Here is a 53,934-nt window from a genome sequence, read left to right on the forward strand (position 1 = left end):
CGGTGACCGACCGGGCGAACGCGGTCAGGCCGGCGGCGTCGACCGCCCGGCCGGCGCCGCGCAGCGACTCCCGGACCGCCGCGGCGTGCTGGTCGATGCGGGCCAGCAGGGCGGGCTCGGCGAACGCGGCGGCCAGGCCGTCGACACCCACCCGCGCCATCATCTCGTCGAGGTGAACACCGGCCGGAGCAGCGGCGACCGGGGCGTAAGCGAGGTTCTCGTTCGTCATGCCGAGAAACCTAAAGTGCCATGACCTGCTTGAACACCCCGGAAACCGAACGGCACCCCAAGCGCCACCGGGCAGCGCCCGCATCACCCGTACCGGGGGTCCGCGAGTGCGGTGGCCCCGCTGCGGTTACATGGGAGGCTGGAGGTGACAGGATGACGGACGAGCTCGACGGCAAGACCAACCGCCGCGTGGCGCAACTGCTGAACCGGCTCGCGAACGACCCCGCCGCCGAGGCCGTGCACGCCGCCGAGGAGCTGCGCGAACTGCTGCGTGAGGTCGGCTACCACGGCAAAGCCGGGCCGCCGGTGCACAAGGTGCGCAGCGCCGCGGAGGCCGCGACCGAGCGGATGCCGGCGCTGCGGCCGACGCCGGCGGAGTGGGCGCGCCGCCGCCGCGCCGAGCGGGCCGCCCGCCGCAAGCACGCCGCCGCCGCGATGCACCTGCGGCTCGGCCCGGCATGGCATCTGGTCGACTGGCCGCTGCCCGGTTTCGCCTGGGCCGGCACCGAGTACGACGTGCGGGAACGGTTCCTGGCCTTCGGCCCCGGCGGCGTCTACGCGGTGCTGATCGTCGACCACGGCTGGCACCGGGTGGCACTGTCCGGCGACATCGTGCAGGTGGACAACAAGCGCCCGCCGTACCTGCCGGAGGCCCGCCGGACCGCCCGCCAGGCGAGCCAGGTGCTCTCCGCCGCGGCCGGCCAGACGGTCCGCGTCGACCCGGTGGTGGCCTTCGACGGCAGCGGCGTGATCAGCGTGCACGGCCTGCCGAAGGACTGCCTGGTCAGCGGCTGCAAGGACCTGGACAAACTGCTGCTGGCCGGCGGCTCCCGGATCAGCCCGGCCACGGCCGAGAAACTGGCGGCTGCCGCCTCCCGGCTGCGGGCCACCGGCTGACCGAGGTCAGAGATCGAGATCAGGTCTGCCGGAGCGGGACGGCGCGGCGGACCACCGCGACGTGCAAGCTGTGGCTTCCCGAAGCGTGTGCCCGGCTCGTTCGCGGAAGTGACGAAAGGGTTGCGATAGACGGCTGTCCCTATTCCGACAGTCGTCGCGGGCAGCGCGGCTGGCATCGTGAGGTGCGGCGCGCCGCGCCCGTTCGCACGAGACCGCCGGGGAGGTCGAAGTGGTTCGGCTGGAGCTGCTGGGCCGGTTCCGGGTGACATTCGGCGAGACCGTCGTCCCCGACGAGACGTGGGCCCGCCGCCGGACCGCCTCGCTGGTCAAGCTCCTCTGCCTCGCCCCGCGCCACCGGATCCGGCGGGATCTGCTCGCCGCCACGCTGTGGCCCGGCGTCACCCCGAAAGCGGCGGCGGCCAACCTGCGCAAGACCGTCCAGCTGGTCCGCCGGACGTATGCGGGGCGTTACGACGTGGTCCCGGTGGAATCGGTCGGCGACATGATCGGCCTGCCGGCCGATCGCGTCTGGATTGACGTCGTCGCCTACCGGTCGGCCGTCGCGCGGGCACGCCGGGCGCGCAACCCTGATGCGTACGCCGAAGCGCTCGCGCTCTACCGGGGCGCCCTGCTCCCGGACGACGCCGACGAATGGCTGGAGCCGCACCGGGCCGACCTCCAGCGTGACCACATCGCCGTGCTGGAGGAGTTCGCCGGCCTGCTGGAAGCCGCGGGCCGCCTTGACGAGGCGGCCCGCGTGGCCAGGTCGCACCTGATCGCGGAACCGCGGTCGGCCGCGGCGCAGGTGCGCCTGCTGCGGGTGCTCACCCTGGCCGGGCGCCGCGATGACGCGGTGCAGGCCTATCGTGCGATGCCGGCGCCCGCGGACGAGGTTCGGGATCTGCATGCCGACCTGCGCGCCCGGCAGCATCCGCGCTTGTCGGCGGCCCTCTGGGAAGACGTCGGCGATCAGCGGCTGGCGGCCGGGGACACGGTGCACGCCATTGCGGCGTACCAGTCCGGTCTGGACCTGCCCGCCCCCGCGCCCGAGGTGGCCCGGCGGCATCGTGCGACCGCCGCCGCCCACCTGGCCGGCCATGACGGGGAGCGGGCCGAGCGCCACCTGCACCTGGCCGAGGAACTGACCACCGACCCGGCCGAGCAGGCCCGCATCCTGGTCCTGCGCGCGGCACAGGCGACCGCCCGGGGCGAGGTCGACACCGCGCTGGCGCTCGCCGAGGTCGCCCGGGCGCACACCGCCATGTACGGCACCGCCGCCGACCAGGCTGCGGCGGAGGAGACGCTGGTGCATCTGGCGTATCTGCGCGGCGGCTGGCGCGGTGCCCTGGAGAGCGACCTGGGGCGGGCCGGGATCGACAGTGCGGTGTTCGTCGGCGCGTTCGACCGTCATCAGTGCGTCGGTCTGCGGGAGCTGCATGCCGGGGATGTCGAGGAGTTCGCGCGTGGGGTTCTTGCCCGGGCAGTGGAGGGCGGGGTGGTGCGGGGGCAGGCCTTCGCGTGGTGTCTGCTCGGGGAGTCGCTGTTGTTGCGGGGGCGGTTCGAGGAGGCGGAGCAGGCGCTGGTGCAGAGCACTGTCCAGCACGACGTGCTCAGTTGTGGGGAGGGTGCGTCGAGCACTGTGGGTGGGGGCGCTCCCTGGGAGGAGGGGGCAGGGGGCGTGGGCTCGGGTTCGTCCGTCCAGGGTGACGTTTCCGGCTCTGCCTACTCTGGTTCGCCCGCGCAGGGCTGCGCGGCCGGCTCCGCTTTCTCGCCTTCGCCTGGGCACCCACCGCAGGGCAGCGCAACCGGCCTTGCTCCCTCGGCTTCGCCCGCCCAGGGCGGCGCATCCGGCTCTGCTCGCCGTGCTGCTCTCGGCACGACTTCGGGTGCGGTGCCCTGGCAGCGGCTGGCCGAACTAGCTGTCTGCCGGCGCCGCTTCGACGAGGTCGGCCCGGCTCTTCGGCGGGCGTCGGCAATCGCCGCCGCGTCCCCGGCGCCTCGGCACCTGTGGACCCGGATCCACGCCACCGCGGCGTTCGCTCGCCTCGAACTCGGCGAGCCGGAGATCGCCGTCCGTTCGGTTCGCGCCGCCGCGGCCGCCGCCGCCCGGCACGGCGACTGCCCGTCCTGCGGCGCGCTGCTGCACCCCATGGCTGCCGAGGCGTACGCCGCGCTCGGCGACGCCGACCAGGCCCACGCCCATGCCACCTCGGCCGCCATGATCGCCGCCGACCTCAAGGGTGCCGCCTGGCAAGCCATGGCCGAGTCCGCCGCCGGCAGCGCCGCCCTCGCAGGCGGCTCCTCCGAAGCCGCCGGCCGCCACTTCCAGGCCGCCGCCGATCTGTACGCCCAGGCCGGCCACGTGTACTGGTCGGGCCGCGCGAGCCGCCACGCCGCCCTGGTTGTCCGCGGGCACGTGGTCTGAGCCCGGCCGATAGTTTCGGAAAAGTTGCCCTCAGACATCGATGCGATTAACTTCTTCTGGGAGCGCTCCCAACAGTAGCCTCCCGTCCCGCGCTCGGCTTGCCCCGTCCCGGGCTGGGCCCACCCCGTCCCGTGCTCGGTTCACCCCGTCCCCAGGAGAAGCCCATGTCCCCTACCCGTTCCCCGATCAAAGCCTTGGCGGCCACAGCGGCCTGCGCCACTGTGGCCGCCGCCGGCATCTGGTTCGCGGCCGGCTCCGCCTCCGCCGGCACCATCTCCGGAACCCTCTACCGTGACCCCGACACCCCGGTAGCCCGCTGGCTGCAGTCCAACCCGAACGACTCGCGCGCCGCGGTGATCCGCGACCGGATCGCCAGCCAGCCGGCCTCGCGCTGGCTCTCGTCGTTCAACCTCTCCACCGTCGGCAGCGAGGTCTCCACCTATGTCGGCGCCGCCAACGCCGCAGGCCAGATCCCGGCGCTGACCGTTTACGGCATCACCAACCGCGACTGCGGCGGCGCCAGCTCCGGCGGCGCGCCCGACCTGAACCAGTACCAGCAGTGGATCAGCCGGATCGCCCAGTCGCTCGGCAGCCGTACCGTCATCCTGCTCATGGAACCCGACTCGATCGCCCTGCTGACCTGCTTGAACAGCAGCGAGATCGCGGCCCGCAACCAGGCGCTGCGAACCGCCACGCAGACGCTGAAGGCCGCCAACCCCAACGCCAAGGTCTATCTGGACGCCGGCCACTCCACGTGGAACAGCGCCTCCGAACAGGCCTCCCGTCTGGTGGCGGCCGGCATCGCCGACGCCGACGGCTTCTACAGCAACGTCTCCAACTACAACTCCACCTCGGCCGAAAGCAGCTTCGGCCGCTCGATCATCAACGCGCTCAACAGCCAGGGCGTCACCGGCAAGCGGCAGATCATCGACACCAGCCGCAACGGCGGCGCCAGCGGCGACTGGTGCGGTGACGACAACACGGACCGGCGCATCGGCCAGTACCCGACGGTCAACACCGGCGACGCCAACATCGACGGTCTGCTGTGGGTGAAGCCCCCCGGCGAGGCCGACGGCTGCCGGTACACGGCCGGCTCCTTCCAGCCGGACCTGGCCTACAGCCTCGCCAGCTCGGCCACCAACCCGCCGTCCTCCGCGCCGCCCTCGTCGCCCTCGTCGTCCCCTTCCTCCTCCCCGTCTTCCTCACCGTCCTCGTCCCCGTCCCCGTCAGGCCCGGTGGTGGGCGGCTACTGCGCCGCGACCTACCGCACCACCAGCTCGTGGCAGGGCGGTTTCCAGGGTGAGGTGACCGTGAAGGCCGGCGGCAGCAACACCGCCGGGTGGGCCGTCTCGTGGACGCTCGGCTCCGGCCAGTCCATCAACCAGGTCTGGGGCGGCACGCTCACCACGTCAGGATCAACCGTGACCGTACGCAACGCGGCCTGGAACGGCACCCTCCCGGCGGACGGCACCACGACGTTCGGCTTCATCGGTTCCGGCAGCGCCGGAACGCCGACGCTGACCTGCGCCCGCCCGTGATATCGAGCCCGGGCACCGCAGCCGTGGGCAGGTAGTTTCGATCCGCGCCGAACCAGATCGTCCGGGCTGGCTCATAGCGGGTCGGCGGTCGCAGCAGCCGGGCCCGAGGTCCGGCGCAGCAGCCATACGCAGTGGCCGGGCGCGGGTTCAGCCCGCGCCCGGTCGCTACCAGCCGATCGCCTCGCACACAGCCGTGGCCACCTCTGACACTGACCCGGTCGAGGCGTCGATCACCGTGTCCTCGACTTTCTCCCGGCGCAGGATCTGATCGAGCGCCGCTGCCCGGTCGAGGAACCACGGCTCGGAAGGGTTACGCCGCCGTAGACGATCACGAACCACAGACAGATCGACGTGCAGGCGGCAGACCACGAGCGGGACGCCCAGTACCTCCTGGTGGGCGTCCCGTTCCGCTCTGCTCTCGATCACTCCGGCCAGGACCAGGCGCCGCGCGCCGGCCGCGACGAAGTTCGCGCCGACCGCCCGTAGGTTCCGCAACGTGATCGCGTTGTTGAAGGGGTCACCGGCCGGCGCCGGCCAGCAACGGCGCAGCCAGTCCAGATCGATCACCGCATGCGGCGTCCCCTGCCCGCTCAGCAGATCCCCGACCGCTTCCGCAACCGACGTCTTCCCCGCCCCAACCGTGCCGGTGATCAGCAATGCTCGCGCCACAGTGAATGTCATACCCCGCGCGTACGGTGACCGCCATGACGGAGGCAGCAGCGCGCGCCCACGTGGAGCGCTTCAACGCGGCGGTGACCAGCGGGGATTGGTCGGCGTTCATCGCCGCCCTGCATCCCCGCGCAGTCATGACCTTCATCGGCCCGCCGGTCGGGCCGTTCCGTGGCCGCGAGGCCATCGCCGATGCCTACGCCGCCGACCCACCGAACGACGCCATCCAGATAATCGACATCCGCTCCGACGGCGACACCGACCTGGTCACCTTCGAGTGGTCCCGCGGCGGCACCGGCACGTTGACGCTTCACCACCGAGCTGCGCAGGTCGACCGGCTCACCGTCCGCTTCGACTGACCGGCCTGCTCGGTTCCGGTCCGCCCGGCGCGTCAGCGCGAGCCAGGTGCACACGGGTGAGCTCTCGCGGCTTGCGAGCGCGGGCCATGGGACGTGCGGGCCTGCGAAGCGGCCGCGGACCGCAAGACGTGCGAGCCCGCGAAACGGCCCGCGGACCGCAGGACATGCGAGCCCGCGAAACGGCCCGCAGACCATGGGACGTGCGCGCCTTCAAGACGGCGCGCGGTTATGGGACGTGCGAGCCTTTCACGCGGCACGCGGCACGCGGCACGCGGCACGCGGCACGCGGCACACGGCACGCGGCACACGGCACGCGGCACACGGCACGCGGCACGCGGCACGCGGCACGCGGCTAGCAGGCGCTAGCCGAGGCGTGAGCTTCACGTCTACAAGAACAGACCGCGCCACCGGGAGCGGGCCGCTCGCATGTGTCGCTGGAGCGCGAGCTGGGCGTCGCGTAGGTGCGGGTCAGGCGCCGGGTGGGTGTGGGCTGCCGCTGTCCTGCCAGAGGTAGACAGCCAGGGAGAGGGCGGCCAGCGCGATCGCCACGCGCAGTGGGCGTTCCGGGGTTCGGCGGACGACGGCTGGGCCGAGCCAGCTGCCGAGCAGGCAGCCGGCGGCCAAGAGGGCCGCTGCGGTCCAGTTCACCGGGGCGATCAAGGCGTAGAGGATCGCTGCGGCGAGATTGGCGGCGCCCAGGACGACGCTTTTCACGGCGTTGGTCACGGCCAGCGGTTCGACGGCGGCCAGGGACATGGCGGCCAGCAGGAGCACGCCGGCGGCGGCTCCGAAGTAGCCGCCGTAGATGGCGATCAGGAAGACGGCCAGGCTCAAGGGTGGGCGGAATCCGGGTTTGGCGTACCAGGCTCGTAGCGGTTCGCGCAGCAGTAGCGCCAGCGCGGACAGGGCGATCAGCCAGGGGACGACACGTTCGAATGCGGAGGAGGGGGTGCTCATCAGCAGGACCGCCCCGGCGATGCCGCCCGCGGCGGCCAGCGCGCCCTGGCGCAGGATGCGGTGGCCCTGGCCGCGGAGCTCGCGGCGGGAGCCGGCGGCGGCTCCCGCCGCGCTGGAGAGTAGCGCCACGGTGTTGGTCACGTTCGCGGCCACGGGCGGGATGCCGACGGCGAGCAGGACCGGGTAGCTGACGAGGGAGGCGAGCCCGGCCATGGAACCGGTCAGGCCGGAGCCGACGCCACCGAGGACGAGCAGGACGGCGTGATCAGCATCCACGCGGTGTCACGGTATCGGACGGAACCGGCCGTCGACGCGGCGCGGGATGCTGTCGAATTCGTCACGCAGCTCTTCGGGCAGCAGGTCGGCGGGGGCGTTCTGCCAGGTCACCGGGCGCAGGAAGCGGCGGATCGCGGAGGTGCCGACCGAGGTGTGCTGGGTGTTGGTCGCCGGCCACGGACCGCCGTGATGCTGGGCCCAGGAGACGGCTACGCCGGTCGGGTAGCCGTCGTAGATGATCCGGCCGGCATGTGGACGCAGCCGTCGGGTGAGCTCGGAAGGAAGCGCGGTCTCGCCCGGGCCGCGCTGCACGGTCGCGGTAAGCGACGACGGCAGAGTGGCGAGGGCGGCGAACAGATCCGCTTCGCCGTCATAACGTGCGATGACGGCAACCGGGCCGAAGCATTCCTCAGTGGCTTCGCGAGGCAGGTCGGCAGCGGTTGCGGTGAGCAGCGTCGGCGTGCCGAAATAGCCGGTTCCACCACCAGCGAGCGCTCCCGGCGCCGGCTCACCTGCCGAGACAGCCTGGACATTGCTACCGGCGCTCACCGCCTCACCCGGTGCCGACCCGCCGCTCGCGCTGCGGGCGGCAGCCTGACCAACCGACGCTGGCAGATCGGCCGAGGCGGGCGGGCCGGTCGGGGCGGACTGACCGGCGGAGGCAGTGGGGGTCAGACCGGGGGTGCCGCTCAGGGTGGCGGTGCCGCGCTGGTAGGAGGCGGCGATACCTGCGTTGAGCAGGACCATCGGCTCGGCCGCGCTGATGGCCCGCTGGGCGGCCTCGACCAGGGCGTCGCCGTCGGGGCCGGTGGGGACGAAGGCGAGGCCGGGCTTGGTGCAGAACTGGCCGGCGCCGAGGGTGAACGACGCGGCGAAGTCAGCGCCGATCTGGGCTGCGCGCTGGGCGGCCGCGGCGGGTGTGACGACCACCGGGTTGAGGCTGCTCAGTTCGCCGAAGAACGGGATCGGGTCGGGGCGCTGCTCGATGATCGTGAGGAGGGCGCGGGCGCCGGCGGTGGAGCCGGTGAAGCCGACGGCGCGGATCGCGGGGTGGGCGACGAGGTCGGCGCCGGCCTGCTGGCCGTGGACGATGCCGAGCGTGCCGTCGGGGGCGCCGGCCTTGCGGGCGGCTTCCACGAGCACGTCGAAGACCAGCTGCGAGGTGGCCGGGTGTGAGCCGTGGGCCTTGACCACGACGGGGCAGCCGGCGGCGAGCGCGGAGGCGGTGTCGCCGCCGGGGACGGAGAAGGCGAGCGGGAAGTTGCTCGCGCCGAAGACGGCGACCGGGCCGATCGGCACGAGCATCCGCCGCAGGTCCGGCCGTGGGCCCATCGGGGTGTCGCCGGCGTGGTCGACGGTGGCTTCCAGATAGCCGCCGTCGGTCAGCACCGAGGCGAAGAGCCGCAGCTGATAGGTGGTCCGGGTGAGCTCACCGTTGAGCCGGGTGGCGCCGAGGCCGGTCTCTCGGTCGGCGATCGCCACGACCTGCTCGCGGGCGTCCTCCAGGGCGTCAGCCAGGGAAATGAGCAGGGCGGCCCGGCCGTCGCGGCCGAGGTCTTCGAGAGGTGCGGCGGCGGTGAGGGCGGCCTGGCAGAGCTGGTCCACCTCAGCGGTGGTGGTCTCCTGCGCCACGATCTCGACGGTCTCGCCGCTGCGCGGGTCGATGCTGGGAACTCCGGTCACTGTGAGCCTCCGATGTCGGCGCGGTCGACGGTCCATTCGCGAACCCGGTCGCTGAGGGTCACCCCGAGACCGGGCCGGGACGAGAGGTGGATGCGCCCGTCACGGATCTCCAGCCTCTCGTTGAAGAGCGGATGCAGCCAGTCGAAGTGCTCCACCCACGGCTCGTGCGGGTACGCCGCCGCCAGGTGCACGTGGATCTCCATGGCGAAGTGCGGCGCGAGGATCAGGTTGCGGTGCTCGGCGAGCGTGGCCAGGCGCAGGAACTGGGTGATCCCGCCGATACGCGGCGCGTCCGGCTGGATGATGTCGACCGCGTCGTTGTCGATCAGCCGGCAGTGCTCGGCGACGCTGGTGAGCATCTCCCCCGACGCGATCGCCGTGTCCAGGCTGCGGGCCAACGCCGCGTGACCCTCCGCGTCGTACGCGTCGAGCGGCTCCTCGATCCAGACCAGGCCGAACTCCTCCAGTGCCCGCCCGACCCGCTGCGCGGTGGGGCGGTCCCACTGCTGGTTGGCGTCGACCATGAGCGGCACCTCGTCGCCGATGTGCTCGCGGACGGCCCGCACCCGGGCCAGGTCGACCGCGGCTGACGGATGGCCCACCTTGATCTTGATACCGCCGATGCCCGCTTCCAGGGAGGCGGTGGCGTTCGCGGTGATCTGCTCGATCGGCTCGTGCAGGAAACCGCCGGAGGTGTCGTAGCAGCGGACCGCGTCGCGGTGGGCGCCGAGCAGTTTCGCCAGGGGCAGCCCGGCCCGTTTCGCCTTCAGGTCCCAGAGCGCGACGTCGATCGCGGCGATGGCTTGCGTGCCGGCGCCGCTGCGCCCGACGGACGCGCCGGCCCAGACGAGCTTGGTCCAGAGCCGGGCGATGTCGCTGGGGTCCTCGCCGATGAGTTCCGGGGCGACCTCACGGGCGTGCGCGAACTGGGCCGGGCCGCCGGCGCGCTTGCTGTAGCTGAACCCGACGCCCTCGTGGCCCTGCTCGGTCCGGATCTCGGCGAACAGGAAGGCGACCTCGGTCATCGGGCGCTGCCGCCCGGTGAGGACCTTGGCGTCGCTGATCGCGTTCTTCAGCGGCAGGGTGACGGAGGAGAGGGTGACTTCGGTAATGCGATCGGACACTGTGATCACCGCACCAAACAGGGGCGCTTGGGGTCGAAGCGCCAGCCGGGAACCAGGAATTGCATGGCGGCGGTGTCGTCGCGCGCGCCGAGGCCGTGTTCGAGGTAGAGCTCGTGCGCGGCGGCGAGCGCCGCACGGTCGAGCTCGATGCCGAGACCGGGTGCGGTCGGCACCGTGATCCGGCCGTCGCGGATGCGCAGCGGGTCGCGGGTCAGGCGCTGGCCGTCCTGCCAGATCCAGTGCGTGTCGAGGGCCGTGATCTCGCCCGGCGCGGCCGCGCCGACGTGGGTGAACATGGCCAGCGAGATGTCGAAGTGATTGTTGGAGTGCGAGCCCCAGGTCAGCCCGAAGTCGTGGCACAGCTGGGCGACCCGGACCGAGCCACGCATGGTCCAGAAGTGCGGATCGGCGAGCGGGATGTCGACGGCGTGCGAGCGCACCGCGTGGGCCATCTGCCGCCAGTCGGTGGCGATCATGTTGGTGGCGGTGCGCAGACCGGTCGCGCGCCGGAACTCGGCCATCGTCTCGCGCCCGGACATGTCGCCTTCCGCGCCGACCGGGTCCTCCGCGTAGGCCAGCACGCCGCCCAGGTCGCGGCAGACGCGCACGGCGTCGGCGAGCAGCCAGCCGCCGTTGGGGTCGAGGGTGATCCGGGCCTGCGGGAAGCGGGCGGCGAGAGCGCGGACCGCCTCGATCTCCTCCTCGGCGGAGAAGACGCCGCCCTTGAGCTTGAAGTCGGTGAACCCGTATCGAGCCTGGGCGGCCTCGGCCAGCGCGACGATCGCGGCGGGGGTGAGGGCCGGCTCGCGGCGCAGTCGCTCCCAGTCGTCGGCCGGGTCCTTCTCGGCGACGTAGGGCAGGTCGGTGCGCGAGCGGTCGCCGATGTAGAACAGGTAGCCCAGCATGGGGACGCTGTCGCGCTGCTGACCCTCACCGAGCAACTCGGCGACCGGCACCCCGAGGTGCTGGCCGAGCAGGTCGAGGAGCGCGGACTCCAGGGCGGTCACCGCGTGGATCGTGACGCGCAGGTCGTACGTCTGCTGTCCTCTGCCTGCGGCATCGAGGTGGGCGTGCGCGGCGGCGATGCTGCGCAGCAGCGAGGCGTAACGGGAGATCGGCTTGCCGATCAGTGCCTCGCCGGCGGTCTCGAGGGTGCGGCGGATGGCGTCGCCTCCGGGCACCTCCCCCACCCCGACGTTGCCGGTGCTGTCGGTCAGGACCACGACCGTCCGGGTGAAGAACGGGCCGTGCGCGCCGCTGAGGTTGAGCAGCATGCTGTCGTGACCGGCGACCGGCACGACCTCGACCCGCTCGACGGTGGGCGTCATGACCGGACCTTGTCGATCAGCGCGGTGAGGGTGGCGCGCTCGTCGGCGCTGAGCTCGGTCAGCGGGGGCCGCACCCGGCCGCCGTTGCGGCCGACCGCGTCGAGGCCGGCCTTGATGATGGAGACGGCGTAACCGCGGGAGCGGTCGCGAATGTCGAGATAGGGAATGACGAAGTCGTTGAGCATGCCGTAGACCGCGGTGCGGTCCTGGGCGCGGACGGCGGCGTAGAAGCGCAGCGCGAACTCGGGCAGGAAGTTGTAGAGCGCCGACGAGTAGGTACTGACCCCGAGCTGCAGCAGCGGCAGGGCGAACGTCTCGGCGGTGGGCAGGCCGCCCACGTAGATCAGCCGGTCGCCGACCTTCGCGTAGGTGCGGGTCATCCGCTCGATGTCGCCGACGCCGTCCTTGAGGCCGATCAAGGTGGGGTTGCGGTCGGCGAGCTCGGCCACGGTCACGTCCTCGAGGACGGCGTTGGCCCGGCTGTAGACGATGACGCCGAGGCCGGTGGCCCGGCAGACCGCGTCGACGTGCGCGATCAGGCCGGCCTGGCTGGCCTCGGTGAGATAGGGCGGGAGCAGCAGGATCCCGGCGGCGCCGGCCTGCTCGGCGGCGCGGGCCTGCTCGACCGCCTGGGCGGTGCCGCCGGTGGCCGGGGCGACGACCGGCACCCGGTCGCCGACCTCGGCGACCGCCGTGCGCACCACGGTGTCGATCTCGGGGGTGGTCAGGCTGAAGCCCTCGCCGGTGCCGCCGGCGGCGAACAGCCCGGCGACGCCGAAACTCGCCTGCCAGGCCAGGTGCTCGCGGTAGCGGGCCTCATCGAAGTTCAGCTCGTCGTCGAAGTGGGTCACGGGGAACGACAGCAGCCCGGAGGCGAGCCGGGCGGCGAGGTCGGCAGGGGGCATCTGGGTCACCCGGCCACCGTAGAAACGGTTGGTGATGCCTGTCCAAGAGTGTTTCAGCATTGCTTGATACCTTCACGGCATCATGTGTTCGAGAGCCGCGAGGACCCGCGGCAGCGCTGGATTGCGCGACTGGCGCGGCCAGAGCAGGTGCAGTTCGACCGGTTCCTCGATCGGCGTGAGCAGTTCCAGGTAGGCGACATGGGGAACACCGATCCGGGTGGCCGACGCGGGCACGAAGGCCACGCCACGCCCGGCGGAGACCAGCGAGAGCATGGTCATCACCTGGCTGACGGCGTGCACCACGTTGCCCTGGTCCACCGCCACCATGCTGACGATCAGGTCGTAGAAGTACCGGGCCTTCTGCTGGGAGTGGAAGATCAGTGGCTCCCGGGCCAGATCGGCGGCGACCAGCGGCCGGCCCAGACCGGCCAGCCAGTGATCGTCACGCACGGCCACGAGCAGGGCCTCCCGGTGCAGCAGGCGGGACTCGAACAGCTCCGGGTCGAAGGGCGGGCGGGCCAGGCCCAGGTCGAGATCGTTGGCGGCGAGCGCCGCTACCTGCTCCCGGGTGACCATCTCGAACAGCTCGATGTGCACCTCCGGCAGGCGCAGCTCCAACTCGTTGAGCAGCCGGCCGAGGATGCCGAACGTGGAGGCCGAGGTGAACGCGAGCCGGACCAGCCCGTAGTAGCCGGACGAGACGCGCTGGGCCAGGTCCGGGGCGGACTCGGCGATCGTCAGGATGCGGCGCGCGTCAGCGAGGAAGGCCTCGCCGGCCGGGGTCAGGCTGACCCGCCGATTGTCCCGGTCCAGCAGGTGCGTTCCGACGGCCGCCTCCAGCTTCTGGATCTGGCGGCTCAGCGGCGGCTGCGTCATCCGCAAGCGGGTTGCGGCACGGCCGAAGTGCAACTCCTCGGCCACGGCGACGAAGCCACGCAATTGCTCCAGGGTGAACGCCATACCGAAAAGGTATCAGTCGATGCAGTAATGGGCTTGGACATGCATGAAAGCAGGGTCATAGGCTCGCCGCACCAAGTGACCCCCCTCACAGCGGGAGACCGCATGAACAAAAAGCTCCCCGCCCTCGGCCTGGCGACCGTCCTCGCCCTGGCCGGCTGTGGCGGCAACCTTGATTCCGACGACTCCGGCTCGGCGGCCGCGGCCTATCCCGAACGCGCTGTCACCCTGCTCATCGGGCAGGATGCCGGCGGCAGCACCGACCTCATCGGCCGGGCGCTGGCCGACCCGGCGAGCGCCGACCTCAAGCAGCCGATCACTGTGCAGAATCGGCCGGGAGCCAACGGCGCGGTCGCCGCCAAGGAACTCGCCGCCGCGAAACCCGACGGTTACACGATCATGGTCTTCGTGGGTTCCCTCGCGTACATCACGCCGCTCGCCGTCGCGCCCGACCAGGCCGTCGACATCAACAACTACGAGGTCGTCACCGGCATCTCGCAGGACGACTACGTGCTGATCGCCAACCCGAAGACCGGCTTCAAGACCGTCCAGGACATCGTCGCCGCGAAACGACCGATCAAGTACGCCACGACCGGCGTCGGCACCGGCAGCCAGCTCACCTCCAGCCTGCTCTTCGCCCAGGCCGGCGTGAACGCCACAGCGGTGCCGTTCAACGGCGGGGCGCCGGCGCTGACCGCGGTCCTCGGCGGCCAGGTCGACGTGGCGGCGGTGCAGCTCGGCGAGGCCAAGGAGCAGATCGAGGCGGGCAAGGCGGTCCCGATCGTCACGTTCGCCGAGAAGCGCCCCACCTACATGCCGGACACGCCCACCGCCACCGAGGCCGGCTACCAGGTGCCGGTCCAGCAGTCCCGGGCCGTCGTGGCGCCGAAGGGCACCCCGAAGGAGGTCGTCGACCGGCTGCGCACCGCGTTCCAGAAGTCGTTCGGCGAGCAGGCCTACAAGGACTTCAACACCCAGCGGCTGCTCACCCCCAACGAGGTGGACGGCGCGACCCTGCTCCAGCAGTGGAACGGCTCGCTGCAGACGTACAAGGACATGGTCGCCAAACACAACATCGACATGGGTGGCAAGTGAGCACCGAACCGGTCGACGAGCGGCCGCCGCCCGCGGGGCCGCTCACCAACCTGATCGCCGCCGCCGTCGTGGTCGTCCTCGGCGGCGCGGCGATCGCCGGGTCCTTCGCGCTCGGCGCGGGCAGCCCGTCCGAGCCCGGCTCCGGCACCTGGCCCCTGATCATCGGTGGTGCGCTGGTCGTCCTCGGGCTCGCCCTCGCGGTCCGGGCCCGCGACACCGGCGAGGCGGAGCGATTCACCCGCAGTGGACTGCTCGTCGTGGCCGCCGTGGCCAGCATGATCGCCTATGTCGCGGTCATCGCGACCATCGGCTTCGAGATCCCCACGCTGCTGCTGGCCTTCGTCTGGCTGCGCTTCCTCGGCCACGAGTCCTGGCGACTGTCGATCATCACCAGCATCGCCATCGTCGTCGTCTTCTACGCCCTGTTCGTCGGCGCGCTCGACGTCACCATCCCCCACCTGTTCTGATCCATCGGGAGGACCGTTGTCCTCGGTGCTCGACGGTTTCGCCGTCGTCCTCGAGCCGACGAATCTGCTCTACTGCCTCGTCGGCGTAGTCATCGGCATGCTCATCGGCGTCCTGCCCGGACTCGGGCCCGCCGCCACCATCGCCATCCTGCTGCCCGTGACGTTCGGCCTCGAGCCGGTCACCGCGATCATCATGCTGGCCGGCATCTTCTACGGCGCACAGTACGGCGGGACCATCACCTCGGTGCTGCTGCGCCTGCCCGGTGAGGCGTCGTCGGTGGTCACCGTCTTCGACGGGCACGCACTCGCCCGGCAGGGCAAAGCCGGCACCGCCCTCGGCATCGCCGCCATCGGCTCCTTCGTCGGCGGCACCCTGGCGATCATCGCGCTCACCTTCGTCGCCCCGCTCGTCGCCGACTTCGCCCTCGACTTCGGCCCACCGGAGTACACGGCGCTCGCCCTGCTCGGCATCCTGCTGGTCGCCACGATCAGCAGCGGCGGCCGGCTGCGCGCCCTCACCGCCGCCGCGATCGGGCTGCTGCTGGCCACCGTCGGCCGCGACGAGTTCACCAGCGCCGAGCGCTTCACCTTCGGCAACCTGAACCTCGCCGACGGCCTCGACTTCGTCCCGATCGCGATGGGCCTGTTCGGTCTCGGCGAGATCCTCTACAACCTGGAGGAGCGCCACCGGAAGGTGCAGGCCCCGGCCACCGTCACCAACGTCTGGCCCAGCCGCGCCGACCTCAAGCAGTCGAGCGGCGCCATCGGCCGCGGCTCGGTGCTCGGCTTCGTGCTCGGCATCCTGCCCGGCGGCGGCGCGGTGCTGTCGTCGCTGGCCGCTTACGCGCTGGAGAAGCGGCGCTCCAAGCACCCGGAACGGTTCGGCAAGGGCGCCATCGAGGGCGTCGCCGCGCCGGAGACCGCCAACAACGCGGCCGCCACCTCGTCGTTCATCCCGCTGCTGTCGCTCGGCATCCCCGCCAACGCGACCATGGCCGTGATCTTCGGCGCCCTGCTCATCCAGGGTGTCACCCCGGGCCCGCAACTGGTCACCGAGAACCCCGAGCTGTTCTGGGGCGTCGTCAACTCGATGTACATCGGCAACATCCTGTTGCTGATCATGAGCATTCCGCTGGTCGGGCTCTTCGTCCGCATCCTGCGGGTGCGGGCCACCGTGCTCGCGCCGATCACCGTGCTGATCACGCTGGTCGGCGCCTACACGGTCAACAACAGCGTCTTCGACATCGGGCTGGTCATCGCCTTCGGCATCATCGGCTACCTGATGAAGAAGCTCGGCTTCGACCCCGGCCCGATGGTCCTCGCCTTCGTCCTCGGCACCCTGCTGGAGTCCTCGCTGCGCCGGTCGCTGCTGCTCTTCGACGGCGACCCCACCGGCTTCTTCACCCGGCCCATCTCCGGCGTCCTCCTGGCTGCGCTGATCGCGGTCGCCCTGTTCCCGCTCGCCCAGACCCTGCTCCGCCGCCGCCGCACCACCCCGACCGAGGAAAAGGAACCCGCAGCATGACCGTGCTCGTCGGATATCTGCCCACCCCCGAAGGCGAGGCCGCCTTCACCGCGGCCCTGGAGGAGGCGAAACGCCGCGGTGAGGACCTCCTCGCGGTGAACTCACCGCGCGGCGGCGCGCCGGTCAGCGTCGAGGCCGCCGACCCGGGACGACTCACCGAGCTCACCCATCACGCCGCACGGGCCGGCGTCGAGCTGCGCCTGCGCACCACCCCGCACACCGGCGAACTCGCCGACGAGCTGCTGCACATCGCCGCCCAGGAGGACGCCTCGGTCATCGTCATCGGGCTGCGCAAGCGCAGCCCGGTCGGCAAGCTCTTCCTCGGCAGCACGGCCCAGCGCATCCTGCTCACCGCCGACCGGCCGGTCCTCGCGGTCAAACCCCACTCCGGTACGAGCTGACGACGGCCCCGCCCCGCCGCCGGGTTAGGGTGCGCGACATGCCAGTGGTTCAGGATCTTGCCTCGCTTCCGTACGCCCGGTATCTGCAGCCGTTCACCGGCGAGCCGGAGCCCGGCGACGACCACACCGAGGTGCACCTGGACGACATCGAGCTCGACAACGCCCAGGCCGGCGGCGCCCGCTTCGCCGAGAGTGCGATGACCGCGGTGACGTTCACCGGCGGCAACTTCGAGCGGGTCTGGCTCGACGATGTGTGGATCTCCCGGTCTCGCTGGATCGGCGGCAGCTGGGCCGAGTCGGGCCTGCTCAACGTCACGATTCTGGACGGCGTCCTGGCGGGCGTGCAGGCCTACGGCGCGGCCTGGCGGCGGGTCGTCGTGCAGGGCTGCAAGATCGACAGCTTGAATCTGCGCGGGGCGAAGCTGCAGGACGTCGAGTTCCGCGACTGCGACCTGTCCGAGGTCGACTTCGGGGGCGCCACGCTGATCGGCGTCAGCTTCCCCGGCTCGGCGTTGCGACGGGCCCGGTTCGGCCGGAGCACCGTCAAGAAGCTGGACCTGCGCGGAGCCCGTGAGCTGGACGTCGCCGAGGGCTGGGACTCGCTGCGCGGCGCGGTGATCAGCAGCGGCCAGCTCGCGGAGGCCGCGCCGGCCCTGGCCCAGACCCTCGGCATCGTCGTCCGCGACCGGTGATCCATCACGTGAGGCTCCACCAGTCACGCTGGGAGAGTTCCAACCAAACGTCGGGTGTGCCGATGAACGCGCGCGCGTCAGCCGGCCGCAGCCCCACGAAGGAGCAGCAGTACGCCACGGCCTCGCCCCGGAACAGGAACGTGCGCAGGATCTCGTCGGCAGAGGCGTTCGCGTCGGGCCAGAAGCCGCCGGGATGCAGGTCCCAGCCGCCCACGGCCCCGTCGCGCATGATGCTGCCCTGATTGCCGCTCTTCGGGTTGGCGTACATGGCGTAGCAGACCGTGCCGGCCGACAGCCGCCGGGAGACGTCGGGTGTGCTGGCGATGAAGCCGTATCGCTGGATGACCACACATCCGCCGGGCACATCCGTGACGCCCACGATCAGGTTGTCGTCGTCGAGGTCCGGGTCCTCCGGCTCCTCGTAGTCGATCACCGTGCCGTCGAGCCGGCGGATCGCCTCGGCGGCGTCGATGCCGCTGACGCAGCACAGGCTGTAGCCGTCGTCGTAGTCGCCGTCCACCGCCTCGATCAGCCGCTTCGCCTCCCGCACGGCCTCGGACTCGGCCGCAGACAGGGCCGCAACCGGCCGGCCCGCGAGACCGGGCGGGACGGGAAACAGATCCGGAGCAGGACCGGCCAGGCTCAACCGGCCCGGCGACCAGCCCGCCATCATCGGCAGCCACGGGTCGGCGCCGGCCGCCGCCAGCGCGCGGGCGACCTCGTTGTTGCCGGACTGCACAGCGATCCACAGCGCGGAGCGCCCGTCGTGCAGGGCGTCCACCTCGCGGGCCCGCGCCGCCAGTTCCGCGACCGCCTCGGCGGTGCCCCACTCCGCCGCCTGGTGCAGGACCCTCAGGTCACCGTCGAGCACCGCGTCCGGGTCGGCTCCGGCCGCCAGCCGGGCCCGCACCTCCTCCGGGTCCTTCCAGTGGTTCCATCCATACCTCGGCCAGCCCCGTACGTCAGTCACGGCCGTCGATGATAGGCCTGTTCCGTCGGCGCGGTGAACCGGCGGGCCAGATGGTCCTGGAAGTCGGCGTGCCGGAACTGATAGACCGGGCCGACGGCACGTAGCAGGCCGAGCCGGTGCGCGTCGTCGAGAAAGACCACCAGGTCACGCGGCAACCGGCCGCGTGCGGCTTGCATTCGGCTGGTGAGCCAGCCCACCCACCAGGCACGCGAGTGGAATTCCTCGATCCGGGCGAAGAAGGCGTCGGCGGCGACCACCGCAAGCATGAAGAGCCAGATGAAGAACATGACACGCACCGGCGTATTCGTGAGCGCCGCTCCCAGATCGACGGACTGCTGCGCCCGCACGTCCGCCACCCCGCCCGCGAGCCGCGCGGTCGCGTCGAACGTGAACTCGCCGCCTCGGACACCGAGATGCAGGCGGAAGTAGTCGCCGGCCGGCTGCCCAGGCCAGACCCACACCACCACCCCGGCGACCGCGAACCAGACCAGCCAGTTCAACAGCGTTCGGTACGCCCGCCGGCGCGCCATCGTGACGAGCCAGGCGAGCACCACGGCGAACACGTAGCGCAACTGGCCGTGCCAGGTCAGGTCCACCTGGGCCAGGTGTGCCGTCACCCCTGCCACGACACCGTCGCGGTGCAGCGCGGCCACTTCCGGCCGGTCACGCAGAATCCGGCACACGACGCCGGCGGCCACCGCCAGCAACACGGTGACAGCGGCGAGGCGGCAGGCGCGCAGCACCTGTTTGCGCTGCTCGGAATCCCACAGCGTGAGTGAGTCGTCGCGGCCGCTCGCCGCAGGCCGGGCGAGCAGGAGGGGAATTCCGGCGGTCAGGGTGAAGCAGACGGGCACCGCTATCGCCCGGACAAGCACGTAGAGCACGCAACTGAACGGGACGGTGATCGCCAGAATGAACCAGAGGGCGGTGATCGAATCGGTGAGGCCGGTGCTGTCGAGTGCGACGGTGAGACCGCCGGCACCGATCGCACCCATCACGAAGCCGATGAAGACACCGCTTCGGATCCCGGAACCTGGGGCGATGCCGTACCAGCGCTTGCCTTTTCGCTCGGAGCCGGGTGGCAATCGCCAGTAGAACCAGTATTCGGCCCCGGCCAGGACGGCGACGACGGCCGCCACGGCCAGGCCCGCCCGCGGCCCGGCGCCGTTGCGCAACAGGAGCTCGGTGACGACGGCGGTGAGGCCGCCGGTCATGACCGCGTAGCCGAGCATGAACAGCACGCCCGGTGCGACGCGCTCGAACAGCTGCCGGGTCCGGTACCACTGCTGGTCCAGAACCGACTGCCAGTCGGCGGCGCCGCGCTCGGATTCCTTTTCGTACAGGGCGAAGGTCCGGGCTGCCAGCACCCCGGCAGCGACCAGCAGGAGCACGAGGAGCAGTCCCGGCAGGGACGAGATGGCCAGCGTGATCAGCGAACCGATCAGGATCCCCGGCAGGACGATCAGCACGAGGAACTGGATCCGCAAGGACCACCCGTTGTATCTGTCGATCATCTTCGCCACGACCGGCGCGGCGCGGTCGAGAAAGCCGGCGACCGGTTCGGTGAACCGGGGCGCCAGGGTCAGCCCGGCCGTGTCGGTGGCCCAGTAGAACTCGCGGCTGCCACGCCGGTTCAGGTTGTACGCGAGGAAGGTGAGCCAGTCCTCGGCCTGCCCGGGATCGTAGCGTCGACGCGGCCGGAACGGTTGCGGCGGATCGTTCGCCGGTGGCCGGGCCTCGATGCTGGCGGCCACGAGCTGGTCGAAGAGGTGGGCGGTGAGTTCCGCCGGGTCGGCGAACCGGGCGTCGTCCAGCGGCGACGGGTCCGTCCCGGGCGCGATGTAGGCGGCGCGGATCAGCCACAGGCCCAGCGGCTTGGAGACGACCGTGGCCAGGGCCGCGGCAGCGCCGGTGGGCGGCACCGGCCCCTCGAGCCGCCCCAGGATCGCCTGCCACTTCTGCGCCGGACCGGCCTCGAGGCACCCGCGCAGGTACTCCGCCGAGGCGGTCGCGGTGAGCGGTTCGGGCCGCATGACCACGACCGATGTCAGAGCGCGGCCGCCCCGCCCGACGGTCTCCCCGAACTCATCGGTACGGCAGGTGAGAACGAACCGCGAAGCGGTGCCCAGATCTCGATGCACGGCTGGGATGAAGGCGTCGCGTACCTCGGCCGTCGTCTCGTCCAGCCCGTCCAGGATCGGCAGGACGTGCCCGCGCACTACCAGGGCTTCGACCACGTCGGCGTCGTGCCCGGCGCTGCCGAGCCCGGGGTACGCGTTCGTGATCCAGTCGACGATCCAGTCACGCAGGTCCCCGTCGTAGGCGTCGCCGGGCCAGCCGGCCAGCGGTAGCAGCACCGGCACCGGTTCGTCCGGCCGATGCCGGCGTTCCCTGAGCAGCTGCTGGAGGATCCGCGCGGCCATGGTCGTCTTGCCAGTGCCGCCGCCGCCCAGGATCACCAGCCGCCGGCGGCCGAGTTCGCGAACCGTGCCGATCAATTTGTCCACGTCGGCGGCGGAAGCGATGGTCAGCTCAGTGGCGGCCCGGTCGCGCGGCACGTCGACGAGTTCCTCGTGCGCGCTCACCCGCCAGTGCACCGGAATCGAGTCGTCTAGCGCCCGCAGCCGGGATTCGTCGAGCCATTGCATGTCAAGGTGCAGGGCCAGCAGGTCACGGGCGTCGGCGAGGCCGGTGGGGGTGACCACGGACCGGACCCGGCCGTCACGCCACCAGGTGTACAGCAGCGCCAGTGCCGGTGGCAGGGCGATCCCCACGGACACGAGCTGAGCGATGTTGGCCGCGTCCTGCAAGCCGCCCATCCGCAATCCGAGGGCGAGCACGAGCACGCTGCCGGCGGCTGCGAGGCAACCGGCGACGAACCAGAAGGTACGGGTACGGGACCGGCGAGCCCGGGCTCTGCGAGACACGTGCCGTGGATATCAACGCGGATGGAGGCCAGTCAATCCCGCTCAGGCGTGGGGCCCGACGGTCACCGGGCCGAGGGTCAGCTCGGGGCGGCCTTCCAGGATGTCCCCGAGACGCTGCACCTGCTCGTCGAGTTCGGTGAGCTGCACCCGGGACAGCGTGCCAAGCGGCTCGACGGTCACCGCGATCCGCCGGCCGGAGCGGCGCTGGTGCCAGACGCCGGCCACCACACCGTCGACCAGCAGCACCGGATAGTTGCCCGCCTGCCCGCCGGCGAGTGCACGCCCAGCGGCCGCGCCGGGGAACAGCAGGTCGCGCGGGCGGCCGCCGACCGCGTAGCCGTCGAAGTACGGCAGCAGCCGCACACCCGTGGGCCGCTCCCCCGACGTGCCCGGATCGTCGGCGTTCTCCCAGGCGGGGATGCCTTCCACCTCGACCGGTCGCAGGGCGTCGCGCAGCGAGGCGAACACCGGCTCGGCCCAGCCACGGGGCGCGGACAGCCACTGGCCGAAGTTCTGTGCCGTCGCCGGACCGTACGCATGCAGGTAGTGATGGACCAGCCAGGGCAGGGCGACCTCGCCGGCGGCCGGGCGGAAGCCCGGCAGCCAGCGTTGCGGGCTGGTGTAGGTGACCTTGCGGCCGCGGCCGGAGCCGAAACACATCGCGCCGCGGACCATCACCACGTCCATCGCGGCGAACCAGCGTGGCCAGGTGGTCTGGAAGCCTTCCATGACCGGGTCCGCCGCCCAGCCACCGACCCGGTCGGCGAGCGCGGGGGTGAGCTCGTCGGCGGTCATCTCGGCGTCCTCGAGGATGGCGGCGATCGCGGGCACCATCTGGTCGATCTGGTCTGCGGTGAGCCCGAACCGGGTGACCGGGAGCGCGGACAGCGCCCCGGACCACATCGGCAGGTCAGCTGTGGGCAGGAGGTGGACCGTGCCGCGCACCCCTCGGGTTTTGATCAGGGTCTTCTGCTGGGCGACGGCGGCGCGGATGTCGGACCGGGTGGCCGCCGGCGTGCGCGTCGCGACGGAGATCTCCGCAGCCGACATCACCTGCGCGTGCGCGCCGCACATCGCGCGGGCGGCCTCGACCGGCCCGGCCCGCGGGTCCGGCGCGGCCAGCAGATGCCGGGCCAGGCGCCGGGCGCAGACCGCGCGCCACGACAACCGGACGGGCACGTCCACGCGGCCGAGCCTATCGGCCGGGTGCGACATCTTCCGGCGCGCGTAGGCTCGATCGGGTGAGCATCACCGCGCCTCCCGTGACCTTCGACAGCCGGTTCGCCCAGGAGCTGCCCGAACTCTCCGTCCCCTGGCAGGCCGAGGACTTCCCCGACCCCCGCCTGCTCACCCTGGACGAGACCCTCGCCACCGACCTGGGCCTCGACCCCACGTGGCTGCGGAGCGCGGACGGCGTACGCATGCTGGTCGGCAACCGCGTGCCGGCCGGCGCCCGGCCGGTGGCGCAGGCCTACGCCGGGCATCAGTTCGGGGGTTACTCGCCGCGCCTCGGTGACGGGCGGGCGTTGCTGCTCGGCGAGCTGACCGACAGCGCGGGCCGGCTGCGCGACGTGCATCTCAAGGGCTCCGGGCGCACGCCGTTCGCCCGCGGCGGGGACGGGCTGGCAGCGGTCGGGCCGATGCTGCGCGAGTTCGTGATCAGCCGGGCCATGCACGCGCTCGGCATCCCGACGACCCGGTCACTGGCCGTGGTGGCGACCGGCGGCACCGTCTATCGCGAGTCGCCGCTGCCGGGGGCGGTGCTGGTCCGCGTCGCGGCGAGTCACCTGCGGGTGGGCAGTTTCCAATTTGCGCGGGCGACCCGTGACCTCGGGTTGCTGCGGCGCCTCGCCGATCACGCCATCGCCCGGCATCACCCGGAGGCGGCCTCCTCGGAGCGGCCCTACCTGGCATTCTTCGAGGCGGTCGCGGCGGCCCAGGCGACGCTGATCGCCCGCTGGATGCTGGTCGGCTTCATCCACGGCGTGATGAACACCGACAACATGACGATCTCCGGGGAGACCATCGACTACGGTCCGTGTGCGTTCCTCGACGCCTTCGACCCGGCCACCGTCTACAGTTCGATCGATCATGCGGGGCGGTATTCGTACCGAAATCAGCCGATCATCGCGGAGTGGAATCTGGCGCGGCTGGCGGAATCGTTGCTGCCGCTGATCGCCGAGGACGAGGAGCAGGCGGTCGCCCTCGCGACCGAGGCTCTCGGGCGGTTCCGCCCGCGCTACCAGCAGGCCTGGGTCTCTGGGATGACCACGAAGCTGGGTCTGTCCGGTGAGGCGGACGCCGGGCCGCTGATCGACGATCTGGTTGCCGCGATGCAGGCCGATCAGGTCGATCACACTGCCTTCTTCCGTACGCTGGCAGCCGCCCACCGGGCCGAGGCCCCCGCGCCGATGCCGGACGAGTGGATGGCGCGGTGGCGTTCTCTCGGTCCTGATCCGGACGCGATGGACCGGGTCAACCCCGTCTACATCCCGCGCAACCACCTGGTCGAGGAGGCCCTGGCCGCGGCCACCGCCGGCGACCTGGAGCCGGTGAACCGCCTGGTCGAGGTGGTCAGCGCCCCGTTCACCGTGCGGGACGGCTGGGAGCGCTATGCCGAGCCGGCGCCACGCGAGTTCTGCGACGGCTTCCAGACCTTCTGCGGAACGTGAGGGCGGCACGCAAATGCGTGCAACGCGCAGACTCCGGCATCCGCTGTGCCAGAACATCATCTTTCTCGTGAGGAGTTAATCACCGCCCGATCCCACCGCCACGGGGTCGCGCGCTTCGGTCTAGATCCATAAGCTCCCGGAACCCTCGTCCCTCGAGTGTTCATGGGAGGAACCCTTTGATGCAGCGACCGCCGTCCGGCGATTACTGACCGCCCTCGCCGTCACCGCGGCCGCGCTCACCCTGCCCGCTCCGGCTCGCGCCGCCGACCCCGCCGTCGATTTCGTGCTTTCCGGCGCGACCGTCGGGTCGGCGGCGAGACCCGGGTCTTGCCGGCGCTGAAGGCCGAGAGCGAGGTGCGTCTCACCGGCGCCACGATGACCTTCGAACTGTCCGGGGCCGACGGCGTGAGCCTCGCCGTGGTCGAGGGCATCGGGAACTGCACGAGCGACTCGCCGGCGAAGCTCACCTGCAAGGCCGACGCGGTGATCACGGTCGGTCCGAACGGGTTGATCGGCCGCTTCCGCGCCGCCGTGAAGGCCGCCGCCGACGCCGAGGTCGGCACGGTCGGCGAGATCAAGGCGACGCTGAGGGCCGAGGGCCGCTCCCCCGTCGTCCACACCGCGAAGGTGGAGGTCGCCGAGACCGTCAACCTGGCGGCCGGCAAGCCGGGTTCGGTCAGTGTCGCCCCGGGCGCCGACTTCACGGCGCCACTGGAGGTCCGCAACACCGGGCCGACCACGATCAAGGGTGCCGCGGTCAACATCTTCGGTGACGACGCGATGCTGGCGACCGTCCGGCACGCCAACTGCCGCTACCGCTCGGACGGCCGGCCGTTCGGCTGCGTGTTCGACCAGGAGCTGAAGCCGGGCGTCACCTACCGGGTGGGGCTGGGCCTGCGGCTCGCCGCCGATGCCTACGCGCCGAGCGAGATTCTCACCGACTACCGCTGGCTGACCAGGGACGACTACGACGACGAGGCCCAGCGCTGGGACGACCTCGGGCACCCGCTGCCCGGCGAGTTCGGCACCGGCCCGCGGTTGCGCCTGGAGGAGGTCGCCACCACCGCCGCCAAGGCGAAGCAGACCGATCCCGACGACTCCGACGACCAGCAGTCGATCACCGTCACGGTGACCGGCAAGCAGGGCTTCGACCTGGCCGCGATCGGCGCGAAGGCCACCGGCAAGGCGGGCGCCGAGGTCGACGTCACGGTCTCCGTCCAGAACAAGGGCCCGGCTACCCGCTACGACAGCCACCTCCGGGTGCCCGGGATCGTCGGCGTCGTGACGCTCCCGCCCGGCACCGAGGTGGTCAAGAAGGAGCGGTCCTGTGTCCCGGCCGGCGACACGTACCGGTGCCAGGCCGCGGGCCTGCTGCGTGCGGGCGAGATGACCCGCTGGACCTTCACGCTGAAGATCACGAAGGTGGTGCCGGACGCGACCGGCAGCATCGAGGCCAACCCCACGGTGCCGGACGGCTACGACGACGCCAACAACAGCGCGCCGATCGTCCTCAACGCGGCGAGCGGCGAGGACACGGACGACGAGGCAGGCGGTGAAGCCGGCGGCGACGAGGCCGGCGGAGCCGGTGACAACGGCGAGGACGGCGGCACTCTGCCGATCACCGGCCCGGGTGGGGCCGTGCTGGGCGTCGCGGGTGCGGCTCTGGTAGCGGCCGGCCTGCTCGGCTTCGCGGCGGCCCGCCGCCGGCGGACCCGCTTCGAAGCCTGACGTCGCGGGGCCGGCTTCCAGGGACAGCAGCCCTGGAAGCCGGCCCCGCGATCAGGCCCGCATGACCGTGGCGATCGGAATCCCGGCAGCCCGCAGCGCCGGAATGAACCCGCCGAGCACCCCGGCGATGATCCCCGCGATGATCCCGGCGACCCCCGCCTCCCACGGGAACTGCACGTCCCGCAGCAGCGGCTCGCTGGACCCGAGCAGCATCGACAGCACCTTCAACCCGGCGACGCCCGCGCCGATCGCGGCCCCGGCGGTCAGCAGACCGGTCAGCAGCGTCTCGGCGAGCACGATCCCCGCCAGCAGCATCCGCGGCGTGCCCACCGCCCGGCGCAGCGCGAACTCCTCCACGCGCTCGCCCACGGTCGCCAGCCCGACGTTGAGGATCCCGGCCACGCCGATCAGCAGCACCAGCCCGGCCATCGACAGGAAGACCAGTCGCATCAGCTTGAGCTGGTCCTCCATCTGCTTGCGGGACTCGATCAGGTTGGCGTACGACTCGATGCCCGCCGCCCGCAGCTTGGTGGTGAGGATCTGCTCGACCGGCCCGCCCTGGCCGGTGAGGACCTGGATCGGCATGCCCATGTTCGGATCGGACAGCTTGCCGGCCGGCACCCAGTTGGTCAGCTCGTCCTGCCGCACATAGGCCCGGGGCTGCACGTCCCCGTCGTCGATGACGCCGACGATCTGCGGGGTCATGTTCGCCGTGGCGCCCCGGACCCGCATCTCCGCCGGGACCTGGTGACTCTCGAAGCCCTTCGCCGCCTCCTTGTTGATCACCAACCGGGGCGACAGGGACGGCACCGTGCTGAAGTCCAGCCAGTTCCCGCTGACGTGCCGCAGCGGCCGGAACTTCAGCAGATCCCCGGTGACCGCGGTGAGCGCCACCTCGATCGCCTCGCCGGTCGGCGGCCCCGGCACACAGTTGCCGGCGTCGTCGCAGACCTCGGTGCTGCCCCAGCCGGTCTGGTCGAACGGCGAGCCGCCCGGGTTGATCGGGCTGACGCCCGGCTCCCCGATGATCGCCTGCAGGCTGATCACGGCGAGCGCGTCGGTCCGCCCGTCCAGCGTCTCGGTGACGATCTGCGGCGATTTCTCGTGCGGCATCACGTCGATCATCAGGGTGCCGTCGTACCCCGAGCGCAGCTCAAGGTCGGACATCAGCGCGCGTTCCGCGATGCTGGCGCCCGCCTGGACCACCACCACCGCGAGCACGCCCAGGAAGAGGCTGACCATGGAGAGCAGCGTGCGCAGCTTGCGCGCCCGGATGCCCTGGATGCCGATGATCAGCGCGGACCGGTAGCTTCCGGACAGCCGCCTCATGCCGGCACCCGCTCGGTCAGCACCCCGTCGACCAGGTTCATGGTGCGGCCCATCCGGGCGGCGTGGTCACGGTCGTGGGTGACCAGGACCAGGCTGCAGCCCCGGGTGGTCGCCGACAGCAGCGCGTCGATCACCGCGGTGCCGGTCTCGGTGTCGAGGGCGCCGGTCGGCTCGTCCGCGAGCAGCACCCGCGGGTCCCGGACCAGCGCCCGGGCGATCGCCACCCGCTGCTGCTCACCGCCGGACATCCGGGCCGGCCGGTTCTTCGCCAGGTGGGCGATGCCGACCTGGTCGAGCGCCTCCAGCACACGGGTGCGGCGCTGCCGGCGGGGCAGCCAGCCCTGGCCGTTGACCAGCGCCATCGCCACGTTCTGCGCCGCGGTCAGGTGCTTGAGCAGGAAGAACCGCTGGAACACGAACCCGAAGTGGGAGCTGCGCAGCTTGGCCGCCTTGCGCTCGGGCAGCCGGCTGATGTCTTGCCCGGCCAGCACGTAGCTGCCCTGGTCGGGCCGGTCGAACAGGCCCAGGATGCTGAGCAGCGTGCTCTTGCCGGAGCCGGAGCGGCCGACGATCGCCACGCTCTGGCCGGGGTCCACGGTGAGGTCGACGCCGTCCAGGATCGTCCGGGGCTCCTCCTGCCCCTTGAGGATCTTGGTGACGCCGGTGAGCTGGATCAGTGGCCCGGTCATCCGCCCATCCCCGGCTGTCCGCCCTCGGCCGGGTCGGCCGCCGGCAAGTTCGGGCCGGGCACGGCGATGCTCTCGTCCCCGGTCAGGCCCTTCTTGATCTGGACGACCTTGCCGTCGGTGAGCCCGAGGGTGACGTCCACGGTCTTGCGGGTGCCGTCCGGGCCGACGATGTCGACCTTGCCCTTGCCCTGGCTGCCGGCGACCGCCTCGACCGGCAGCACCAGCACGTCGTCCGCCTTCTCGGTGACGACGTCCAGGGTGACCGCGGCGCCGTTGATCAGCTTGACGCTCTTCGGGGCGGTGCAGACCAGCTGCATGCCGGTCGCCTCGGACCCCTCGCTGCCGGCCTCCTGCTCCGGCTCCGGCTGCGGCTTCGGCGCGGCCGGCGCGCCGGACGGGCCGGTGGTCGGGCTGGGCGGCGGGGGCGGTTCCGGGATGGTCCCGGCCGGCAGCGCGGCGATGGTGCCGCGCGCCTTGCACTTGAACGGCCCCGGCCCGTTCTTGATCTGCGCCTGCACCGACGTGACCGCGCCGGAGATCCGGTACGCCTGCGCGCTGTCGATGTCGGCCACGATCGCGTACCCGGCGTGGCGGGCGGACACGATCGGCATGCCCTCGGTGACCACGGACCGGTCGTTCATCAGCCGGCCCGCCATGGTCGAGTTCTTCGGGATGGTCACCTCGTTCGGGTGCCCGTCCGACCACACGGTGGCCACCCACAGCGGCTCGGACGCCGGCGTCGTGGACGGCTGCCGCTGCACGTAGCGCACCTCGCCGTCGACCGGCGACACGACCCCGAACACCGGATTGATCTGGACCTTGCCGTTGAGGCTGATCTTGTTGCTCAGGTCCTGTTTCTCCGGTTTCACGGTGGTCAGTACCGTGCCGCGCTCGCCGAGCTCCGGGGTGGTGGTCTTCTCCTCACCGTCCCCGCATCCGGCCAGCAGGGCCACCGCTGAGATCACCGCCCCGGTCCGGGCCAGCCTGCGTCGATTCACGGTTACCTCTCCCCCGAACACGTCACGAAACCACCCGAACACTGAGAGATGATCTCGAATGCCCGGTGTGGCGGAGGAGACGGTACAGGTTCGACGCAACCTGGCCTAGTCGGCCGTCACTCTCTTCTCCGGCCGCCGCCGGCGGTCCCGGATCCAGATGACGGCCGGCTTGCCGTCACCGGAGTCGCGGCGTTCGATGTCGAACAGCCCGATGGCCGTGACCAGGCCGCCGAGCTTGGGATATCCGTAGCTGCGCGGGTCGAAGTCGGACCGCTGCTTGGTGATGATGTGCCCGACCGCGGCGAGCGGCGCCCACCCGTCGTCACCGGAGGCCGCCTCCACGGCCGCCCGGATCAGGTTCATCAGGCTGGTGTCCCCGCGCAGCTGGGTGGGGCTGAGCACCGGGCTCTCCACCGGCGCCACCTCCACCGGCTCGGCCAGGTTCTCGGTGTAGATGAACTTGTCGCACGCCGCCACGAACGGCTTGGGCGTCTTGCGCTCCCCGAACCCGTAGACGGTCAGCCCCGACTCGCGGATCCGCGACGCCAGCCGGGTGAAGTCGCTGTCGCTGGAGACGATGCAGAACCCGTCGAACCGCCCGCTGTACAGCAGATCCATCGCGTCGATGATCATCGCGGAGTCGGTGGCGTTCTTGCCCACCGTGTAGGAGAACTGCTGGATCGGCTGGATCGACTGCGCCAGCAGCTGCTCCTTCCAGCTGCGCAGGCTGGTCCCGGTCCAGTCCCCGTAGGCCCGCTTGACGTGCGCCGTCCCGTACTTCGCGACCTCGGCGAGCAACCCGTCCACGATCGCCGCCTGGGCGTTGTCCGCATCGATCAGGACGGCGAGCTTCGCCGATGTCTCGTTGGCCATCGGCCCATTATCAAGGCCACCCCGCAGGTCGCTCGCGCTGGGAGCCCACTCACTCCACCTTCCCGGTACGGGCCACCCCGCCCGCCTACCGAGCGGAAGCCACGAGGCCTTCCACTGGGAGCTGCGCCGGGTGGGCCGCGACGTCGCCTGGGCTCTGGACCTGACCGTCCAGCCCGCCACCGGCGCCGGCGACGCCATCGGCGCGATGCTGCACCAGCTGACCGAGCGGGTGCGCCGGCAGGGGCTGATCCAGGTCACGACCGAGCGGTTCGCCTGACTCTCCGCACCTCGGCGAGCAGCTGTTTCGCGCCGGGTTCCAGCAGGCCCACATCGACGGCGTAGGACGGGAACCCGGCGCGCCGCCGCGCCCTCTGCACGCGCAGCGCTTCGCCGGTGACCTCGACGGCGGCCGGGTCGGTGGGTGTGATCACGAGCCGGGTGAACGGGCCGGCGTAGCGCAGCTCGACCGTCTGCACGGCCGCCCAGGGCAGGAACATCGCCGCGTGGCCGGTCGGCGCGAACTCGAGTCCGGCCTCGGCGACCCGCACCCAGCCGAGCGGGCGCAGGAAGAACGTGACGCCCGACCCGACCGCCAGGGCGGAGATGGTCACCTCGACGAGCGCCTCGGCCGGCCGGAAGGTGCCGATCAGCGCCGCGGCGACCACCCGGCTGAGGAACAGCAGCGCCCACAGCGACGGGACGATGGCCAGCCACAGCCGCCACCGGCGCACCCTGAAGATCACAGGCGACAGCCTACGGGTCGAGCAGCGACTTGATCCCGTACCGGTCGCGCAGGCCCGGCAGCGGGTCGGCCTGCGGCCGCCGCTGCCACCGCCAGATCCGGCCGGGGCGGGCCGGCGAGTTCGGCCCCGGCACGTCGTACGGTTCGCCGCGCGGGTAGACGACCAGTTCCCGCGCCCACGACGAGGTGTCCTGCCAGCCCATCCGGTCGATCTGCGCCCACGCGTACGAGCGGCGCAGCCCGCCCCGGCCCCGGATGAGCAGCCCCTCGTCGTCAGCGAGGACCGCGTTGCCCCGGCGGGCGACCGCGACGAGCAGCCCGATCGCCAGGAGCGCGGCGCCGTACCAGGGCACGGAGCCGATCGTGACCGAGACGGCGACCAGCACCGCCGCGGCTCCGATCGGGATCAGCACCGCCGGCCACACTTTCGACTCGCCGAGCACGTGCACCTCACCGGCCGGCTGAACGGACTCCCCCATGGACGCTGTCCATCCCCCGCGAGCCGCCCCGCCAACCGTCCGTGCCGCCTGACCGTGCGGGAGGCCGCAACAGCGACTACCCGACGGCTGCTTCAAGTCCGCCGCCGGACAAACGTGCGGCCATCCGGCGACGACGGCGAACAACGGCTCGATGCGAATCATCGACAACCACAGCCACCGGCAGGTCGGCCAGGGTCTCCAGCACCCACCGGGTACGGGTCCGGCCGCCTCCGACGCGTGATGAAGGCGGCCAGTCCGCGACGTGCAATCCGGCCTGACCGTAGGCGTCCCCGTCAGCGGATGTCATGGCCTGACCGCCTTCATTCCAGCGACCCTCAACCTCGACCTCAGGTCGAGTCTCAACCTCTACTTGAGGTTGAGAAGTAGAGCACGGTGCCGCCGTGCCAGGAGTCGTCGTCCGGGTCCTCGGTGCGCCGGATGGTCACCCGCGAGCAGGAGATCAACCCCACCCGGCCGGGGCTCTCCAGGACCAGGCGCAGCTGCGGGATCGGCAGCTCGGCCAGTTCCTCGAAGCCGGGCTCCCCGTCCCCCGCGTAGCGGAGGACGAGGTCCGGATAGCTCCGGCGCAGGCGCATCAACTCGACGGCCTCGCACAGGATGCTGATCCCGTCCTCCGCGCGGCTTCGCAGCAGCAACTGGGAGTGGCCGATGCCGTAGCGCCACACCTTGAAGTAGCGGCCGCTCCGCCACGGGAGGACGAGGTCGTCATTTCGCTGCGAATGGGTTGTCAACCGTTCGCCCGTTCCGATACCACTTGACCCGCGTCCAGGACGCCGGGTTCTGACTCAGCAGGTACATCTCCCACCGGGTGAAACCCCGGCCCGACGGATCCGTGTAGTCGACGTTCTTGCCGGAGGCCGCGTACGCGATCGGGTCGTCGATGCCGTCCAGGTTGACGTGGATGTTCGTCTTGCCGTCGGCGACGAAGCCCTTGAGATGGTCGTACCACGGCTTCGAGTCTCCCCACTCCTTGTACGTCGTGGCGTCGCGCTCCATCGCGAAGATGTCCAGGGCGCTGTCGTCGCCGTCGACATCCTGCTTGCCGAGAGCGATGTCCCCGCAGTTGTGGACGAGCACCGCACTGGTTCCGGCGAGCACATAGTACGTGTGCGCACCACTGACCGTGAGGTTGTAAACCGTGGCCTTCGCGGCCCGCTCGGCCGACGCGGCCACCGTGACCACGGCGCCGGAGTCGTCCCGCAGCTTCTCGCCATCACGCAGCTCTGCGGCCGCGACCCAGCCGCGATCCAGGCTGTAGAACTTGTGCCCAGCCGTGGCCGTGACATCCGGCGGACCGCCGCCTCCGGCGCCCGCTCCCGCGAACTCCAGGTCGACCAGGTGCTTGTCACCGCTGCCGGCCACCGACGCGACCACCTGCTGCGGCTCGGTCCGCCCGGAGGCCGGGTCGGTCGCCTTGACCGTGTCACCCGGCTCCAGCTTCTCGATCGCCTTGGTGCTGCCGTCGGCCAACAGCACCGGGGTGCCCGCCGCGAACGAGTTGGACTGCAGCCGCGCCTTGTTGCCCTTGGCGTACTTGCAGCTCTCCCCGGTCGTGGTGGTCTTCTTCGGCGACCGTTTGGCGTTGTCGGCCGCCTTCTGCGAGGTGGCTTTCGCCTTCCCGCCGGCGTCCTTGGCACCCTCGGCCGCCTTCGCCGCCTCGTCCGCGTACTTCTTGCTGTCGGCGGCCTCGTCGGTGGTCTGGGTCGCCTTCTTGATGTAGCGCGGGATGTTGGCGAGCGCGTTCTTCGCCGATTTCAGCCGGCTGTAGGCGTCGATCAGCCGCCGGCCGACCCCGATCGCCTTGATCGCGACCTTGGCGGCCTTGAACATCTTGCCCCACGGCACGGCCTGCAGCGCGGTGGAGATGCAGGCGACGATGTCGCCCTCGGTGATGCAGGCTTTCGCGTCGTTGAAGCCGACCAGGTCGAGGATCAGATTGACGATCTCGTCGCCGATCTGCTTCACGAAGCCCTCGGCCTCGTCGACGATCTTCTTGGCGTTGAGCCAGTCCGGGTTGTCGGTCTCCTGCTCGCCCTCACCACCGGCCGACGTGTTCGCGTCGGTGGTCGAGGAGCAGGCGTCCGGGTTGTTGGCGCACGCCACCGAGCGGTAGTAGTTGGCGTACGCGTCGGACATCCCGTTGCCGTCCGGGTCCTCGCCGGACGGGTCGGTCAGCACGGTCGGCCGGGCGTTGGTGTACGAGTACGTCGACACCGCCTGGTCGGTGGCCGGCTGCACGACCGGGTCCTTCGAGGCGAACCGCCCGGTGCCCGGGTCGTAGCTGCGGGCGCCCATCGCGTACCGATCGCCCTGGCTGACGTCCTGGTAGGTGCCGGCGTAGCGCATCGGGTTCTCCGGCGCGCCGTCGGCGGCCGAGCTGTCCCGGGTGACGCCGAAGGCGTCGTAGTCGTAGCTGGCCTCCGGCGCGCCGGCCGGCGACACCATCCCGGCCACGCCGCCGAGCCAGTCCCGCAGGTAGGAGTGCGCGGTCAGGCCGTCAGCACCGGGCACCAGCAGGGCCAGGGGCTGACCGGACGGGTCGTAGAGGTAGTCGCGGGAGACGGCGCCCCGCTCCTGGGCGAGCAGCGGGCGCGGCCCGTTGACGTCCCAGCTCCACGTCTGCTTGTCGGTCCCGGACACCGCGGCGATCCGGTTGCCGGTGGCGTCGTACGTGTAGTCGGTCTTGCGCCCGTTGACCGTCGCCGACGTCATGGTGTGGTCGAGGGCGTAGGTGAACCGGTCCGAGCCGGCCTCGGTCTGGTTGCCCTCCAGGTCGTAGGCGAACGCGCGGCTGCTCGTCCGGGTTCCGGTGACGCTCTCCCGGGTGAGCTGGTCCGCGCCGTCGTACGTGTAGGTGGTCGTGGTGTTCTCGCCCGGCGCCACCCGCTTCATCGTGGTCCGGTTGCCGACCAGGTCGTACGTGTAGTCGGTGCGCTCGGCGGTCGCCCCGGCGCAGGTCTGCGCGCCGAAGCACTCCGCGGTGAGCCGGTTCGCCTTGTCGTACGTGTACGCCGTCGCCTCGGTGATCGTCGGCTGCCCCGGCTCGCCGGTGGTCTCCACGATCCGGGTCGGGTTGCCGACCTTGTCCAGCGTGAGGTCGAAGGCGGACAGCGTGGTGTCGCCCTTGGTCGCCGCGATCCGGGTCATCCGGCCGGCCCGGTCGTACTCCCGGCTCTCGGTGATGCCGGTGGACTCCGGGTAGGTGATGCCGGTCAGCCGGTCCGCGACGTCGTAGGAGAAGCCGTACTCCGCGCTGGCCCCACCGCGCGAGGCGGTGAGCGTACGGACCCGGTCGCCGTCGTCGTAGGTGGCGCCGATCTTCGTGCCGTCCGGGTAGGCCCGCTCGGTGATCCGGTCCGTGCTGTCGTACTTGTAGCCGAACGTCTCCGCACCCCGGGTGAACGCGGTGAGGCGGTCCGTCGTGTCATACGTGTAGGACTGCGTCCCCGCCGGGTCCGCCGCGCTGACCAGCCGGTTCTTCGCGTCGTAGCCGAAGGTGTGCGTCACCCCGCCGGCGCCGAGCTGCTTGCTGATCAGCCGGCCGATGTTGTCGTAGCCGTAGAAGATGGTCCGGGCCGGGCGGTTCGGGTCGGGGCGGCCCTCCTCCACGATCCGGGCGGTGACCTCCTCGACCAGGTTGGAGTCGGCGTCGTAGACGTACTCGCGGCGGCGGCCGATCGGGTCGGTGGTGACCGTGGTCCGGCCGGCCCGGTCGTACTCGGTGGAGGCGGTCCGGCCCAGCGGGTCGGTCCGCTTGATCACCCGGCCGTTGGCGTCGTAGCCGTAGACCAGCGACTGCCCGCCGGGCGCGTCCGCGCCGGTCACGCTCGCCAGCCGGTCGGCCGCGTCGTACGTGAACCGGGTGGTGTTGCCCAGGGGGTCCACCTGTGACGTGGTGCGGTTCAGCGCGTCGTGGGTGACCTTGGTGACGTCGCCGAGCGGGTCGGTCACCGTCGACGGGTTGCCGGCCTGGTCGTAGGCGTAGCGGGTGGTGTAGTCACCCGGGTCGGCGCCGGCCACGTTGCCCCGCGGCTCGGTGACCGCCACGACGCGGCCGTCGTCGTCGTACGCGGTGGTGACGACCCCGCCGGTGGGCGTGGTCTGGCGGACCGGGTTGCCGGCCTCGTCGTACTCGATGCCGGCCGCACCGGCGCCCGGGCCCTCGCTGCCGGTCCGCCGGTTCGCCGAGTCGTAGCTGCTGGTCAGCGTCTCGCCACGCTCGTTGGTCATCTCGACGACGTTGCCGTTGTTGTCGTAGCTGACCGTGGTGCCCTGCTTGAACTGGTCACTCTGCCCGGTCGGGCGGTCCAGGGCGTCGAACGCGGTGTCCACCTCGACCCGCTGCCCGCCCGAGCCGTAGGGCCGGTCGGTGCGGATCAGGTTGCCGTTGTAGTCGTAGTGGAAGGTCGCGGTGAACAGGGCGGCCTTCGACGGGTCGGCGTTGCCGCGCGGCGACGTCTCGGTCGCCACCCGGCCGTTACGGTCGTAGGTCCAGCTGGTGGTGTTGTTCTCGCCGTCGGTGATCGACGCGCGCCGTCCGGCCGCGGTGTACTTCGTCGTGGTGACGTTGCCGACCGGGTCCTTCACCTCGACCAGGCGGCTGGCCCGGTCGTAGGTGTAGCGGCTGGAGTTGCTCAGCGGGTCGGTGCGCACGACCGTGTTGCCCAGCTCGTCGTACGTGGTGCGGGTCGGCTGGGCCTTGCCCGGCTGCCACACCTCGGTGACGCGGCCCTGCTGGTCGTGGACGTAGCGGGTGCGGTAGGCGTCCCGGTTGCCGCCTTCGACGGTGCCGCGCGGGTCGACCAGTGAGGCGAGCCGGCCGGTGACGTCGTAGGTCATCTCGGTGCGGCGGCCGGTCGGCGCGATCTCGGCGGTGCGGTTGCCGTTCGTGTCGTACTCGTAGCGGGTGACCTTGCCGCGCGGGTCGGTCCGGGTGAGGAGCTGGCCCTTGGTGTCGTAGGTGTAGCGGTAGCCGGTCTCCTGCTTCGGGTCCCGCTGCGAGACCATCTCGTTGAACTCGTTGTACTCGTACTTCCAGGTGTTGCCGCGCCCGTCCTTGAACGCCGTCAGGTTGGTGCGGGCGTCGAACGTGCTGTTCTCGGTGAAGGCGAACGGCTCCGGCGCGGTCCGCGCGACCGGGTTGCCGTTCTCGTCGAAGCGGGTCTCCTCCTGGTTGCCCCGCGGGTCGACGACCAGCGACTTGTTCAGCCGTCCGGTGTAGCGGTGGTTGACCGTGTCGTTGCCGCCATTGCGGCTGTAGAGCAGGACGTTGTTCTTGTAGCCGTCGGTCACCACCACGCCGTCCGGGTCGGTGGTGCGGGCGATCTGCTCACCGGCGTCCCACGTGAAGGTGGTCTTGCCGCCCTCCGGGTCGAGCTGCTCGGCGACCCGGCCGTTCGCGTCGTAGACGTTGCGGATCAGCTTGCCGCCGCGCGCGTCGGTGATCTCCGCGAGCCGCCCGGCAGTGTCGTAGCCGTAGCTGGTCACGTAGTTGCGCGGGTCCTGCGTCTTCAGCAGGCGCCCGTCCTGGTAGTCGAACTGGGCGGACCGGCCGTCCGGCAGCGTGATCTTGGTGATCAGCCGCAGGTCGGCGCGGGACTCGAAGCGGACCACCCGGCCGCTCGCGTCGGTCACCGTGCTGAGCAGGCCACCGCTGGTGTAGCCGAGGGTGACGCCGTGGCCGCGGGCGTTCTTGATCGACAGCAGCCGGCCGGCGGCGTCGAACCGCAGCACCCGGCGGTCCGGCGGGACCAGCTGCCAGCCGCCGTCGACCTTGGTGAGCTGGGCGCGGATGCCGGCGGGGCGCTCGTAGGAGCCGTCACCGTTGGCGGTGTAGACAGCCTCGGAGCCGTCCTCCGCGCGTACCCGGACCGCGCCGTTGTCGGCGGCGGCGACCCGGATGTCGTAGGACGAGCTCCAGCCCGCGCCGAACATGCCGGTCGCGGTGTTGCCCGACGAGTAGTAGCGGGCGTGGTTGAACGGGATGCCGTAGGACGGCATCGTGAAGTCGCGCTCCACCCGCAGGTAGGCGCCGGTCGCCGTGTTGACCGTGGCGCCGCGCAGCGCCTGAGCGACCACTGTCGGGCCGAGCACCGTGGCGCAGCCGCAGCCGACCGCCTGTCCGGCCGGCAGCGCCGGCACGTCCTCGGTCGTGCGCGGCTTGGCGGCCGCGCTCGGCGCGCTGGTCAGCTCGGTGCCGTCGGCCGCGATCTCGGTGACCGTGACGGTGTAGGTCCGCGCCGGGTCGAGCACCCAGCCGTCGGCCGCGCCGAAGCTGCGGCACAGCAGCGCCGGGCTGTAGCAGCGGCTCAGGTCCTTCTGCGCCAGCTCCTTCGAGCGCTGCTCGGCGCCGGTCGCGGTGTCGGTGACGGTCGCGAACCAGCGGCCCCACGAGGTCGGGTCACCCTCGTTGACCTCGGCGTCCCAGTAGACGACCAGCGAGGTGTCGCCGAGCAGGAAGCCGGGCCGGGCGATCGGCCGGCCGGGCAACGCGGCCTCCTGCGCGGAGACCACCTTGGCCGCGGCGATCGCTTCGCTCTTGCGCCGCGCCTTCTCCGCGGCGTCCGGCACGCTCGGCTTCCCCTCGGCCTGCAGCGCCGGGGGTACGGGCGGAGCGGCCTGCCCGTCGGGTAGGCCATGGTTCGGGGTTGCCGTGGATGGCAACGGGCTGTTGACCGGCCCCGCGCCGGGCTTGGCCACCGGAGCGGCGGCGGCCGGCGACAGCGGCTGGACGACGAGATAGGCGGTCATTAACAGGGCGACGAAAAGCTGACAGAGCAGCCTTGATCGACTCGACAGGCGCACCGATAACACTCCCCCGTGTCTGGGCGTTGCAGTCCGGCGCCGACCCTTCCGCATCGACGATCGTCGACGCATCCCCTGAAAGCACTATTGACTTTTGTCTATGGGAGCGCTCCCGGTGCAGTTCAGGAGGCCGCGGGGGTGCGCTGACGAACCAGCGGCGGCAGTGATGTGTCGTGGATCACCTAAAGTCCGGCGGGGCTTCCGTCATGGTGCAGCGGCCGATTCTCACTACCGGGGCCACCCGGCCCGGGAACGACGAAGTGCCCGCCGCTAGCGCGGCGGGCACTTCGGTTCAGCCCTCTACTTCTTGACGAGGTTGCGCAGCGCGGAGACCGCCGCCCGGTCGCTCACCCCGGCGTGGATCTTCTTGTCCGGGCCGACGAACACCACGTACGGGCACTGCTTGTCGTCACCGTTCAGGCTCTTCTCCAGCAGCGTCTTGCCGGTGGCGACCTCGACGACGCGCAGCTTCCAGGTGGCCCGCATCAGCGAGACGTTCAGCGGTTCCGGGTCGTCGTACTTGCAGGTGCGGATCTTCGCACCCTCCTTGACCCGGTCCAGGCAGGCCACCATCTGCACCTTGCCCGGCTTGTCCGCCGCCCAGATGTTCTTCACCGTGTTGGACAGGCCCTCGTCGAAGTAGTACGTGCCGTCCTGGCTGCGCACACCGTCACCGTCGTCGACGAGCAGCACCACCGGGTGCGGCGCCTTGCCGGCCCGCTTCGGAGCCTCCGGGTAGTAGATGTTCTCGTCACAGACCCGGTTCAGGTCGTAGATCTTCTCCGCCGGGTAGGCGCTGGCCTCCGGCCCCTGCTGCGCGTCCTCGGTCGGCTCCGGCTCGGTGCCGCCCAGCCCCGGGTCGGTACCCGGCTGCGGCTCGCTCGTTCCGGTCGGCGCCACCGACGGCAGGCCGACGCTGGGCGAAGCCGTGCTGTCCTCGTTCTTCAGCAGGTAGTAGCTGCCGAGGCCACCCCCACCGGCGATGACCACCAGGATCGCCACGACCACGGCCGCCAGCAGCCCGTTACGGCTACGCCGCGGCTGCGGCGCCATCGGCACGCCGAACTGCGGCTGCCCCGGCATCCCGAACGGCTGCCCCGGTTGGCCTGGCTGGCCCGGCATCCCAAACGGCTGACCCGGCTGACCCGGCTGACCCGGTTGCCCCGGCTGCCCGAAGGGCTGCCCGGAGACCGGCGGCCCAGGCTGCCCGAACGGCTGCCCGGACACGGGCTGCCCCGGCTGCCCAGACACCGGGCCGTAGGGCGCGGGGAAGGGCGGCGGCGCGTCGTTACCCGGCCCAGCCGCGGCAAACGGCGGCGGGAAAGGCGGCGGCGCAGCGGACCCAGGCGGCGGAAAGGCCGGTGCGCCGGCGGGGCCGGGTGGGGGGAAAGGCGGCACACCGGCGGAACCAGGCGGCGGGAAAGCCGGCGCACCTGCGGAAGTGGGCGGCGGGAAGGGCGGCACACCGGCGGAGCCAGGCGGCGGGAAGGCCGGTGCACCTGCGGGGCCGGCCGGCGGGAAGGCCGGCGAACCTGCGGAAGTGGGCGGCGGGAAAGCCGGCGCACCTGCGGGGCCGGGCGGCGGGAAGGCCGGGGGATAGGCCGACTTGCCGGCCTCCTCGGCGGGCTGCCACACGGGCGGCGCCGGCGGGAACGGCGTCGTCGGATCGGTGCCGGCCGCCGGCTGGCCCGGGAACGGCTGCTCCACCCAGAACGGCGTCGTCGGCTCAGCTCCGGAAGCGGCAGAAGGGAACGGAGCGGTCGGTTCCGCTCCCGGAACCGGCGGCTGCGCCGCAAACGGCCCCGCACCAGGAACCGGCGGTTGAGCCGGGAAGGACCCGGCTCCCGGGACCGGCGGCTGCGCCGCGAGCGGCCCCGACGGCCGCTCCCAGAACGGCCGCGTGGACTCCCCGCCAGACGCCGGCGGCTGAAGCGGAGCGGTCGGCTCTACCCCACGCTCCGCCGACTGCCCCTGGAACGGCGCGGTCGGTTCCGCCTCGGACCCGGATGCCGGCTGGAACGGCGTGGTCGGTCCCGCCCCAGACCCGGATGCGGCCTGGAACGGAGCGGTCGGCTCCGAACCGGAGCCAGATGCCGGCTGGAACGGAGCAGTCGGCCCCGAACCGGAGCCCGTTGCCGCCGAGGGGAACGGAGTGGTCGGTTCCGCGCTGTGCTCCGCCGGCTGCGCCGGGAACGGAGTGGTCGATTCCGCCTCGTTCGCGGGCTTGGTGCCCGGGGTCAGCGGCGCCGTGGGGTCGCCGGTCGCGTCCGGGCCGGGCACCGGTGCCGCGCCGGAAGCCGGGTCCGATGCCGGCGTGTTACCCGGCTCCTCACCCGTGCCAGTCATGTCTGTTCCTCCCCGTGTTTCGGCGAGGCCCGACTCTATCGAAAGCGGTCACCACCGCCGTGACCAGGTACCTCTGCCTTTATCAACCCCGGCAAAGCCGGAGGAAGCCCCCATTCGCAATCCGGTGATCGACCCCAAACCGCCATCCCGCCCTTCCCACCGGACCAACCGCCCACCGATGCGAATCCCACACTCGATCTTGTGAAGCCCCACGGCCAGGCTCGGGGCAGGAGGGCGGCACAGTCATTCCGCCCGCAGCGCGGTGGCGGCGCGGGTTCGCGACGCCCAGCCGGCCGGCAGCAGCGCGCCCAGGACCGCGAGCAGCACACCGGCGCCGGCGAGACCCACCAGCAGCGCCGGCCGATAGACCGCGAGCACCTCGCTCGGCAGCGTCAGGCCCGCGGCGCCGGCCATCACCGGGATGGCCCAGCCGTGCAACAGCCACCCCAGGGGGACGGCCAGCACGCCCCCGACCGCGCCGATGACCAGCATCGAGCTGACCACCATGAGGCGCACCTGCCCGGGGGTCATCCCGATCGACTTGAGCACGCCGATCTCATGGGTGCGTTCCCGGGTGTTGAGCACCACCGTGTTCAGCACACCGAGGCCGGCGACCGCGGTGAGCAGCAGGGTCAGCGTGGCGATCAAACCGAGCATCACGGCGATCACCTCATTCTCCTGCGTCTCCGCACTGACCGCCGCCGCGGCGGGAAGGTCGCCCAGCGCGGTGGCGAGCTTGTCGACGTACTGATAGGGGTCTGTGCCGCTGCTCAGCCCGACCTCGAAGTTGCGCGGCGTCAGCCGGGCGATGTCGTAGAGGGCGCCGAGTTCCGCCACGTCCGTGATCAGCACCGGGTCGCCGCCGTTGCTGAACGCCTCGCCGACGATCGTGAGGGTGCGCCGGCCACGCTCGGTGCTGATCGTGACGGTGTCCCCCACCCGCGCGCCGGTGTATTTGAGCAGGCGGGCACCGGCGACGGCTTCGCCCGGGGCGGAGTACCAACGTCCGGAGATCATCGGATAGCCGGTCCACGAAGAGTCACCGTCGTATCCGCGCACCTCGATCGGCTCGGTCAGTCCGCCGACGCCGGCGTCCACCTCGGTGATCGCCGTGAGGTGTGCGGTGCCGGGCTGCGCCTCGATGATGGCCTGCACGCGCCCAGGGTCGGCCGGTGCGCCACCACCTTGCGGCGTCGTCGCCGGTTGCGCTCCCCCGCCGACGGGCCCGCCCGGCGCCATCATGCCGCCCAGGCTGACCAGCACGGGAACCGCTTCGGTCCGGTTGCCGGCCTCGGCGATCCGGTTCAGCGACGCCGACAGCCCGGCAGCGAACACCACGGTGGTGCTGCCGAGCAGCACCGCGATGACGGTGATCGCGGCCCGGGCCGGCCGCACGAACGGGGTGCCCACCCCGAAACTGACCGGCCGGGGCAGGCCGGTGGCCGCGAGCGCACGGCGGATCCGGAACCCACGGCCGCTGCGCGGCGCCCGCCCGACCGCGATGGCCTGCGCGGCGGAGAACCGACCGGCCCGCATGGCCGGCCCGGCCGCGGCCAGGACCAGCAGGATCACCCCGCCGGCCAGCACGGCGAGGTCGACCCAGAGCGGCACCGACGGCACGCTGTTGGTGCTGTAGGCCCGCTCGGTCTGGCCGAGCAACGGGATCGAGACGAGCCGGCCGGCCAGCACCCCGAGCAGGCAGGCCGGCACGCCGGCCAGCAGGACCTGACCCGCGTACGCGCCGACGACCTGCCCCGGGGTGAGCCCGAGCGCCTTCTGTACGCCGATGGTGCGGAACCCGGCGACCACCGCTCCCGCGACCACGTTGACCACGATCAGCACCGACATGACCAGGCCGAGCGCGGCGAACGCCACCACGAACGGCACCATCACCTTGATCCGGCCCTCCACCTCCAGCTTCACCGCCAGGTACGACGTCCGCCCGGTGAGCGCGTCGGCGGGCAGCCCGGCCGTGGCGGTGTCCAGCGCCGAGTCGAGCGCCGTGTCGGTGCTCGCATCGGCGAACCGGTACAGCATCTGCCGCCCGGTGGCGCCGCCCTCGGCTTGCAGCACGTCGGTCTGCCCCGGCCACACCCACGCGACCGCGGTGCCGGTGACCGAGGACGCGATCCCGACCACCCGCAGCGCCGGGCCGTCGACCACGGTGATCTCGTCGCCGACCTTCCAGCCGTCGTCGAGCAGCCCGGCGAGCTGCGGTGTCAGCACGATCTGGCCGGTGCCGGTGAGCCAGGTCCCGGCCGAGACCTCCAGCCGGTCCACCGTGCTCCCGGTGTCCGCCCGGCCGGCGATCGTGCCCGGCGGCCGCCGTTCCCGCCCCTTGCTGAGCTGAGCCTCCACGGTCGCGTACGGCCCGGCCGCCGCGGTGACGCCGGGCCGGGACGCGGTGCCGGCCAGGTCGGCGTCGCTCACCTTCGCGGCGTCGAAGGCGGCCGTCGCGTGCGCCCCGTTCTGGCTGGTGAAGGCGCGGTCGAACGGCGCGCTGGAGGCCACCAGCAGGCCGAGCGCCAAGATCGCCGTGGCGCTGGAGAGCAGCACGACCGCGAAGACGACCAGGGTCTGCAGCCGCCGCCGGCGGGCCGCCGCCCACGCCGCGGTCAGCACGGCCCTCATGACGGCACTCTCTCGGCGAGGTGCCCGTCGCGTACCTCGACGGTCCTGGTGGCGCAGCGATGCGCGAGGTCCGCGTCGTGGGTGACCAGAAGGATGGTCTGACCGCCCCGGCTGAGCTCGCGCAGAATCTGCATGATCTGCTCGCCGGCCGCGGCGTCGACCGCGCCGGTTGGCTCGTCGGCCAGCAGCAGCGGCGGTTCGTTGATCAGCGCCCGGGCCACGGCGACGCGCTGCCGTTCGCCGCCGGAGAGCCGCGCCGGATAGGCGTTGGCGCGGGCCGCCAGGCCGAGGCTGTCGAGCAGTTCGTCAGCGCGGGCCTGCGCGGCCCGCCGGGGCGTGCCGGTCAGCTGGGCCGGGAAGAGCACGTTGTCCCGGGCGGTCAGGTCATCGAGCAGGTGGAAGAACTGGAAGACGATGCCGATGGTGGCCCGCCGGAACCGGGCGAGCGCCTTCTCGGAGAGCCGGTTCAGCACGGTCCCGGCCACCTCCACCTCGCCGGTGGTCGGCCGGTCCAGCCCGGCGATCAGGTTGAGCAGAGTGGACTTGCCGCTGCCCGACGGGCCCATCACCGCCACCGCCTCGCCGGGCGCGACGGTGAGGTGCACCCCGTCCAGAGCCGGCGGGCCGGCCGACTCGTACTGTTTGCCGACGGCCCGCAGCCGCACCAGATCACTCATGGTTCCTCCCTCGCGTTGGGTCGCCGTGGACGCTAGAGCGGCAGGCCGGTCGCGGTCGTCGGCCGTAGGACGGGACCCCCGGCGCCGGGTCATCCGTGAGATGTAGCCGTCGCGATTGATGTTCCGGGCCGGGCCGGACGGCAGAATGGGGCCGTGTTCCGGTCGTTGCGCATCCGCTGGATGGCGAAGTGGCGCGCCGGTGAGCTGACGGTGTGGACGGACGTCGCCCTGGTCGTGCTCCTGGCGCTCGCCGCCGTGGCGCTGACCGGTGAGCGTGGCGACGGTCCCGCTCCCGATTCGGTGCTGCTGTGGCCGACGCCGCCCGACTTCCCGGACGGCGTCCTGTTCGCCGCCGAGGAGCGCCCGCCGACCGGGCTTCTGCTCGCGACGAACCTGCTGGTCACCGCCCCGCTGCTGGCCCGACGGCAGTGGCCGCTGCTCTGTTTCGCGGTGCAGGTGGCGGCGCTCGCCGGGTTCGACGTCGAGGCCAACTTGGCCAACCTGATCGCCCTGCTGATCGGCGCCTATGCGCTCGCCCTGCACGGCCGGTCGGTGCCGCTGTCGATGAGCACGCTGCTGACCGTGTGTGTGATGGTCGCCGCCACCTCGGACAACACCTGGCCGCGACTGCCGGACTGGGCCGGGGTGTTCATGTTGCTGGTGCCGATCGGCCTGCTCGGCGTGACAGTGCGGGCCGCGCGCAGCCGGGCGCTCGCCTCCGAGCAGCGAGCGCAGGCACTGGAACGCGAGCAGCAGGCCGCCACCCGGCTGGCGGTGGCCGACGAGCGCGCCCGGATCGCCCGGGAGCTGCACGATGTGGTCAGCCACCACGTCAGCGTGATGACCATTCAGGCCGGCGCCGCGGGGAAGGTCCTCGACGCCCAGCCGGAGATGGCCCGCCAGGCGCTGACCGCGGTCGAGGCGAGCGGCCGGGAGACGATGGCCGAGTTGCGGCACCTGCTCGGGGTGCTCGCGCCGGGGCCGGACGACGACCTGCTGCGCCCGCAGCCCGGCCTGGACCAGCTGGCGACGCTGGTGGAGAACGTGCGGCGGGCCGGGCAGCCGGTCACCCTGCACGGCACGCCGCTGTCGCTGCCGCACGGGCTGGACCTCGCGGCGTACCGGGTGGTGCAGGAGGCGCTGACCAACGCACTGCGGCACGCGCCCGGCGCGGCGACCGAGGTTGCGGTGACCGCGACCGGCGACGAGCTGGTGATCTCGGTGGAGAACGACGCGCCGCCACCACGGGCGCGCCCGGCAGCGAGCAACGGCGCCGGCGCCGGGCTGCTCGGGCTCGCCGAGCGGTTGCGGCTCTACGACGGCACCCTCGAATCCGGCCGCCGGCTCGGCGGCGGCTTCCGGGTGCATGCCCGCATCCCGTGGAAGGATCCTGCCGCATGACGCGGGTGGTGATCGCCGACGACCAGGCGCTGGTGCGGACCGGGTTCACGATGATCCTGGCGGCCGAGGGCATCGAGGTGGTCGGGCACGCGGCGACCGGCGCCGAAGCAGTCGCGGTCACCCGGCGGTTGCGGCCGGACGTCGTACTGATGGACATCCGCATGCCGGAGATGGACGGCCTGGAGGCGACGCGGCGCATCCTGGCGGATGCGCCGGCGACAGCCGGCGGCCAGCCGGTCAGGGTGGTCATTCTGACCACCTTCGACCTTGATCAGTACGTGTACGCGGCGCTCGCCGCCGGTGCCAGCGGGTTCCTGCTGAAGGACGTGACACCGGACCACCTGATCCACGCGGTGCGGGTGGTCCAGGACGGGGACGCGCTGCTGGCACCGTCGATCACCCGGCGGCTGGTCGAGCGGTTCACCCGGCCCGACCCCTCGCTGCACCGGGACCTGGAGTCGCTGACCCCGCGCGAGCGGCAGGTGCTCACGCTGCTCGCCGGCGGGCTGAGCAACCTGGAGCTGGCGGCGGCGCTGCGGCTCAGCGAGGCGACGGTGAAGACGCACGTGACCCGGATCCTGACCAAGTTGCAGCTGCGGGACCGGGTGCAGGCGGTCGTCGTCGCCTACGAGACCGGCCTGGTCACGCCGAGCGCCCGGCGGCCCGGCTGATGCCGGCGCCGACCGGCAAGCGGATCCTGGTCTATGGCGTGACTGGCTCCGGCAAGTCGACGCTGGCCGCCCGGATCGGCGCGCGGCTGGGTCTGCCCTACCACTCGGTCGACGACCTGACCTGGGAACCGGGCTGGGTGCAGGTGCCGGTCGAGGAGCAGCGCCGCCGGATGACCGAGGTGTGCGCCGGTGACACGTGGGTGATCGACGCCGCGTACGGATCCTGGACGGACATCCCGCTGGCCCGCGCCGACCTGGTGATCGGCCTGGACTATCCGCGGTGGGTCTCGCTGAGCCGGCTGATCCGCCGGACCGTGGCCCGGTGGATCACGCGCACGCCGATCTGCAACGGCAACGTGGAGTCGCTGCGGACTCTCTTCGGGAAGGACGGCTTGGTGGCGTTCCACTTCCAGTCGTTCCCGCGCAAGCGGCGGCGGATGCGCCAGTGGCAGACCGACCCGGAGCTGCCACCGGTGCTGCTGTTCCGCTCCCCCGCCGACGCCGAACGATGGCTCCGGGCGGTGATTTCTCCGTCCTAGCCGGGGGTGTCGCAGATGTATCGACATGACCCATTACAGTGCTGGCGACCGGAGATCATGTCGGAGGACCGGACACTGTGCGCAGAACCCTGGGGACGCTCGCCGTCGCGGTGCTGCTGACCTTCGCCGCCTACATGGCGGTCTTCGGGCGCGATCGCGGGCCGCATCCGGAGCCGACGGCCGGCACGGCGGCGCCGTCCCCTTCGACGCTGGTGGCGGCGGCGCTGCCGGAGCTCCGGGCGTCGGCGCTGATCAAAGCGTGGGAGAAACGCTGGAAGCGGCCGGTGAAACAGACCGCTCGGCAGGCCATCATGCAGCGCAAACACCCGGACGGTGACGGGCGCGTGCGGCTGACCATGACCCGCGTTCCGGAGGACAGCGAAGCGGTGTGGGGTGTCTCGTGTGCGCGGCACGGAAAGCCGGCCCCGTACAGCAAGGACGACCTCACCGAACTGCTCGACTTCTGCCTGCCGCCCGAGGTGGCCGGGGACCGCCGGCGCGAGGTGGTCGCCTGGCTGTCCCCGTTGAACGACGCGACGTGGCGGGTGCACCGGCAGTTCGACGGATTCACGGCGGTGGTGCAGCACTCCCTGCCGAAGGCCGATCGTGCCCCCGTCCTCCAGCTGGCCCTGACCGGCGGCACGTACTTTCCCGCCTGAACCCGCCGGTCCCGCCCCCTCTTCGGTCGACGGCCGGCCTTTCAGGCTTTCCAGTGGGGGTCGCGGCCGATGAAGCCGAGCAGCTGGGTCTGAGCATCGGCGTCGGCGGGGACCGGGACGGCAGCGCCGTACTGGCCCGAGGCGCGGATCATCTGCTCGGCCGGCTTCATCCCGGCGAGCAGCACCGCGCACTCCTCGGGATCCAACCGCTCGTCCTGGCCGGTGGCACGGGCCAGGTCCCAGGTGTGCATGAAGACGTCCGAGGTGTAGAAGCGGTCGATCGCCTGATCCAGCGGCACGTCACCGATGTGCGGGTTGGCGAGCGTCTTGGTCGCGGTCTGCGGGTCGTCCAGCAGCGCCTGCACGGCCGTGGCCTGCACCTCCCAGGCCCGCACCGGGTCCTCGTCGGCGCTCGGGCCTTTCGGCAGGTCGACGCCACCACCGGCGGCGAGGAAGCCGGGCAGCCACTCGACGAGGTGGCGCACCACGTCGCGGGCGGCCCACCCGTCCACCGGCGCCGGGACGTCCCACTGCTCGGTGCCGCGGACACGGTCGGTGAAAACGGCGGTGATCTGCCGATGCCGCTCGGCGGGAGACAGGTCGGACAACGCCATGGGACGACCCCTTTCCAAAGCTTTCAACCGTACGGTTTAAAGGCACCGTAGTTCGGTGGGCCACCGGGGTCAAGCATGCCGTCAGGCGAGTACGAAGGTGTACCCCTTCGCCTTGAGCTTGCGGATGGTCCGGTCGAGCGAGGCGACGGTCGGACCACGCTCGCCGCCGCCGTCATGCATGAGCACCACCGCCCCGGGACGAACGTCGCGGACCGCCCGACGGGTGATCACCGCAGCCGGCGGGCCCTGCCAGTCGCGGGTGTCGACCGTCCAGCCCAGAATCCGCAGCCCTTCGCCGCGAACCACAGCGCGGGTTACGGAGTTGCTCGCGCCGTACGGGAAACGGAAAGTCTTCGGGCTGCGGCCGGTCACGTTGCGGATCTTGCGCTGGGCCTTCCGCACGTTCGCCCGGGCGGCGGAGCGCGACAGGGTGGTGAAATCGGCGTGGTTGCGACTGTGGTTGCAGACCCGGTGCCCCTCGCGCACGATCCGCCGCGCGGTCTTGCGGTAATCGCCGACGTTGGCGCCGAGCAGGCAGAACGTCGCCTTGACCCGATGCCGGCGCAGGATGTTCAGGATCTTCGGCGTATACGGCGACGGCCCGTCGTCGAAGGTGAGCGATACCGTACGTTTGCTCTTCTTGCGGGCCGCGGGTTGCGCCTGGGCCACCGGTTTCCGGGGTTTCTTCTTCGCCGGGGTCTGGACCTTCGCGGCCTCCGCCGCGCGTAAACTGGGCGACGGCTGGGCGGAGACCACCGGCGGGCTGGCCTTCACCGCGGTGGGGGCGGCCTTGTCGCCGTCGGCGCGATAGACCGCGACGACGATCAGCGATCCCAGCAGAAGGGCCACGGCTAACTTCACGGCGCTGCGCATCAGATATCAGCTCCAGAACGGTACGAGCCGGCGGCGTCAGGGAGTTGGTCACGGGTTCCATAGCGGGTGCTGGCAGCCACAACGGGCCGCCCGGGGTGAACTGGCCCGAGGCGAGACGCGGCCTTGGTTCGCCTGGCCCGCTGCCCGGCCCGCACTCCGAGGTCAGATGAAGCCGGAGGAGCCGCAGCGGGCGACAGGGAAGTATGGCCTCGCGTCTGTACGCGTTGCGGGTTCGCCGACGCCAGCGGAAGCGCAGCGGCCCGCTCCAGGCCAGATTCGGTACGGCTCGCGGCGTGGCAGATCAAATGGTGTCGTCATCGCGGCAGACGCCCCCGGGGTTCGGCTTCGCGTCATCGTTCCGAGCCGCGACCACCACCGTCAATCGCCAAGGTGACGCAGTGACCACAGCCACGGGTGAAATCCGCACAACCGGCCGCCGATGCGTGCCGGTGATGCTGTGGTCGGCCGAGCCTCGAAAAGAGCCGGACCACACCTCGAGCTCGGTTGATCAATCGAGAACTGTGCACGAAGCCGAGACCATGCCCGCCGTCGTCCAGAAGCGGGCTGCGCACCGGACAACGGTGGAAGTCAACTCTCGACGCGTGGCCTCCTGATCTACCGGAACCGCGGCAGCCAACCCGTGGCGGCTGCCCACTCCCCTCCGAGCAGCGGCCGCAAGCTCACGCCAGGCCGGTCGACCTGTGCCACTTCCTCCGGCCAGCGGCCGCAAGCTCACGCCAGGCCGGTCGACCGGCGCTAGCAACCACCCCTGACGGGTACCCACTTCCTCCGGCCAGCGGCCGCAAGCTCACGCCAGGCCGGTCGACCGGCGCCAGCAACCACCCCCTGACGGCCACCCACTTCCCTCCGGCCAGCGGCTGCGAACCCAGGTCCAAGATGGGTCATCAGTGGCGCGGCGACCAGCTCGTGGTGGCTGCCCACTCCTCCGCGACGGCGCCGATCAGGTCGACCACCGGATCCTTCACCTCGGTGTAGACGCCGAGGTCATCGACCGCGGCGGCGAGGACCTCCTTGAACCGGGCGTAGGCGGGCACGGCCTGCGGATGGGCTCGGAACCAGTCCCGGAACAGCAGGGCGAGACGCTCATTGGGCGAACCCGCCACGCGGCAGTGCAGGTTGACGTCCGCACCGAGGTTCCGGCGTAGCCAGAACCGCTTGGCCCAGAGCCGCGGCGGGTCGTCATAGCCGGCGGGCACGTGATCCTGCTGGTAGGGCAGCCGCGTAAAGCCCAGCGAGGCCAGCGGCCCGTCGAACGCGGTGGCAGCCGCCTCGAGATCGGCGACGCTGACCTGCATGTCGAACACCGGCTTCGCCGCCATGCCCGGGATGGCGGTGCTTCCGATGTGCTCCACCCGCAGCGCCAACGGCGCAAGCGCAGCAAGCAACTGCTCGGCAAGCTCTTTCCCCCGGTGTTGCCAGCCCACGTCGGCAGGCACAACTAACAGGTTGGCGGCAGAATCACGAACCGACACGCGAAGCAGGATAACCGCAGAGGAGTCTGATGATCATCATCGCCGGAACGCTGCACGTCGACCCCTCGGACCGGGATCGCTACCTCGCCGCAGTCACCGAGGTCACCCGGCTGGCCCGCCAGGCACCCGGCTGCCAGGACTTCGCGCAGGCGCCGGACCCGCTCGACGCCGGACGCATCAACGTCTACGAACGCTGGGACTCCGACGAGGACCTGGACCACTTCCGCACGTCGGGCGGCCCCGAACTGGATCTGCCTCCGCTGCGCCACGCCGAAGTGAACCGGTACCGCATCTCCGCGGTGGAAGCGCCATAGGTTACTCAGCGGCGACAATGACCACGGCGGCACCGACTGGCGTCAACGAATGCTGCGCCGCCGACCCACCGTACGTTCCCGGCCCCGCCGAACCGGCAGGGTGGACGCGGTGGTCGGCGGCGGCGTGGGTCTCGGCGCCGGGCTCGGGAACGTCGCCTCGACACGGGCGTCGACGTTGCGGGATCCCCAGGTCGTTCGAGTCCACCGTGCGAAGATCATTCGCAGGTTGCCGACGGAACGGACGCTGATGCTCGACGGTTACGACCCCCTTGTGGTCCTCATGCTTCGCGGCGCCTGGTATTTGTTCCTCCTCGCTCTCGCCTGCGGCATCCTCTACGTGGTCATCAGGTACGCGGTTCGCGACGGCATCCGCTTGGCGCGCGCAGACGCACAGGCGGCGAAGCGCGAGTGACGCGGGTCGCCGCGCCATCAGCTCGGGCGGCAACCAGGTACCGCCCCAGCCAGTGACGCCGGCCGCCGCCCGAAACGATCTGGGCGAAGACCATGCGAGGCCATCACATGACGAAGACCGGCTGCGACACCAGATAATCAGCGCGCTGGCCGGCTAACGCCGCCCCGGCAGGGATACCGCCGATCGCGCCAGATCAGTAACACGTGGCGGCTGACGCACGTCACGAACACCGGCCACCACGCCAGACCACCAGCACACCGCCACTCACGCCGCACGCCATAGAAACCGGCCACCACGCCAGACCGCCGGCGCGCTGGCGGCTGGCGCGCCAGCGGTCTGGCGGTCTGGCGGACTGGCGGACTGGCGGCTGCGGCGGCTGGCTGCGGCTGCGGCTGACGGCGGCTGACGGCTGCGGTCTGGCGCGCTGGCGCGTCAGGCCCGCGCAGGCCTCGGGAGCGGCCGACGCGCTGCCGTCAGCTGTGCGGGGTTGGCCAATGCACCCGGTCGGTCAGGTCGGCCTTGGCGAACGCTTCGGCCAGCAACTCGCGGCCCTCGGTGAAGTGCGCCCAGCTGTCGTGGTGCACCGGCACGATCTGCCGGGCACCGAGGATGATCGCGGCCTCGGCGGCCTGGGCGCTGTCGATGGTGAGCAGGGCATTGTCGAGCCAGGCGGCACGGACCGCGCCGGCGAACAGGACCGCGGTGTCAACCGGCCCGAAGCGGCCGGCGATCTGCTTGACCAGGTCGAGTGAGGCGTTGTCGCCGCTGACGTAGACCGTGGGCAGGCCGTCGCCGGAAAGGACGAAACCGATCACGTCCCCCACCAGCGGCTCCGAGCCCTCGGGGCCGTGCCGTGCGGGCACGGCGGTGACGGTCAGCGAGCCACCGCCGGGCCGGTCGAGGTCGACGCTTGCCCAGGGCTCCAATCCGCGCGCGGCCCCACCAAGACGGCCGGCGCCGCTCGTTGTGGTCAGGGTCAGGGGCACCTGGGAGAGCAGCCGGCGGCCGGAGTGGTCAAGGTTGTCGGGGTGCTGATCGTGCGAGAGAAGCACCACGTCGACCGGGCCGAGCTCATCGGGCGTGATCGCGGCCGGGGCCGTCTTGGTGAGGAAGTCGCCGCGCGGCAACGGATAGTCACCCGGCTCGTCGAAGGTCGGATCGGTCAGAAAGCGCAGGCCACCGAACTCGATGAGCGCGGTCGGGCCGCCGAATGCACGGACATCCACCATCGTGATCTCCTCACGGATAGTTTGGCTGACATCCGTGACCCTAGGGCCTTGTCACGGATGAGCGCAACCCATAACGTGAGAGGCATGACCGAGGTCGCCTATCCACCGCCCGCTCCGGGCGCCGAGCTGCATCCGGCGCTCGACCTGGCCGACAGCGTGCTCACCGCGCCGGGCGGCCACGTTCTCGACCGGATAGCGACACCCGAGCACGCCGCCCGCTGGCTCGCCGAGCACGATCTGATTCCGGACGACGCCCAGCTGCACGAGGTGTGTGCCGGCCGTTTGCGTGCGCTGCGGCAGCACATCCGCGTCCTGCTGACCGCTCGCGTCCGGCGCACCATTCCGCCCGCCGAGGCGGTGGCCGCGGTCAACGACGCGCTCACCCGCGTGCCGACCGCTGCCCCGCTGCGCTGGGCCAGCAGCGCCGGGCCGCACCGGGTGCGCCCCCACCCGACCGACCAGATCGTCGACCACGCACTCGGCGTCCTCGCCGCCGACGCGGCCGACCTGCTCACCGGCCCCGACGCCGACCGGCTGGCGGCCTGCGACTCGCCGCCCTGCACCCGGTTCCTGCTGCGCAACGGCCGCCGGCACTGGTGTTCCATCCGTTGCGGCGACCGCGCCCGGGCGGCCCGCGCCTATGCCCGGCGGAGCCAGAATTGATCACGCAGCGGTCATCTCCGTATCCTGCCGGTCATGGCTCAGCCCCGCCGCACGACCTTGATCCTCGGCCTTGCCCTCGGCACGGCGGTGCTCAGCGGCACCGGCATCACGCTGGCCGCGAGCAGGCAGGCCGACGCGACGGGCACGCTGGCGGAGGGTGGGTGGCGGCTCACCAGCTACAGCATCTGGGCGGGTCAGACAACGACACTCATCCGGTCCGCGCGTTCCGACGATGCCCCGCCGGCCAGCGCCACGCAGATCATCGACTGGGGCGACGGCTCGGTGGAGACGGTGTCGGGAGCGACGACGCGGGCCGAGCACACCTACGAGAAGGTGGGCACCTTCACGCCGCGTGTGACCGCTTCCGGAGCCACCCGGACACCCGGAGAGGTCACGGTTTCCACGGTCATCGGTGGATACCGGGTCAGGGAGTCCACGGTCTGGCTCGGCGAGGCGGTGACGCTGACCTACCAGACGTATGCCGAGGCCGACCGGGTCAAGATCTCCTGGGGCGACGGCAGGACCGATGTCGTCCGGGCCAGCATCGCCGAGGCGGCGATCACCCATTCCTATGCGAAGGCGGGCGCGTTCGAGGTCACGGTGGCGCCGGTGAACGAGCATGGGACAGCCACCCCGCGCAAGATCGGCTCGGTCTCGGTCAAGAAGGACGCGACCGCTCCGATCGCCACCCTGGCCAGGCCGTCGAACCCGGCTTCGGCCAGATCCTGGTCGGTCCTGACGGGCACCGCGTCAGACACCGGCGTCGGCCTCCGCGCCGTCACACTGACCGCGGTCCACAAACGGGGCGCCAACTGGCGCTATTACACCGGCACCGCATGGCGGAAGGCCCCGTCACGGGCCGCCGCGCAGCGCCGGGCAAGGGTGATCACCTTGACGCCGACCGCATCGGGCACGTGGAGCATGAAGTTCAGCGTTCCGCCGAGGGGCACGGTGCGCATCACCTACACGGCGATCGACAAGGCCGGCAACCGGTCCGCCGCGAAGATGCTCAGCCAGAAGACCACCGGCTAGGGGTCAGGCCGGCACAGAACCGGAGGAAGGCCGGATTCAAGACCACGCGGCCACCGGCAGCGTCCCCATGCCGAGGGCTGGGGCGAGGGCGGCGCGCGTGGAACGTTCAGCGGCCGCCATACAGGTGGGTGCGGTGATCAACGTTGAAGGCGGGTTCGCCGTGGAGAAAGCGCTCGGGCGACACGGGACCGTTGCTGACGTGCACCAGCCAGTTCTCGTAATACCAGCTCGGATCGCACGGGCACCGGGTGAACAGAAACCGGAAGTTCGCCCGGTAACGGCCGACCTGTCCCGGCTGTAGCGTGAACAACCGGGTCGGCCACTCCCGCCTCGGGTATGCGGCCCAGCCGGGTAGCCGGGACACCGTCACCGCCGTTCCGTCCCGAGCGCACGCGTCGTTGTAGGCCTGGGCGTCGTCGCGCGCGCGGGCGTCGTCGCGAGCGCGGTCGCCATCTCGGCCACGGACGTGGTCACCATCGCGGCCGCGGGCGCCATCGCGGCCGCCCCCACGGGCACCATCGCGGTCGCGGTCGCCAACTTCGCCACGGACGTGGTCACCATCGCGGCCGCCGTCGCGGACGCGGGCGCCGTCGCGGACGCGGACGCCGTCGCGGACGCGGAC

The 53,934-nt window shown here is 71.6% G+C and carries 47 protein-coding genes; 20 read left to right on the forward strand and 27 right to left on the reverse strand.

Translation table 11 applies throughout. The features are described from left to right. A partial coding sequence (locus AB0F81_RS24240; protein WP_360200760.1) for a DUF6401 family natural product biosynthesis protein occupies positions 1 to 229 on the reverse strand: 229 nt, incomplete at its 3' end. A gap of 152 nt (positions 230 to 381) precedes the next feature. On the opposite strand from AB0F81_RS24240, the gene AB0F81_RS24245 reads away from it, so the two are divergent. The 3 genes from AB0F81_RS24245 to AB0F81_RS24255 all read left to right on the forward strand — a co-directional run bounded on the left by AB0F81_RS24245 (position 382) and on the right by AB0F81_RS24255 (position 5,088). After that, positions 382 to 1,125, forward strand: a complete 744-nt coding sequence (locus AB0F81_RS24245; protein WP_360200761.1) for a hypothetical protein — start codon at positions 382 to 384, stop codon at positions 1,123 to 1,125. A gap of 229 nt (positions 1,126 to 1,354) precedes the next feature. Further along, positions 1,355 to 3,550, forward strand: coding sequence for a BTAD domain-containing putative transcriptional regulator (locus tag AB0F81_RS24250; RefSeq protein WP_360200762.1), 2,196 nt, complete (start codon positions 1,355 to 1,357; stop codon positions 3,548 to 3,550). Positions 3,551 to 3,714: 164 nt separating this feature from the next. Continuing rightward, the gene (locus AB0F81_RS24255; RefSeq protein ID WP_360200763.1) at positions 3,715 to 5,088 is read left to right on the forward strand and encodes a glycoside hydrolase family 6 protein; all 1,374 of its coding nucleotides are present in this window, start codon (positions 3,715 to 3,717) and stop codon (positions 5,086 to 5,088) included. A 165-nt stretch (positions 5,089 to 5,253) separates the two neighbouring features. On the opposite strand, the gene AB0F81_RS24260 is transcribed toward AB0F81_RS24255, so the two are convergent. Continuing rightward, complete coding sequence (locus AB0F81_RS24260; RefSeq protein ID WP_360200764.1) at positions 5,254 to 5,745, reverse strand: adenylyl-sulfate kinase; 492 nt, start codon at positions 5,743 to 5,745, stop codon at positions 5,254 to 5,256. A 47-nt stretch (positions 5,746 to 5,792) separates the two neighbouring features. On the opposite strand from AB0F81_RS24260, the gene AB0F81_RS24265 reads away from it, so the two are divergent. Beyond that, the gene (locus tag AB0F81_RS24265; RefSeq protein ID WP_360200765.1) at positions 5,793 to 6,116 is read left to right on the forward strand and encodes a nuclear transport factor 2 family protein; all 324 of its coding nucleotides are present in this window, start codon (positions 5,793 to 5,795) and stop codon (positions 6,114 to 6,116) included. A gap of 468 nt (positions 6,117 to 6,584) precedes the next feature. Here AB0F81_RS24265 and AB0F81_RS24270 read toward each other — a convergent pair whose 3' ends face one another. The 6 genes from AB0F81_RS24270 to AB0F81_RS24295 all read right to left on the reverse strand — a co-directional run bounded on the left by AB0F81_RS24270 (position 6,585) and on the right by AB0F81_RS24295 (position 13,349). Beyond that, complete coding sequence (locus tag AB0F81_RS24270; protein WP_360200766.1) at positions 6,585 to 7,349, reverse strand: TSUP family transporter; 765 nt, start codon at positions 7,347 to 7,349, stop codon at positions 6,585 to 6,587. A 6-nt stretch (positions 7,350 to 7,355) separates the two neighbouring features. Continuing rightward, complete coding sequence (locus AB0F81_RS24275) at positions 7,356 to 9,032, reverse strand: aldehyde dehydrogenase (NADP(+)) (RefSeq protein WP_360200767.1); 1,677 nt, start codon at positions 9,030 to 9,032, stop codon at positions 7,356 to 7,358. Further along, positions 9,029 to 10,156 (reverse strand): mandelate racemase/muconate lactonizing enzyme family protein, encoded by a 1,128-nt coding sequence (locus AB0F81_RS24280; protein WP_360200768.1) that lies wholly within the window; start codon positions 10,154 to 10,156, stop codon positions 9,029 to 9,031. Before AB0F81_RS24280 ends, AB0F81_RS24275 begins: the two co-directional genes overlap by 4 nt. 5 nt (positions 10,157 to 10,161) lie before the next feature. Continuing rightward, the gene (locus tag AB0F81_RS24285) at positions 10,162 to 11,484 is read right to left on the reverse strand and encodes an enolase C-terminal domain-like protein (RefSeq protein WP_360200769.1); all 1,323 of its coding nucleotides are present in this window, start codon (positions 11,482 to 11,484) and stop codon (positions 10,162 to 10,164) included. Then, complete coding sequence (kdgD, locus tag AB0F81_RS24290) at positions 11,481 to 12,389, reverse strand: 5-dehydro-4-deoxyglucarate dehydratase (RefSeq protein WP_360200805.1); 909 nt, start codon at positions 12,387 to 12,389, stop codon at positions 11,481 to 11,483. The genes AB0F81_RS24285 and kdgD overlap by 4 nt, the downstream gene beginning before the upstream one ends. A 72-nt stretch (positions 12,390 to 12,461) precedes the next feature. Next, positions 12,462 to 13,349: a LysR family transcriptional regulator gene (locus AB0F81_RS24295; RefSeq protein ID WP_360200770.1), complete on the reverse strand. Its 888-nt coding sequence runs from the start codon at positions 13,347 to 13,349 to the stop codon at positions 12,462 to 12,464. Positions 13,350 to 13,451: 102 nt separating this feature from the next. On the opposite strand from AB0F81_RS24295, the gene AB0F81_RS24300 reads away from it, so the two are divergent. The 5 genes from AB0F81_RS24300 to AB0F81_RS24320 are packed head-to-tail and all read left to right on the forward strand — an operon-like array spanning position 13,452 to position 17,526. Continuing rightward, positions 13,452 to 14,441 carry a tripartite tricarboxylate transporter substrate binding protein gene (locus tag AB0F81_RS24300; RefSeq protein WP_360200771.1) on the forward strand — a complete coding sequence of 330 codons (990 nt, stop codon included), beginning with the start codon at positions 13,452 to 13,454 and terminating at the stop codon, positions 14,439 to 14,441. Further along, a complete protein-coding gene (locus AB0F81_RS24305; RefSeq protein WP_360200772.1) occupies positions 14,438 to 14,908 on the forward strand; it encodes a tripartite tricarboxylate transporter TctB family protein in 471 nt (156 codons plus the stop codon). The genes AB0F81_RS24300 and AB0F81_RS24305 overlap by 4 nt, the downstream gene beginning before the upstream one ends. Before the next feature lie 25 nt (positions 14,909 to 14,933). Further along, a complete protein-coding gene (locus tag AB0F81_RS24310) occupies positions 14,934 to 16,433 on the forward strand; it encodes a tripartite tricarboxylate transporter permease (protein WP_360200806.1) in 1,500 nt (499 codons plus the stop codon). Next, complete coding sequence (locus AB0F81_RS24315) at positions 16,430 to 16,834, forward strand: universal stress protein (RefSeq protein ID WP_360200773.1); 405 nt, start codon at positions 16,430 to 16,432, stop codon at positions 16,832 to 16,834. Before AB0F81_RS24310 ends, AB0F81_RS24315 begins: the two co-directional genes overlap by 4 nt. A 38-nt stretch (positions 16,835 to 16,872) precedes the next feature. Then, entirely contained in the window at positions 16,873 to 17,526 is a 654-nt protein-coding gene (locus AB0F81_RS24320) for a pentapeptide repeat-containing protein (RefSeq protein WP_360200774.1), read from the forward strand. Between the two features lie 4 nt (positions 17,527 to 17,530). Here AB0F81_RS24320 and AB0F81_RS24325 read toward each other — a convergent pair whose 3' ends face one another. Genes AB0F81_RS24325 through AB0F81_RS24335 form a run of 3 tightly spaced genes read right to left on the reverse strand, consistent with a single transcriptional unit; the run spans position 17,531 to position 22,608 of the window. Beyond that, positions 17,531 to 18,496, reverse strand: coding sequence for an ankyrin repeat domain-containing protein (locus AB0F81_RS24325; RefSeq protein WP_360200775.1), 966 nt, complete (start codon positions 18,494 to 18,496; stop codon positions 17,531 to 17,533). After that, positions 18,493 to 21,423, reverse strand: coding sequence for a hypothetical protein (locus AB0F81_RS24330; protein ID WP_360200776.1), 2,931 nt, complete (start codon positions 21,421 to 21,423; stop codon positions 18,493 to 18,495). The genes AB0F81_RS24325 and AB0F81_RS24330 overlap by 4 nt, the downstream gene beginning before the upstream one ends. A gap of 42 nt (positions 21,424 to 21,465) precedes the next feature. After that, positions 21,466 to 22,608: a winged helix DNA-binding domain-containing protein gene (locus AB0F81_RS24335; RefSeq protein ID WP_360200777.1), complete on the reverse strand. Its 1,143-nt coding sequence runs from the start codon at positions 22,606 to 22,608 to the stop codon at positions 21,466 to 21,468. A 56-nt stretch (positions 22,609 to 22,664) separates the two neighbouring features. On the opposite strand from AB0F81_RS24335, the gene AB0F81_RS24340 reads away from it, so the two are divergent. Further along, positions 22,665 to 24,095 carry a protein adenylyltransferase SelO gene (locus AB0F81_RS24340; protein WP_360200778.1) on the forward strand — a complete coding sequence of 477 codons (1,431 nt, stop codon included), beginning with the start codon at positions 22,665 to 22,667 and terminating at the stop codon, positions 24,093 to 24,095. Between the two features lie 327 nt (positions 24,096 to 24,422). Then, positions 24,423 to 25,823 (forward strand): hypothetical protein, encoded by a 1,401-nt coding sequence (locus tag AB0F81_RS24345; RefSeq protein WP_360200779.1) that lies wholly within the window; start codon positions 24,423 to 24,425, stop codon positions 25,821 to 25,823. Between the two features lie 51 nt (positions 25,824 to 25,874). On the opposite strand, the gene AB0F81_RS24350 is transcribed toward AB0F81_RS24345, so the two are convergent. The 4 genes from AB0F81_RS24350 to AB0F81_RS24365 form a co-directional block, all read right to left on the reverse strand. Beyond that, a complete protein-coding gene (locus AB0F81_RS24350) occupies positions 25,875 to 27,152 on the reverse strand; it encodes an ABC transporter permease (protein WP_360200780.1) in 1,278 nt (425 codons plus the stop codon). Continuing rightward, the gene (locus AB0F81_RS24355) at positions 27,149 to 27,841 is read right to left on the reverse strand and encodes an ABC transporter ATP-binding protein (RefSeq protein WP_360200781.1); all 693 of its coding nucleotides are present in this window, start codon (positions 27,839 to 27,841) and stop codon (positions 27,149 to 27,151) included. The genes AB0F81_RS24350 and AB0F81_RS24355 overlap by 4 nt, the downstream gene beginning before the upstream one ends. Then, positions 27,838 to 28,839 carry an efflux RND transporter periplasmic adaptor subunit gene (locus tag AB0F81_RS24360; protein ID WP_360200782.1) on the reverse strand — a complete coding sequence of 334 codons (1,002 nt, stop codon included), beginning with the start codon at positions 28,837 to 28,839 and terminating at the stop codon, positions 27,838 to 27,840. Before AB0F81_RS24360 ends, AB0F81_RS24355 begins: the two co-directional genes overlap by 4 nt. 105 nt (positions 28,840 to 28,944) lie before the next feature. Further along, a complete protein-coding gene (locus AB0F81_RS24365; protein WP_360200783.1) occupies positions 28,945 to 29,712 on the reverse strand; it encodes an NYN domain-containing protein in 768 nt (255 codons plus the stop codon). Positions 29,713 to 29,842: 130 nt separating this feature from the next. Between AB0F81_RS24365 and AB0F81_RS24370 the strand changes: the two genes are divergently transcribed. Continuing rightward, entirely contained in the window at positions 29,843 to 29,989 is a 147-nt protein-coding gene (locus AB0F81_RS24370; RefSeq protein WP_360200784.1) for a hypothetical protein, read from the forward strand. Here the strand turns inward: AB0F81_RS24370 and AB0F81_RS24375 are convergent. The 7 genes from AB0F81_RS24375 to AB0F81_RS24405 all read right to left on the reverse strand — a co-directional run bounded on the left by AB0F81_RS24375 (position 29,967) and on the right by AB0F81_RS24405 (position 43,412). After that, the gene (locus tag AB0F81_RS24375; protein ID WP_360200785.1) at positions 29,967 to 30,455 is read right to left on the reverse strand and encodes a hypothetical protein; all 489 of its coding nucleotides are present in this window, start codon (positions 30,453 to 30,455) and stop codon (positions 29,967 to 29,969) included. The genes AB0F81_RS24370 and AB0F81_RS24375 overlap by 23 nt on opposite strands. A 10-nt stretch (positions 30,456 to 30,465) precedes the next feature. Further along, positions 30,466 to 30,933 carry a hypothetical protein gene (locus AB0F81_RS24380; protein ID WP_360200786.1) on the reverse strand — a complete coding sequence of 156 codons (468 nt, stop codon included), beginning with the start codon at positions 30,931 to 30,933 and terminating at the stop codon, positions 30,466 to 30,468. 359 nt (positions 30,934 to 31,292) lie between these two features. Further along, entirely contained in the window at positions 31,293 to 31,685 is a 393-nt protein-coding gene (locus AB0F81_RS24385; protein WP_360200787.1) for a hypothetical protein, read from the reverse strand. Continuing rightward, entirely contained in the window at positions 31,660 to 37,704 is a 6,045-nt protein-coding gene (locus AB0F81_RS24390) for a polymorphic toxin-type HINT domain-containing protein (protein ID WP_360200788.1), read from the reverse strand. Before AB0F81_RS24390 ends, AB0F81_RS24385 begins: the two co-directional genes overlap by 26 nt. A gap of 354 nt (positions 37,705 to 38,058) precedes the next feature. Then, positions 38,059 to 38,841 carry a hypothetical protein gene (locus AB0F81_RS24395; RefSeq protein WP_360200789.1) on the reverse strand — a complete coding sequence of 261 codons (783 nt, stop codon included), beginning with the start codon at positions 38,839 to 38,841 and terminating at the stop codon, positions 38,059 to 38,061. A 1,506-nt stretch (positions 38,842 to 40,347) separates the two neighbouring features. Beyond that, a complete protein-coding gene (locus AB0F81_RS24400) occupies positions 40,348 to 42,735 on the reverse strand; it encodes an FtsX-like permease family protein (protein ID WP_360200790.1) in 2,388 nt (795 codons plus the stop codon). Then, complete coding sequence (locus AB0F81_RS24405; RefSeq protein ID WP_360200791.1) at positions 42,732 to 43,412, reverse strand: ABC transporter ATP-binding protein; 681 nt, start codon at positions 43,410 to 43,412, stop codon at positions 42,732 to 42,734. The genes AB0F81_RS24400 and AB0F81_RS24405 overlap by 4 nt, the downstream gene beginning before the upstream one ends. Positions 43,413 to 43,565: 153 nt before the next feature. Between AB0F81_RS24405 and AB0F81_RS24410 the strand changes: the two genes are divergently transcribed. The 4 genes from AB0F81_RS24410 to AB0F81_RS24425 all read left to right on the forward strand — a co-directional run bounded on the left by AB0F81_RS24410 (position 43,566) and on the right by AB0F81_RS24425 (position 46,682). Further along, positions 43,566 to 44,813: a histidine kinase gene (locus tag AB0F81_RS24410; RefSeq protein ID WP_360200792.1), complete on the forward strand. Its 1,248-nt coding sequence runs from the start codon at positions 43,566 to 43,568 to the stop codon at positions 44,811 to 44,813. After that, entirely contained in the window at positions 44,810 to 45,484 is a 675-nt protein-coding gene (locus AB0F81_RS24415) for a response regulator transcription factor (RefSeq protein ID WP_360200793.1), read from the forward strand. The genes AB0F81_RS24410 and AB0F81_RS24415 overlap by 4 nt, the downstream gene beginning before the upstream one ends. Then, positions 45,484 to 46,023, forward strand: coding sequence for an adenylate kinase (locus AB0F81_RS24420; protein ID WP_360200794.1), 540 nt, complete (start codon positions 45,484 to 45,486; stop codon positions 46,021 to 46,023). Before AB0F81_RS24415 ends, AB0F81_RS24420 begins: the two co-directional genes overlap by 1 nt. A gap of 77 nt (positions 46,024 to 46,100) precedes the next feature. Then, positions 46,101 to 46,682 carry a hypothetical protein gene (locus tag AB0F81_RS24425; protein ID WP_360200795.1) on the forward strand — a complete coding sequence of 194 codons (582 nt, stop codon included), beginning with the start codon at positions 46,101 to 46,103 and terminating at the stop codon, positions 46,680 to 46,682. Between the two features lie 41 nt (positions 46,683 to 46,723). Here the strand turns inward: AB0F81_RS24425 and AB0F81_RS24430 are convergent, their stop codons facing one another. The 3 genes from AB0F81_RS24430 to AB0F81_RS24440 form a co-directional block, all read right to left on the reverse strand. Next, entirely contained in the window at positions 46,724 to 47,296 is a 573-nt protein-coding gene (locus tag AB0F81_RS24430) for a TIGR03086 family metal-binding protein (protein WP_360200796.1), read from the reverse strand. Positions 47,297 to 47,377: 81 nt separating this feature from the next. After that, positions 47,378 to 48,169, reverse strand: coding sequence for a polysaccharide deacetylase family protein (locus AB0F81_RS24435; RefSeq protein ID WP_360200797.1), 792 nt, complete (start codon positions 48,167 to 48,169; stop codon positions 47,378 to 47,380). 905 nt (positions 48,170 to 49,074) lie between these two features. Further along, complete coding sequence (locus AB0F81_RS24440; RefSeq protein ID WP_360200798.1) at positions 49,075 to 49,662, reverse strand: GrpB family protein; 588 nt, start codon at positions 49,660 to 49,662, stop codon at positions 49,075 to 49,077. Between the two features lie 29 nt (positions 49,663 to 49,691). Here AB0F81_RS24440 and AB0F81_RS24445 point away from each other — a divergent pair, with 29 nt between their 5' ends. Further along, a complete protein-coding gene (locus AB0F81_RS24445) occupies positions 49,692 to 49,976 on the forward strand; it encodes an antibiotic biosynthesis monooxygenase family protein (RefSeq protein WP_360200799.1) in 285 nt (94 codons plus the stop codon). A gap of 100 nt (positions 49,977 to 50,076) precedes the next feature. Then, a complete protein-coding gene (locus tag AB0F81_RS24450; RefSeq protein WP_360200800.1) occupies positions 50,077 to 50,388 on the forward strand; it encodes a hypothetical protein in 312 nt (103 codons plus the stop codon). Between the two features lie 473 nt (positions 50,389 to 50,861). On the opposite strand, the gene AB0F81_RS24455 is transcribed toward AB0F81_RS24450, so the two are convergent. Beyond that, on the reverse strand, positions 50,862 to 51,617 hold the full coding sequence (locus tag AB0F81_RS24455; RefSeq protein ID WP_360200801.1) for an MBL fold metallo-hydrolase: 756 nt from the start codon (positions 51,615 to 51,617) through the stop codon (positions 50,862 to 50,864). An 84-nt stretch (positions 51,618 to 51,701) separates the two neighbouring features. On the opposite strand from AB0F81_RS24455, the gene AB0F81_RS24460 reads away from it, so the two are divergent. Beyond that, the gene (locus tag AB0F81_RS24460) at positions 51,702 to 52,280 is read left to right on the forward strand and encodes a CGNR zinc finger domain-containing protein (protein ID WP_360200802.1); all 579 of its coding nucleotides are present in this window, start codon (positions 51,702 to 51,704) and stop codon (positions 52,278 to 52,280) included. Between the two features lie 33 nt (positions 52,281 to 52,313). Next, positions 52,314 to 53,312, forward strand: a complete 999-nt coding sequence (locus AB0F81_RS24465; protein WP_360200803.1) for a hypothetical protein — start codon at positions 52,314 to 52,316, stop codon at positions 53,310 to 53,312. A gap of 106 nt (positions 53,313 to 53,418) precedes the next feature. Here AB0F81_RS24465 and AB0F81_RS24470 read toward each other — a convergent pair whose 3' ends face one another. Further along, a complete protein-coding gene (locus AB0F81_RS24470; protein WP_360200804.1) occupies positions 53,419 to 53,682 on the reverse strand; it encodes a hypothetical protein in 264 nt (87 codons plus the stop codon). Between the last annotated feature and the right edge of the window lie 252 nt (positions 53,683 to 53,934).

Origin of the sequence: Actinoplanes sp. NPDC024001, assembly GCF_040638955.1 — a bacterium.
GTDB lineage: Bacteria > Actinomycetota > Actinomycetes > Mycobacteriales > Micromonosporaceae > Actinoplanes.

What these genes read in the sequence shown, in the direction of transcription:
- AB0F81_RS24245 (WP_360200761.1), top strand. Translation starts at nt 382, where the DNA reads ATGACGGACGAGCTCGACGGCAAGACCAACCGCCGCGTGGCGCAACTG.
- AB0F81_RS24255 (WP_360200763.1), top strand. Translation starts at nt 3,715, where the DNA reads ATGTCCCCTACCCGTTCCCCGATCAAAGCCTTGGCGGCCACAGCGGCC.
- AB0F81_RS24265 (WP_360200765.1), top strand. Translation starts at nt 5,793, where the DNA reads ATGACGGAGGCAGCAGCGCGCGCCCACGTGGAGCGCTTCAACGCGGCG.
- AB0F81_RS24285 (WP_360200769.1), bottom strand. Translation starts at nt 11,484, where the DNA reads ATGACGCCCACCGTCGAGCGGGTCGAGGTCGTGCCGGTCGCCGGTCAC.
- kdgD (WP_360200805.1), bottom strand. Translation starts at nt 12,389, where the DNA reads ATGCCCCCTGCCGACCTCGCCGCCCGGCTCGCCTCCGGGCTGCTGTCG.
- AB0F81_RS24295 (WP_360200770.1), bottom strand. Translation starts at nt 13,349, where the DNA reads ATGGCGTTCACCCTGGAGCAATTGCGTGGCTTCGTCGCCGTGGCCGAG.
- AB0F81_RS24300 (WP_360200771.1), top strand. Translation starts at nt 13,452, where the DNA reads ATGAACAAAAAGCTCCCCGCCCTCGGCCTGGCGACCGTCCTCGCCCTG.
- AB0F81_RS24315 (WP_360200773.1), top strand. Translation starts at nt 16,430, where the DNA reads ATGACCGTGCTCGTCGGATATCTGCCCACCCCCGAAGGCGAGGCCGCC.
- AB0F81_RS24320 (WP_360200774.1), top strand. Translation starts at nt 16,873, where the DNA reads ATGCCAGTGGTTCAGGATCTTGCCTCGCTTCCGTACGCCCGGTATCTG.
- AB0F81_RS24350 (WP_360200780.1), bottom strand. Translation starts at nt 27,152, where the DNA reads ATGAGGCGGCTGTCCGGAAGCTACCGGTCCGCGCTGATCATCGGCATC.
- AB0F81_RS24355 (WP_360200781.1), bottom strand. Translation starts at nt 27,841, where the DNA reads ATGACCGGGCCACTGATCCAGCTCACCGGCGTCACCAAGATCCTCAAG.
- AB0F81_RS24365 (WP_360200783.1), bottom strand. Translation starts at nt 29,712, where the DNA reads ATGGCCAACGAGACATCGGCGAAGCTCGCCGTCCTGATCGATGCGGAC.
- AB0F81_RS24380 (WP_360200786.1), bottom strand. Translation starts at nt 30,933, where the DNA reads ATGGGGGAGTCCGTTCAGCCGGCCGGTGAGGTGCACGTGCTCGGCGAG.
- AB0F81_RS24390 (WP_360200788.1), bottom strand. Translation starts at nt 37,704, where the DNA reads ATGACCGCCTATCTCGTCGTCCAGCCGCTGTCGCCGGCCGCCGCCGCT.
- AB0F81_RS24395 (WP_360200789.1), bottom strand. Translation starts at nt 38,841, where the DNA reads ATGCCGGGGCAGCCGCAGTTCGGCGTGCCGATGGCGCCGCAGCCGCGG.
- AB0F81_RS24400 (WP_360200790.1), bottom strand. Translation starts at nt 42,735, where the DNA reads ATGAGGGCCGTGCTGACCGCGGCGTGGGCGGCGGCCCGCCGGCGGCGG.
- AB0F81_RS24405 (WP_360200791.1), bottom strand. Translation starts at nt 43,412, where the DNA reads ATGAGTGATCTGGTGCGGCTGCGGGCCGTCGGCAAACAGTACGAGTCG.
- AB0F81_RS24415 (WP_360200793.1), top strand. Translation starts at nt 44,810, where the DNA reads ATGACGCGGGTGGTGATCGCCGACGACCAGGCGCTGGTGCGGACCGGG.
- AB0F81_RS24420 (WP_360200794.1), top strand. Translation starts at nt 45,484, where the DNA reads ATGCCGGCGCCGACCGGCAAGCGGATCCTGGTCTATGGCGTGACTGGC.
- AB0F81_RS24430 (WP_360200796.1), bottom strand. Translation starts at nt 47,296, where the DNA reads ATGGCGTTGTCCGACCTGTCTCCCGCCGAGCGGCATCGGCAGATCACC.
- AB0F81_RS24435 (WP_360200797.1), bottom strand. Translation starts at nt 48,169, where the DNA reads ATGCGCAGCGCCGTGAAGTTAGCCGTGGCCCTTCTGCTGGGATCGCTG.
- AB0F81_RS24445 (WP_360200799.1), top strand. Translation starts at nt 49,692, where the DNA reads ATGATCATCATCGCCGGAACGCTGCACGTCGACCCCTCGGACCGGGAT.
- AB0F81_RS24455 (WP_360200801.1), bottom strand. Translation starts at nt 51,617, where the DNA reads ATGGTGGATGTCCGTGCATTCGGCGGCCCGACCGCGCTCATCGAGTTC.
- AB0F81_RS24460 (WP_360200802.1), top strand. Translation starts at nt 51,702, where the DNA reads ATGACCGAGGTCGCCTATCCACCGCCCGCTCCGGGCGCCGAGCTGCAT.
- AB0F81_RS24465 (WP_360200803.1), top strand. Translation starts at nt 52,314, where the DNA reads ATGGCTCAGCCCCGCCGCACGACCTTGATCCTCGGCCTTGCCCTCGGC.